56 protein-coding genes, 2 tRNA genes and 1 other annotated feature (1 of these 59 running past the window's edge) are annotated in these 57671 nt (G+C 38.7%); of the genes, 55 read left to right on the plus strand and 3 right to left on the minus strand.

Going from position 1 to position 57671, the window contains the following annotated elements:
- The 5 genes from EUBDOL_RS01505 to EUBDOL_RS01525 form a co-directional block, all read left to right on the plus strand.
- A partial coding sequence (locus EUBDOL_RS01505; protein ID WP_040462889.1) for a PRD domain-containing protein occupies positions 1 to 496 on the plus strand: 496 nt, incomplete at its 5' end.
- Complete coding sequence (locus tag EUBDOL_RS01510) at positions 489 to 1877, plus strand: PTS transporter subunit EIIC (protein WP_040462891.1); 1389 nt, start codon at positions 489 to 491, stop codon at positions 1875 to 1877. The genes EUBDOL_RS01505 and EUBDOL_RS01510, both read left to right, overlap by 8 nt.
- Positions 1878 to 1879: 2 nt before the next feature.
- Positions 1880 to 2371 (plus strand): PTS sugar transporter subunit IIA, encoded by a 492-nt coding sequence (locus tag EUBDOL_RS01515; protein ID WP_004797835.1) that lies wholly within the window; start codon positions 1880 to 1882, stop codon positions 2369 to 2371.
- A gap of 1 nt (position 2372) precedes the next feature.
- Positions 2373 to 3809, plus strand: coding sequence for a glycoside hydrolase family 1 protein (locus EUBDOL_RS01520; protein WP_004797837.1), 1437 nt, complete (start codon positions 2373 to 2375; stop codon positions 3807 to 3809).
- 57 nt (positions 3810 to 3866) lie between these two features.
- Positions 3867 to 4685: a Cof-type HAD-IIB family hydrolase gene (locus EUBDOL_RS01525; protein ID WP_040462892.1), complete on the plus strand. Its 819-nt coding sequence runs from the start codon at positions 3867 to 3869 to the stop codon at positions 4683 to 4685.
- Between the two features lie 148 nt (positions 4686 to 4833).
- Here EUBDOL_RS01525 and EUBDOL_RS01530 read toward each other — a convergent pair whose 3' ends face one another.
- Positions 4834 to 6522: an IS1634 family transposase gene (locus EUBDOL_RS01530; protein WP_004797841.1), complete on the minus strand. Its 1689-nt coding sequence runs from the start codon at positions 6520 to 6522 to the stop codon at positions 4834 to 4836.
- A gap of 471 nt (positions 6523 to 6993) precedes the next feature.
- Here EUBDOL_RS01530 and EUBDOL_RS01535 point away from each other — a divergent pair, with 471 nt between their 5' ends.
- The 38 genes from EUBDOL_RS01535 (at position 6994) to EUBDOL_RS01720 (ending at position 48278) form a co-directional block, all read left to right on the plus strand.
- Entirely contained in the window at positions 6994 to 7896 is a 903-nt protein-coding gene (locus tag EUBDOL_RS01535; RefSeq protein WP_004797845.1) for an aspartate carbamoyltransferase catalytic subunit, read from the plus strand.
- Positions 7893 to 9167 carry a dihydroorotase gene (locus EUBDOL_RS01540; protein WP_004797847.1) on the plus strand — a complete coding sequence of 425 codons (1275 nt, stop codon included), beginning with the start codon at positions 7893 to 7895 and terminating at the stop codon, positions 9165 to 9167. The genes EUBDOL_RS01535 and EUBDOL_RS01540 overlap by 4 nt, the downstream gene beginning before the upstream one ends.
- The gene (locus EUBDOL_RS01545; RefSeq protein WP_004797848.1) at positions 9164 to 10243 is read left to right on the plus strand and encodes a carbamoyl phosphate synthase small subunit; all 1080 of its coding nucleotides are present in this window, start codon (positions 9164 to 9166) and stop codon (positions 10241 to 10243) included. Before EUBDOL_RS01540 ends, EUBDOL_RS01545 begins: the two co-directional genes overlap by 4 nt.
- On the plus strand, positions 10243 to 13440 hold the full coding sequence (gene carB / locus EUBDOL_RS01550) for a carbamoyl-phosphate synthase large subunit (RefSeq protein WP_004797849.1): 3198 nt from the start codon (positions 10243 to 10245) through the stop codon (positions 13438 to 13440). Before EUBDOL_RS01545 ends, carB begins: the two co-directional genes overlap by 1 nt.
- 4 nt (positions 13441 to 13444) lie before the next feature.
- Positions 13445 to 14188 carry a dihydroorotate dehydrogenase electron transfer subunit gene (locus tag EUBDOL_RS01555; protein WP_022420767.1) on the plus strand — a complete coding sequence of 248 codons (744 nt, stop codon included), beginning with the start codon at positions 13445 to 13447 and terminating at the stop codon, positions 14186 to 14188.
- Positions 14188 to 15096: a dihydroorotate dehydrogenase gene (locus EUBDOL_RS01560; RefSeq protein ID WP_004797852.1), complete on the plus strand. Its 909-nt coding sequence runs from the start codon at positions 14188 to 14190 to the stop codon at positions 15094 to 15096. The genes EUBDOL_RS01555 and EUBDOL_RS01560 overlap by 1 nt, the downstream gene beginning before the upstream one ends.
- Complete coding sequence (pyrF, locus tag EUBDOL_RS01565; RefSeq protein ID WP_004797854.1) at positions 15096 to 15791, plus strand: orotidine-5'-phosphate decarboxylase; 696 nt, start codon at positions 15096 to 15098, stop codon at positions 15789 to 15791. Before EUBDOL_RS01560 ends, pyrF begins: the two co-directional genes overlap by 1 nt.
- A 9-nt stretch (positions 15792 to 15800) precedes the next feature.
- Positions 15801 to 16475: an orotate phosphoribosyltransferase gene (gene pyrE / locus EUBDOL_RS01570; protein WP_004797856.1), complete on the plus strand. Its 675-nt coding sequence runs from the start codon at positions 15801 to 15803 to the stop codon at positions 16473 to 16475.
- 152 nt (positions 16476 to 16627) lie between these two features.
- Positions 16628 to 16703: transfer RNA gene (locus tag EUBDOL_RS01575), tRNA-His, on the plus strand.
- Between the two features lie 213 nt (positions 16704 to 16916).
- A complete protein-coding gene (locus EUBDOL_RS01580) occupies positions 16917 to 17756 on the plus strand; it encodes a DegV family protein (protein ID WP_004797857.1) in 840 nt (279 codons plus the stop codon).
- A 155-nt stretch (positions 17757 to 17911) separates the two neighbouring features.
- Positions 17912 to 17999 (plus strand) — tRNA-Ser (locus EUBDOL_RS01585).
- A 259-nt stretch (positions 18000 to 18258) separates the two neighbouring features.
- Positions 18259 to 18663: a hypothetical protein gene (locus EUBDOL_RS01590; protein WP_004797860.1), complete on the plus strand. Its 405-nt coding sequence runs from the start codon at positions 18259 to 18261 to the stop codon at positions 18661 to 18663.
- Positions 18660 to 19343, plus strand: a complete 684-nt coding sequence (gene radC, locus EUBDOL_RS01595) for a RadC family protein (protein ID WP_004797862.1) — start codon at positions 18660 to 18662, stop codon at positions 19341 to 19343. Before EUBDOL_RS01590 ends, radC begins: the two co-directional genes overlap by 4 nt.
- Positions 19344 to 19426: 83 nt before the next feature.
- Positions 19427 to 20266: a rod shape-determining protein MreC gene (mreC, locus tag EUBDOL_RS01600; protein ID WP_040462914.1), complete on the plus strand. Its 840-nt coding sequence runs from the start codon at positions 19427 to 19429 to the stop codon at positions 20264 to 20266.
- Positions 20263 to 20820 carry a hypothetical protein gene (locus tag EUBDOL_RS01605; protein ID WP_004797866.1) on the plus strand — a complete coding sequence of 186 codons (558 nt, stop codon included), beginning with the start codon at positions 20263 to 20265 and terminating at the stop codon, positions 20818 to 20820. Before mreC ends, EUBDOL_RS01605 begins: the two co-directional genes overlap by 4 nt.
- Complete coding sequence (locus EUBDOL_RS01610; protein ID WP_004797867.1) at positions 20793 to 21401, plus strand: hypothetical protein; 609 nt, start codon at positions 20793 to 20795, stop codon at positions 21399 to 21401. Before EUBDOL_RS01605 ends, EUBDOL_RS01610 begins: the two co-directional genes overlap by 28 nt.
- On the plus strand, positions 21338 to 22132 hold the full coding sequence (gene minD, locus EUBDOL_RS01615) for a septum site-determining protein MinD (RefSeq protein WP_040462893.1): 795 nt from the start codon (positions 21338 to 21340) through the stop codon (positions 22130 to 22132). Before EUBDOL_RS01610 ends, minD begins: the two co-directional genes overlap by 64 nt.
- Before the next feature lie 52 nt (positions 22133 to 22184).
- Positions 22185 to 23273, plus strand: coding sequence for an AI-2E family transporter (locus tag EUBDOL_RS01620; RefSeq protein WP_040462894.1), 1089 nt, complete (start codon positions 22185 to 22187; stop codon positions 23271 to 23273).
- Between the two features lie 155 nt (positions 23274 to 23428).
- Positions 23429 to 23854 (plus strand): P-II family nitrogen regulator, encoded by a 426-nt coding sequence (locus EUBDOL_RS01625; RefSeq protein WP_004797872.1) that lies wholly within the window; start codon positions 23429 to 23431, stop codon positions 23852 to 23854.
- Complete coding sequence (locus EUBDOL_RS01630; RefSeq protein ID WP_004797874.1) at positions 23845 to 25014, plus strand: cation:proton antiporter; 1170 nt, start codon at positions 23845 to 23847, stop codon at positions 25012 to 25014. The genes EUBDOL_RS01625 and EUBDOL_RS01630 overlap by 10 nt, the downstream gene beginning before the upstream one ends.
- A gap of 65 nt (positions 25015 to 25079) precedes the next feature.
- Complete coding sequence (locus EUBDOL_RS01635; protein ID WP_004797875.1) at positions 25080 to 25637, plus strand: peptidoglycan DD-metalloendopeptidase family protein; 558 nt, start codon at positions 25080 to 25082, stop codon at positions 25635 to 25637.
- Positions 25618 to 26382, plus strand: coding sequence for a M50 family metallopeptidase (locus EUBDOL_RS01640; RefSeq protein WP_004797876.1), 765 nt, complete (start codon positions 25618 to 25620; stop codon positions 26380 to 26382). Before EUBDOL_RS01635 ends, EUBDOL_RS01640 begins: the two co-directional genes overlap by 20 nt.
- A 55-nt stretch (positions 26383 to 26437) precedes the next feature.
- Positions 26438 to 27388: a metal ABC transporter substrate-binding protein gene (locus EUBDOL_RS01645; protein ID WP_004797877.1), complete on the plus strand. Its 951-nt coding sequence runs from the start codon at positions 26438 to 26440 to the stop codon at positions 27386 to 27388.
- Positions 27389 to 27489: 101 nt separating this feature from the next.
- Positions 27490 to 30075, plus strand: a complete 2586-nt coding sequence (polA, locus tag EUBDOL_RS01650) for a DNA polymerase I (RefSeq protein ID WP_004797880.1) — start codon at positions 27490 to 27492, stop codon at positions 30073 to 30075.
- Between the two features lie 8 nt (positions 30076 to 30083).
- Positions 30084 to 30911, plus strand: coding sequence for a DNA-formamidopyrimidine glycosylase (gene mutM, locus EUBDOL_RS01655; protein ID WP_004797882.1), 828 nt, complete (start codon positions 30084 to 30086; stop codon positions 30909 to 30911).
- Positions 30908 to 31498 (plus strand): dephospho-CoA kinase, encoded by a 591-nt coding sequence (gene coaE, locus EUBDOL_RS01660; RefSeq protein ID WP_040462919.1) that lies wholly within the window; start codon positions 30908 to 30910, stop codon positions 31496 to 31498. Before mutM ends, coaE begins: the two co-directional genes overlap by 4 nt.
- A 4-nt stretch (positions 31499 to 31502) precedes the next feature.
- Complete coding sequence (locus EUBDOL_RS01665; protein WP_004797885.1) at positions 31503 to 32693, plus strand: DnaD domain protein; 1191 nt, start codon at positions 31503 to 31505, stop codon at positions 32691 to 32693.
- Positions 32694 to 33611, plus strand: coding sequence for an ATP-binding protein (locus tag EUBDOL_RS01670; RefSeq protein WP_004797889.1), 918 nt, complete (start codon positions 32694 to 32696; stop codon positions 33609 to 33611).
- Between the two features lie 57 nt (positions 33612 to 33668).
- Positions 33669 to 34631 (plus strand): 6-phosphofructokinase, encoded by a 963-nt coding sequence (pfkA, locus tag EUBDOL_RS01675; protein ID WP_040462896.1) that lies wholly within the window; start codon positions 33669 to 33671, stop codon positions 34629 to 34631.
- Between the two features lie 52 nt (positions 34632 to 34683).
- The gene (gene pyk, locus EUBDOL_RS01680; RefSeq protein ID WP_004797893.1) at positions 34684 to 36105 is read left to right on the plus strand and encodes a pyruvate kinase; all 1422 of its coding nucleotides are present in this window, start codon (positions 34684 to 34686) and stop codon (positions 36103 to 36105) included.
- Between the two features lie 178 nt (positions 36106 to 36283).
- A complete protein-coding gene (locus EUBDOL_RS10930; RefSeq protein WP_050750069.1) occupies positions 36284 to 37294 on the plus strand; it encodes a hypothetical protein in 1011 nt (336 codons plus the stop codon).
- Positions 37295 to 37577: 283 nt separating this feature from the next.
- Entirely contained in the window at positions 37578 to 41231 is a 3654-nt protein-coding gene (locus EUBDOL_RS01690) for a SpaA isopeptide-forming pilin-related protein (RefSeq protein ID WP_004797899.1), read from the plus strand.
- 125 nt (positions 41232 to 41356) lie between these two features.
- Positions 41357 to 42259, plus strand: coding sequence for an ROK family protein (locus tag EUBDOL_RS01695; RefSeq protein WP_004797900.1), 903 nt, complete (start codon positions 41357 to 41359; stop codon positions 42257 to 42259).
- A gap of 14 nt (positions 42260 to 42273) precedes the next feature.
- Positions 42274 to 43512 (plus strand): aminopeptidase, encoded by a 1239-nt coding sequence (locus tag EUBDOL_RS01700; RefSeq protein ID WP_004797901.1) that lies wholly within the window; start codon positions 42274 to 42276, stop codon positions 43510 to 43512.
- A 258-nt stretch (positions 43513 to 43770) separates the two neighbouring features.
- Positions 43771 to 43972, plus strand: a binding site (T-box leader).
- 67 nt (positions 43973 to 44039) lie between these two features.
- Positions 44040 to 45773 (plus strand): threonine--tRNA ligase, encoded by a 1734-nt coding sequence (gene thrS, locus EUBDOL_RS01705; protein WP_022420846.1) that lies wholly within the window; start codon positions 44040 to 44042, stop codon positions 45771 to 45773.
- A complete protein-coding gene (locus EUBDOL_RS01710; protein ID WP_004797906.1) occupies positions 45770 to 46684 on the plus strand; it encodes a hypothetical protein in 915 nt (304 codons plus the stop codon). The genes thrS and EUBDOL_RS01710 overlap by 4 nt, the downstream gene beginning before the upstream one ends.
- A gap of 9 nt (positions 46685 to 46693) precedes the next feature.
- Complete coding sequence (locus EUBDOL_RS01715) at positions 46694 to 47098, plus strand: NifB/NifX family molybdenum-iron cluster-binding protein (RefSeq protein ID WP_004797908.1); 405 nt, start codon at positions 46694 to 46696, stop codon at positions 47096 to 47098.
- A 127-nt stretch (positions 47099 to 47225) separates the two neighbouring features.
- Positions 47226 to 48278 (plus strand): FUSC family protein, encoded by a 1053-nt coding sequence (locus tag EUBDOL_RS01720; protein ID WP_004797910.1) that lies wholly within the window; start codon positions 47226 to 47228, stop codon positions 48276 to 48278.
- 209 nt (positions 48279 to 48487) lie between these two features.
- On the opposite strand, the gene bcp is transcribed toward EUBDOL_RS01720, so the two are convergent.
- A complete protein-coding gene (bcp, locus tag EUBDOL_RS01725) occupies positions 48488 to 48949 on the minus strand; it encodes a thioredoxin-dependent thiol peroxidase (protein ID WP_004797912.1) in 462 nt (153 codons plus the stop codon).
- 86 nt (positions 48950 to 49035) lie between these two features.
- Here bcp and EUBDOL_RS01730 point away from each other — a divergent pair, with 86 nt between their 5' ends.
- From EUBDOL_RS01730 to EUBDOL_RS01765, 8 genes are all read left to right on the plus strand, one after another.
- Positions 49036 to 49929, plus strand: coding sequence for a Cof-type HAD-IIB family hydrolase (locus EUBDOL_RS01730; protein ID WP_004797913.1), 894 nt, complete (start codon positions 49036 to 49038; stop codon positions 49927 to 49929).
- 41 nt (positions 49930 to 49970) lie between these two features.
- Positions 49971 to 50978 (plus strand): substrate-binding domain-containing protein, encoded by a 1008-nt coding sequence (locus EUBDOL_RS01735; RefSeq protein ID WP_004797915.1) that lies wholly within the window; start codon positions 49971 to 49973, stop codon positions 50976 to 50978.
- A gap of 100 nt (positions 50979 to 51078) precedes the next feature.
- Positions 51079 to 51456, plus strand: a complete 378-nt coding sequence (locus EUBDOL_RS01740) for a NusG domain II-containing protein (protein ID WP_040462898.1) — start codon at positions 51079 to 51081, stop codon at positions 51454 to 51456.
- Entirely contained in the window at positions 51456 to 51953 is a 498-nt protein-coding gene (locus tag EUBDOL_RS01745) for a Gx transporter family protein (RefSeq protein WP_040462900.1), read from the plus strand. The genes EUBDOL_RS01740 and EUBDOL_RS01745 overlap by 1 nt, the downstream gene beginning before the upstream one ends.
- A 17-nt stretch (positions 51954 to 51970) precedes the next feature.
- Positions 51971 to 52231 carry a TIGR03905 family TSCPD domain-containing protein gene (locus EUBDOL_RS01750; RefSeq protein ID WP_004797920.1) on the plus strand — a complete coding sequence of 87 codons (261 nt, stop codon included), beginning with the start codon at positions 51971 to 51973 and terminating at the stop codon, positions 52229 to 52231.
- 69 nt (positions 52232 to 52300) lie between these two features.
- Complete coding sequence (locus EUBDOL_RS01755) at positions 52301 to 52810, plus strand: dCTP deaminase/dUTPase family protein (protein ID WP_040462901.1); 510 nt, start codon at positions 52301 to 52303, stop codon at positions 52808 to 52810.
- Positions 52811 to 52839: 29 nt separating this feature from the next.
- Positions 52840 to 53064 carry a hypothetical protein gene (locus EUBDOL_RS01760; protein WP_004797923.1) on the plus strand — a complete coding sequence of 75 codons (225 nt, stop codon included), beginning with the start codon at positions 52840 to 52842 and terminating at the stop codon, positions 53062 to 53064.
- Between the two features lie 32 nt (positions 53065 to 53096).
- Positions 53097 to 53390, plus strand: coding sequence for a hypothetical protein (locus tag EUBDOL_RS01765; protein WP_004797925.1), 294 nt, complete (start codon positions 53097 to 53099; stop codon positions 53388 to 53390).
- Between the two features lie 262 nt (positions 53391 to 53652).
- On the opposite strand, the gene EUBDOL_RS01770 is transcribed toward EUBDOL_RS01765, so the two are convergent.
- A complete protein-coding gene (locus tag EUBDOL_RS01770) occupies positions 53653 to 54291 on the minus strand; it encodes a beta/alpha barrel domain-containing protein (protein WP_004797928.1) in 639 nt (212 codons plus the stop codon).
- A 292-nt stretch (positions 54292 to 54583) separates the two neighbouring features.
- On the opposite strand from EUBDOL_RS01770, the gene EUBDOL_RS01775 reads away from it, so the two are divergent.
- The 4 genes from EUBDOL_RS01775 to EUBDOL_RS01790 form a co-directional block, all read left to right on the plus strand.
- The gene (locus EUBDOL_RS01775; RefSeq protein WP_004797930.1) at positions 54584 to 55066 is read left to right on the plus strand and encodes a PTS system mannose/fructose/N-acetylgalactosamine-transporter subunit IIB; all 483 of its coding nucleotides are present in this window, start codon (positions 54584 to 54586) and stop codon (positions 55064 to 55066) included.
- A gap of 26 nt (positions 55067 to 55092) precedes the next feature.
- Positions 55093 to 55836 carry a PTS mannose/fructose/sorbose/N-acetylgalactosamine transporter subunit IIC gene (locus tag EUBDOL_RS01780; protein WP_004797932.1) on the plus strand — a complete coding sequence of 248 codons (744 nt, stop codon included), beginning with the start codon at positions 55093 to 55095 and terminating at the stop codon, positions 55834 to 55836.
- Complete coding sequence (locus EUBDOL_RS01785; protein WP_040462903.1) at positions 55836 to 56699, plus strand: PTS system mannose/fructose/sorbose family transporter subunit IID; 864 nt, start codon at positions 55836 to 55838, stop codon at positions 56697 to 56699. Before EUBDOL_RS01780 ends, EUBDOL_RS01785 begins: the two co-directional genes overlap by 1 nt.
- Before the next feature lie 83 nt (positions 56700 to 56782).
- Positions 56783 to 57671, plus strand: the 5' portion of a protein-coding gene (locus EUBDOL_RS01790; protein WP_004797937.1) for a phosphoglycerate dehydrogenase. It continues 44 nt past the right edge of the window; the window shows 889 of its 933 coding nt (coding positions 1-889); the start codon lies at positions 56783 to 56785; the stop codon falls past the right edge of the window.

Here is a 57671-nt window from a genome sequence, read left to right on the forward strand (position 1 = left end):
CATCAACCTGTGGGGGGAATCATACCAAGTAGGTAAGTGTGCTATTCAATATATTAACGAAACTCTGCATGTAGATCTTCCAAAAGATGAAGCAACATCTATTGCTTTCCATTTGATTGTGGCGTCTCAAGAAAAAACAAATATTGAAACAAGAGAATTGCTCGAAGGCGTAAACAGTATTGTGAATATCACAATGAAATATCTTGGAAATCAGATAGATGAAGATTCGTTAGCGTATTCAAGGTACATTATTCACCTGAAATTTTTCTTAAGCAGAATTGTCAGTCATCAAACTTCTAACGGTTCTATTGAAGTTACTAATATATTCGGTCAATTGGTCACGAAGTATGAAGGAGTTGACAGGTGTATTCATGAAATCAGTGAATTTATTAATGGAAAGTTTAATTACAGATGTACTGATGAAGATTGTATTTATTTAATGATTCATATTGTAAGGCTGTATGAGTTACAAAGAAAGGACAATAATAATGGCTAAAATAGATTATGATAATTTGACAAGGCAGATAGTGGAATATGTAGGTGGTGTCGAAAATATCAAAACAATTACACACTGCGTAACACGTTTAAGGCTATATTTGAATGACAGAAATAAAGCAGAGGATGAGAAAATAAAAAATCTACCTGGAGTATTAGGTGTGGTTTATGGAAATCAGCAGTACCAGATTATTCTTGGTGAACATTTATTCCCTGTATTTGATAATCTTGAAAAAAATTATTCAGTACAGACAGAAGCCCCAATTAATGAGAATCTTGATGAAAATCTTGTGTCCGGTAATGAGAAGAAGAATTTCAAATATTATTTTGAAAAAGCAATTACATTTATGTCTCAGTCACTGACACCATTCATTACTGTAGTATATGGAGCAGGTATGCTGAAAGTAATTCTCTCTTTACTGAGTTACTTCATCCCATCAGTAGCAAGTTCTACAGCATATACAATGCTTAACTTCATGTCCAGTGCACCATTCTACTTTATGCCTGTATTAGTGGCATATGGTACAAGTAAAGTTTTAAAATCCAATCCTGCTTTTTCAATGGCAATTGCACTGACATTGGTATATCCGGATTTTAATACTATTATGACTGCCGGAGAAGCTACTACAATGTTTGGACTTCCTGTACATTTAGCTTCCTATGGTAGTACATTACTTCCAGGTATTTTTACAGCTATTCTATGTGCATATCTGGAAAGATTCTTCTACAGAGTAATTCCTGGATTATTCAGAAGTGTATTTGCTCCATTATGTGTATTCTTAATTGGTTTTCCAATCGTTGTATTAGCATTAGGTCCTATTGGTAATATTGTTGGTTCTTGGATTGTCGCAGGTATCATCTGGTTACAAGCACATGTAGGTGGATTTGCTCCGGGTATTATTGCCGCAGCTCAGCCATTCTTGGTTATGATGGGTGTAAATATGTTGCCTGTAGCTCCTATGATGGAATTGTTCTCTCGTACTGGGTATGATAACGTGTTCAGACCTGGTTGGATTTTACATAACATTTCTGAATGTGGTTCCTGTTGTGCTGTTGCTTTAAAAACTAAAGATAAAGAATTTAGGGCAACTGCATTATCAGCTGGTATCGGTGCTATGCTTTCCGGTGTTTCTGAACCTGCATTATACGGTGTTAGTCTTCGCTTGAAAAAACCGATGATTAGTATTGTAGCTGGTGGTATTGCTGGTGGTGCTGTTGCCGGGTTTATGGGTGCTAAAGCTTTTGCAATGGGTTATTCTTCTATCCTTGGTGTAGTTATTTTTGAAAAAACTATGGGAGCAATTCTTGCGGGTGTTGCTGTTTCCTTCGTGGTCTCATTTCTATGCACTTATGTTTTATATGATGGAAAGGGCATCAAATAAGTATGTTTAAGTTGTTTTCAAAAAAAGAAGAAAACACAAATGATTTTGCAGCTGTGGTAAGTGGGAAAATCATTCCACTTACTGCAGTGAATGACGATGTGTTTTCTAAAGGTATGATGGGAACCGGTGTTGCCATTGTGCCTGACGATGATGTAATTGTGGCTCCATGTGATGGAGAGGTCACAATGTTGTTTCCTACCATGCATGCATTTGGAATGAAAAATGAAGATGGTGTAGAAATACTGGTACATATCGGTATTGATACTGTAAATAAACAAGGTGTTGGATTTAAAAAGTTTGTAGATGCTGGCACAACAGTCCACAGAGGGGATAAAATCATTCGCATGAATTCCTATGATTTGAAACAGGAAGGATATGATCTGACAACAATGATGATTTTTCCTGGTTGTGAGAAGAAAATGAGTTTCACTACAGATGGATATGCAAAAAAAGGAAAAACAATAGTAGCTGAATATAAGAAAGAAGGAGAATAATATGGCATTTTTAAATAAAGAAGTAAAAAAGGAATTTCCTGAAGGATTTTTATGGGGTGGTGCAGTAGCTGCTAACCAATGTGAAGGTGCTTATCTAGAAGATGGCAAACAAATGTCTACTGCTGACATTAAAGCAAGAGGTTTTTTTGGAGGATTGAGAAGAGATGCAGATTATTATCCTACTCATAAGGCCATTGACTTCTATCATACCTATAAGAGTGATTTAAAATTGATGGCTGAAGCTAATTTTAATATCTTCAGAACATCTATCAACTGGGCCAGAATTTATCCGACTGGAGAAGAAGAAACTCCTAATCAAAAAGGACTTGATTTCTATCATGATATGTTTAAATACTGTCATGAACTTGGAATGAAAGTAATGGTTACTATTTCTCATTATGAAACACCATTATATTTAGTAGACACATATGGTGGATGGGATAATCGTAAATTTATTGGGTTTTATATGAAGTTTGTCAGAACGATTGTTGATAATCTTGACGATGTTGTTGATTACTGGCTGACATTTAATGAAATTGGTAACGCGGCTGTAAAACCTATCTGTTGGGATGCTGCATGTATTTATCCTGACAGCGAAAATCTGCTGCAAAGAATGTATCAGGCAGCACATCACCAGTTTGTAGCAAGTGCACTTGCAGTAAAGTATATTCACCAGCATTCTAACCATGCTAAAGTTGGGGCAATGATTGCGTACAAGACAGTGTATCCTTACACATGTAACCCAAAAGATGTTATTGCTGCTGAAAAAGAAAAGAGAAAAGAGTATTTCTTCTCCGATGTTCAGGTAAGAGGAAAGTATCCGGATTATATCTGGCAGTATTTTGAAGAAAATAATATCAAAATCACTTTTGAAGAGGGAGATGAAGAAATTATTGCTTCTTATCCTGTAGACTTCATTACATTCTCTTATTACAGAAGCAGAGTAGTATCTTCTGAAGAGACTGAAGCTGCTGAAAAGATTATTGATACAAATACACTTGAAGGTATTGTAAATCCATATTTACCAAAGACAGGATGGGGATGGTCAGTTGACCCAGACGGATTAATGCTGGCTTTACAGGATTTATATGACAGATATCAGAAGCCATTATTTATTTCTGAAAATGGATTAGGCGCTATTGACACGGTAGAGGAAGGTAATGTAATTAATGATGATTATCGTATTGATTACATGAGAAAACATGTTCAGGCTATGCAAAGAGCTATTGAAAAGGGTGTTGATCTGTTCGGATATACTATGTGGGGTCCTATTGATATTGTTTCTAATGGTACAGGACAAATGTCAAAGAGATACGGCATCATCTACGTTGATTTGGATGATGAAGGAAATGGTACAGGAAACAGATATCTGAAGAAGAGTTACAATTGGTACAAAACGGTCATTGGTACTAATGGCAAAGATTTAGGAATTGAATAAAAAATAGAAAAGATGTTCGGAAATCATAGAACATCTTTTTTATCAGGAGTTGTGAATATGGCAATATTGTTTTTAGATGTAGATGGGACATTAATTAATTATAAAGCACAAATACCATCATCAGCAAAAGAGGCGGTTATCGCAGCAAGAAAAAATGGGCATTTTGTATTTTTGTGTACTGGATGTTCTAAACAGGAAATACTGGAAAGACATTTTGATTTTGAATTGGATGGTTTTATTGGAGGAAATGGAAATTATATTGAAGTACAAGGCACAGAAATGTTTCATAAACCATTAACTTATGTTCAATGTAAACATTTTACAGATTGGTGTATTTCAAGATCTCTTGCCTATAGATTTGAGTGTAACAGTGGCATATATATCAGTGATGATTATATGGAAAAGTCAGTACAGGCTCGTATGAAATATGCATTTGGTAATAATAAATCAGCTGTAAATGCACCAATAAACCCAGCTTTTAGAAAAATGACATCAAAATATAGAGATGATGTAAACAAGACAGCATTTGTATTAAATAGTTATCAAGATTATCTGGATGCCGTGAAAGAGTTTAAGGATATGGTTGTGGGAACCTGGGGTGGAAAAGGGCAACTTGCCCTTTATGGAGATACCAGTCCCGAAGGAATCAGTAAAGAATTTGCTATCAATAAGTTACTGGACTATTTACATATGGATAAAAAAGAATCTATATGTTTTGGTGATTCTTCAAGTGATCTTCCTATGTTTAATGCCTGTAATATAAAGATTGCCATGAAAAATGGAAACGATGAAATAAAGCAAAAAGCAACCTATATTGCCGATGATGTAGATGATAATGGAGTATATAAAATGTTCAAACAACTACAAATCATTTAATATGATGCATATAAAAAACAATGTTAAATACATTTCAGAAGATTGTGAAATTTTGTGTATTCCTTTATGGCATGAATGGTTTTTAGATAGTATAGTACCTGACTTTAGAGGTTGAATAGTAAAAAATGGTGCAACACTCGATATTTGATTATCGAGTATGCATCATTTTTATTTGTTTATCTGTTAGATAATAATTTGTTATTGGTTGATTTAATTTTTTGGATAAATCTGTTACGAATTCTTTGCTGGTTAATAGATTTATGAATCTTGTTGAGTTGATTCTTACAACTCGGAATTTTCTCATGAAATCGTATATTGTACTTGCTGAGTATTTATTTTCCAGAATCTTGAATTGAAGGATTCGTGATAATAACACGGCTGTGTAACAGATGAAGAAATGCCCTTTGATCCGATTTTCTTTTTGTAGATAGACCGGACGTGTATCAAGTTCGGACTTCATGATGCGGAAGGATTCTTCAATTTGCCAAAGCTGATGATAAGCATTGTATATGTCTTTTGATGACATATTGATTTCAGATGTTACGAGCATATTATATCCGGCTAGTTCTTTGTCTTTGGCTATAGCTTTTAGATTTAGCTGGGGTTTTATACTTTTTCCCTGATCATCTAGAAACTGCATATATTTTGATGATTCACCATATTCTTCTTTTTTGGCCTGGCATGCACGGTGTGCCTTGGCTTTTTCAATCATTCTATTGATTTCCATCAGTTTCTTCTTCGCGAGACTGAAGTTATAGGTAACTGTTCTTTTTTCTTTTATATTACGAGTTATGACATTCCCGTAATCATCCTTGTATGAATAGGTAAACGTATCGATGCATTCCTTGATTTTATAAACGGGTTCTCCGTTCTGATTAAACACTGTTTCGAATCCGTCATCAAGAAGAACCCATTGTCCTTCTCTTTCAGGAAGGGTTTTTACAGATTTCGAAAACAGATAGCCATCTCCATTATCGATAGCTTCAATAATATTTTTAGCACAGTTAAGGCCTTTATCAGCAATTTGGATGGTACGGCCCTTGATATTGTTTCTTGATTTCAAATCGTGGATTAGATCACGCATGACCGGCTTTTCAGATTCATTGCCTGGGAATATCTTCATGCCGACTGGTAACATCTGTGCGTCTAAAAGAAGGCCCATTCCCACAATAGGGTCCCTTCGATTTTCTTTGGAAGGACCTCTTTTTTGAAGAGTAGATTCCTTATCGATTTCAAAGTAATAGTTTGTACAATCAAAATAAGAACGGCTGGAATCCAGAATAAAATTGTCATCAGTCGCAACGGTTAGTATTTCAACCAGTTTCTCATATTCTTCGCCCATGAATTCCAAGCCCTCCAGGAGTTGATCATAACTGAAGTTTTTTTGAACATATAGCTTTGGAAGAATATCATGAAAAGTCTGATGTTTGGATAAAGGCGCAACAACACGAGCATATACAAGAGCGGAAAAGACATCATATACATCGAACTCGAACTTCCTTGAAGAACTTAAATACCCAAAATGTTCTTTTACATCCAGTATGTTCAAGATTTTCGCAATTGGCACATAACCCAGACACAGTTCTGGTGAAACGTCAGAAATCTGTTGAAAGTTGATGCGACACTTTTCTGTCTCCCGTTTAGAATTCAGTTCATTTACTTCTTTCTGAAAATGAGAGATTGGATCATCTATACCCTGTTCGATAAGAGCATCAACGAACCCGATTTTACGAAAACTTTTATGTCGGGTGTTCTTGGTTTCTGGAGAATAAAAACTCTCATAGATGGAAAGATAAAGTCTGTCATTTCGTTTTGTTTTTTTAAGAAAATAGGCCATAGAAAGTGTCCTCCAAAGATTACACGTTTACACCATAATTATACCAAATAAATAAAAAAATAAAATAAATTTAAAGCACAAAAAACAACGATAAATACTGGAGAATCTCAACTTTTTCTCAGAATAGCCTCTAAACATTCATGGTGCAAACCTCTAAAGACGGGAATGGGAGGGAGAGCTTCCAAGTGTCATATTATCGTTATCCGATGGAACAACAAAGGGACACGTAAGGCTTTTGGTAAATTATCGCAATGCGACGCTTATCGAGACAATCTTAAAACGGTGTATGGATTGTTAAAAATACAAGAAAAGGATTGAATTTTTTTAAGAATATGTTACAATTATCCACGATAAAAGGTCCTTTAATATGATCCAGAGAGGTCATTAAGGCAACGTATGATTCTTTCTGTGTATAGAGAAGGCCCTTTTGTATGACAAAATGGTCTTTTTTTGAATAAAAGGAGGATATTTATGAATACAAAGAGCTTGTTTAAAATCAGTGATTTAACAAAAGAAGAAATCTTTGAAATCCTCCATGATGCGAATGCGTTTTCATGTTCTCATAAAGATTGGCAATTACCGGAACGTAAGCTGGTTGCTAATCTTTTTTTTGAACCGAGCACCAGAACGCATTTTTCCTTTGCCAGTGCGCAGCATCAGTTAGGCTGTTGCGTAGAAAATTTCAGTGCGCAGGGAAGCAGCGTGGAGAAGGGTGAAAGCCTGTATGATACGGTAAAAACTTTTGAAAGCATCGGATATGATGCGCTTGTGATTCGTCATAAAAGCGATGAATATTTCAAGGAGCTGGAAAACATCAATATTCCGATTTTGAATGCCGGAGATGGCTGTGGCAATCACCCAACTCAATGCTTATTGGATTTGTTGACGATTTACCAAGAGTTTAAGACCTTTGAAGGAATTAAGGTTGCGGTGATTGGTGATATCGTGCATTCACGTGTTGCTAACAGCATAAAAGAGGCAATGCAAATTTTGGGTGGTGAGGTCTGCTTTAGTGGACCGAAGGAATGGATTTCCGATTCGAGTTTATATAAAGATATTGATGAAGCAGTGGCTTGGGCCGATGCTGTTATGATGCTGCGTATTCAGCATGAACGTCATGCGGCAACAATGAATATGGGCAAGGAAGAATATTTGAAACGCTATGGACTTACAAAAAAGCGTGCAGAGCTGATGCAAAAGCATGCCATTATCATGCACCCTGCTCCGGTAAATCGCGGTGTGGAAATTGACAGCGATTTGGTAGAAGCTTCCAATAGCCGTATCTTTCAACAGATGAGCAATGGAGTGTTGGTGCGTAAGGCAGTTATGAAGCGCGCCTTCGGATATACGTTTTCAAAGGAGGAAGAAAAATGAACCTGATACATCAGGCACGATTGCTTGATCAAGAAACTTTATGCGATGTTCTCTTTGATGAAAACGGCATTCATAAAATTGCCGAGCATATCGAGGAGGAGGTCGATGAGGTCATTGAGGCAAAGGGACAGTATTTGTTGAGTGGTCTGATTGATGTGCATGTGCATTTGCGTGAGCCGGGTTTTTCACATAAAGAAACCATCAAAACCGGAACGCAGGCTGCGGCTCATGGCGGTTTTACTACGGTAATGGCGATGCCCAATGTTCTTCCTTATCCGGACTGTGCTGAGGTCATGAAGGAGTATTTGCAGCTTATTGAAAAGGAAGCTGAGGTTCATGTAATACCTTATGCTTGTATTACCAAGGGAGAAAAAAGCGAAGAGCTTAGCGATATGGAACAGCTTTATAAGCTTGGAATCCATGCCTTCAGTGATGATGGAGTAGGTGTGAAGAGTGCGGAAATGATGGAAAAGGCGATGCAGAAAGCCAAGGCTCTCGATGCAATGATCGTTGCTCATACCGAGGATATGAAGTATCGTACACCTACGGCTTGTATGCATGAGGGGATTCGAAATAAAGAATTGGGACTTGTCGGAATTCCGAGTGCCTGCGAGTATTCTCAAATAAAACGTGACTTAGAGTTGGCAAAGCAGACTGGTGCGAAATACCATATCTGTCATATAAGTGCTAAGGAAAGCGTAGAGCTCTTACGAACTTATAAAAAGCAGGGGGTGGATTGCAGTGGAGAGGTAACTGCTCATCATTTGCTGCTGAATGAAATGGACGTACAAAATCCTAATCATAAAATGAATCCGCCGTTGCGCAGTGAGGAAGATCGTCAGGCCTTGATTGCCGGTTTATTAGATGGTACGATTGATATGATTGCCAATGATCACGCCCCACATAGTGAAGAAGAAAAAAAGCGCGGAATGGAAAAAGCACCTTTTGGAATCGTAGCGTTGGAAACAGCTTTCCCACTTCTTTATACACGTTTTGTGAAAGAAGAAAAATGCTTTAGCTTAGATCAACTTATGTACTTTATGAGTGAAGCACCGGCAAAGCGCTTTGGTATGGAGCGAAAGGGAAAGCTTGCCGTTGGATATGATGCAGATATGTTTTTGTTGAATGTAGAGGCAACTGATGTTATTGATCCCGCAAGTTTTCTTTCCAAAGGGAAGAATACTCCCTTTGATGGGTGGAATTGTGCGTGTAGAATAGAGAAAACATTTGTAAATGGTAAAATAGCCTATGAGCGAAAGGAGACCTTATGAAAAAACGACTTTTAATTCTTGAAGATGGAAGTGTATACGAAGGGAAAGCCTTCGGAAGCGATAACTATCGCATGGGAGAATTGATTTTCCAAAGCGGTATATCAGGATATCAGGAAATTATTTCCGATTCCTCTTACTATGGACAGATTGTGATGATGACCTATCCTGCAATCGGGAACTGCGGTATCAATCGTGATGATTTTGAAGGCTTATCTCCACAGCTGTTTGGACTTGTTGTTAAGGAATATTGTGAAGAGCCTAGCAATTGGAGAAGCGATGCAACGCTTGATGAATTTATGAAGCTGAAAAATATTGCCGGTATTGCGGATATTGATACACGTGAGATTACTCGTAAAATACGTGATCATGGAGTGCTGAAGGCAATGATGGCTGATGAAGATGCCGATGTGGAAGCAATTGTGAAAATGATGAAGGAAACGGAGCTTTTAAGCGATGGAGTAGCCAAGGTATCTACGCAGAAGCCGTTTCCGATTCCAAGCCGTGGAAAGAAGGTCGTGCTTGTTGATATCGGAACCAAATATGCCGTTATTCGTGAATTTAATATGCGAGGCTGTGATTTGATGGTCGTACCATACAACATGAGTGCCGAAGATATTTTGGCGATTCACCCAGACGGTATCGTATATGCCGGTGGTCCCGGTTCTCCGTATGATATCGAAGAAACCATAACAAATGCAAAAGCATTGTTAGGAAAATGCCCGATTATGGCAACCGGCTTAGGTCATGAGGTTCTTGCAGTTGCTTTAGGTGCTAGCGTTAAGAAAATGAAGGTCGGACATCATGGCAACAGTACGCCGGTACGCAATCTGAAAAAGAATAAGGTTGAATTTACAAGCCAAAATCATGGCTATGATATTGATGAAGCTTCTTTAGCAAATACGGGAATTACGGTTACACATACGGCATTGAATGACAATTCCATTGAAGGTTTTGTGCATGAAAGCTATTCATTGATGTCCTTTGCCTTTGATCCGGCAGCGGCTCCGGGTGCTGATGATGTTGCGTATGTGTTTGATGAATTTTGTGAAATGATGAATGAAAGAGGTGCAAAATAATGCCAAAGAGAACAGATATTAAAAAGATTTTAGTAATCGGTTCAGGACCGATCGTCATTGGACAGGCAGCTGAGTTTGACTATGCCGGAACACAGGCCTGCACCTCCTTACGTGAGGAAGGTTATGAGGTTATTTTGATCAATTCCAATCCGGCAACTATCATGACCGATTCGGTAATTGCGGATCGTGTGTATATCGAGCCATTAACCTTGGAATTTGCAAGTCGCATCATTTATAAGGAACGACCAGATGCGGTACTTGGAAGTCTTGGTGGACAGACCGGCTTAAATTTGGTTGTAGAATTGGCAGAAAGCGGTATTCTAGATGAGTGTGGTGTAGAAATCTTAGGTACCGAGCTTGATGCTATTGAAAAGGCAGAAGATCGTGATAAATTCCGTGAGTTGATGTATGAACTTGGTGAACCGGTACCGGAAAGTGTTATTGTGCATTCCGTAGAGGAAGCAGTTGAATTTGCAAATACCAATGGATATCCGGTGGTTGTACGTCCGGCCTTTACTTTAGGTGGAACCGGTGGAGGCTTTGCGAATAATTTAGAAGAGCTAGAAGTTATTTGCGAAAATGGTTTAAAGTTATCTCCAGTTCATCAGTGCTTGATTGAACAAAGCATTGCCGGATATAAAGAAATCGAATATGAAGTTATGCGTGATAATGCAGATAATGCAATTGTTGTCTGCAATATGGAAAACGTCGATCCGGTTGGTATTCATACCGGAGATTCTATTGTTGTTGCACCAACCCAGACGCTTACCGATCGTGAATGCGGTATGATGCGTGCTGCGGCATTAAAAATCATTCGTGCTTTAAAAATTTGCGGAGGCTGTAATGTGCAGCTGGCACTTGATCCCAATTCCTTTAAATATTATGTAATTGAAGTAAACCCACGTGTATCAAGATCCAGTGCGCTAGCTTCTAAAGCAACCGGTTATCCGATTGCTAAGTTGGCTGCCAAGGTAGCTGTCGGTTTGACACTTGATGAAATCATGAATCCGGTTACGCAGACTAGCTATGCTTGTGCAGAGCCATGCATTGACTATGTTGTCGCAAAATTCCCACGTTTCGCCTTTGATAAGTTTCCAAAAGGAGATCGTACGCTTGGTACACAGATGAAGGCTACCGGAGAGGTAATGTCTATCGGACGTACATTTGATGAAGCAATTCTAAAAGCTATTCGTTCACTTGAAATGAAGGTTGATCATTTAGAAAAAACAGAAATCAATACTATGAGCCTAGATGCACTTTGGGATAAGCTGAAGCAAAACGATGATGAACGAATCTTTGTGATTACTGCTATGATTCGTAAGGGTGTGGATATTGAAGAGATTTTCCAAGAAACCAAAATGGATCGCTATTTCTTATATCGTTTCCGTTCCCTTGTGGCATTTGAAAAGGAAATCGCTGCACATAAGGGGGATCTCGAAGTCTTATTGGAAGCGAAAAAGCGAGGCTTTGCGGATAGCTATATCGCACGTGTGTGGTATATGAAAGAAAACGAAATCTATGATTTACGTAAAGAAAACGGTATTACACCGGTTTATAAGGTCGTAGATACTTGTGCCGGAGAATATGTATCTACAACTCCATATTTATATTCTACTTATGAGCATGAGAATGAAAGTATCGTAAGTGAGCGTGAAAAAATCATCATTCTTGGTTCCGGTCCAATCCGTATTGGACAGGGGGTAGAATTTGACTATGCTACTGTACACTGTGTAAAAACAATTCGTGAAATGGGCTATGAGGCTATCGTTATCAATAACAATCCGGAAACCGTATCGACGGACTATTCGATTTCCGATAAGCTGTATTTTGAACCATTGACAATCGAAGATGTCATGCATGTTATTGATTTGGAAAAACCACTCGGTGTTATCGTGCAATTCGGTGGTCAAACAGCAATTAACTTAGCAGATAAGCTGGTAGCTCGTGGAGTAAAGATTTTAGGTACTTCGCTAGAAGCTATTGATCGTGCTGAGGATCGTCATGAGTTTGAACAGATGCTTCGCAAATTGGATATTCCACAGCCAACCGGAGATACTGCTTATGAAGTTGAAAAGGCTATTGAAATTGCGAATCGTATTACCTATCCGGTACTTGTTCGTCCAAGCTACGTTCTAGGTGGACGTGCGATGGAAATTGTGCATAATGATGAGGATTTACGTGTGTATATGGCGACTGCTGTTCAGGAAATCAGTCATGATGCTCCAATTCTAGTCGATAAATATGTTATCGGTAAGGAAATGGAAGTTGATGCAATCTGTGATGGTGAGCATGTGTTTATCCCTGGAATCATGGAGCATATCGAGCGTGCGGGCGTTCACTCAGGAGATTCTATTAGTGTGTATCCGGCACCGACAGCTTCTCAAAAGGTTAAGGATACGATTGTAGATTATGCGATTCGTATCGGAAAAGGATTCCACTTTGTTGGACTGTTCAATATTCAGTTTATCGTCGATAAAGATGAAAAGGTATATGTATTGGAGGTAAATCCAAGATCTTCTCGTACCGTACCTTTCTTAAGTAAGATTACCGGTGTACCGATGTCTTATGTTGCAACACGTTGTGTAATGGGAGAAAGCTTGCAGCAGCAAGGCTATGAGGAAGGCGTTAAGCCGGAATTGAACCGTACTTTTGTCAAGGCTCCGGTATTCTCTTTTGCGAAGCTGCGTGCAGTTGATACAACCTTAGGTCCGGAAATGAAATCTACCGGAGAAGCATTGGGTGGCGATGTAACACTTGAAAAAGCATTATATAAAGCCTTGATTGCTAGTGGTGTACGTATTCCTAAACATGGAAACGTATTGCTTACAATCGCCGATAATGATAAGGCGGAAGGTTATCGTTTAGCAAAACGCTTTGCGGATATTGGTTATGGTATTTATGCGACAAAGGGTACAGCAAAATATTTAAGCGAACGTGGTTTGTTTGTTCATGCGATTGCAAAGCTTGATGAGAATCACGAAAATAATGTTGTAGAATTGATCCGTAAGGGACATGTCAATTATGTTATCAATACGATGAGCATTGCGAAGTCGGTAAATGCCGATGGATTTGAGATTCGCCGTGCTGCTGCGGAAAACAATATCAGCTGCTTCACATCACTTGATACTGCCAATGCAATCCTTGCGGTTTTAGAATCACAAACCTTTACTACAATTTCCATGAATGAAATGGAGTAGGCAAATGAGAGAAGAAAACGGATTGATTCTTTCCAATACGTGTATTGCGAAGGATACTTATAAAATGATGATTCAAGCGGAAATGGCGAAGGATATGCAGCCGGGACAATTTGTTAATTTGCAGATTCAAGGCTATTTCCTGCGCCGTCCAATCAGCATTAGCTATGTTGATGATGAGCATTGCTTTACCATCGTTTACAAGGTTGTAGGCGATGGTACGCAAGCCTTGTCAAAGCTGTCTGCCAATGATGAAATCAATATCTTCGGACCACTTGGCAGCTTCTATCCTATTGAAGATGAAAAGGAAGTTCTATTGCTTGGCGGTGGTGTCGGTGTTCCACCGATGTTAGAGCTTGCGAAATGCTATCGTAAGCAAGGGACAAAGGTAGATGTCGTTTTAGGGTTTAACGATGCGGATAGTGTCTTTTATGAAGATGAATTTAAAGCTTTAGGCTGTGATGTCGTAGTTGCAACTATGGACGGCTCTAAGGGTGTGAAGGGAACAGTAATTGATGCTGTTGATGCACATCATATTACCTGTGATTATGTATGCAGTTGTGGACCTCGTCCGATGCTAAAAGCAATCGAAGCACGCTATACGCGAGGCTATATGTCCTTTGAAAGTCGTATGGCTTGTGGCATCGGCGCTTGTATGGCTTGTGTTGCCAAGGATAAAAAGGAAGAAAATTTATATCATAAGATTTGTAAAGAGGGACCTGTGTTTCCAATCGGAAAGGTGGAGTTTTAATGGATTTGCATGTAACATTGCCCGGATTGCATTTAAAAAATCCAATCATTCCCGCAAGTGGCTGTTTCGGGTTTGGGCGTGAGTTTGCTCGGTTATACGATCTATCCATCTTAGGAGGGATTGCGATTAAAAGTGCAACCCCACACAACCGTTTTGGAAATCCTACCCCACGAGTTGCGGAAACACCAATGGGAATGCTGAATGCCATCGGCCTTCAAAACCCGGGTGTTGATGTCATTATGGAAAAGGAACTTCCATGGTTGGCACAATTTGATACGGAAATTATTGCTAATGTAGCCGGTGCAAGTGAAGATGAATATATCGAGGTTATAAAAAAACTAAATGACAATGCGGTTGTAAAAGCTTATGAGTTGAATATCAGTTGTCCGAATGTAAAACATGGTGGAATCGGCTTAGGGACTGATCCGAAGTTGGCCGCTCATATTACGAAGCTGGCAAAAGAAGCGGCTGAAAAGCCGGTATATGTGAAGCTATCACCGAACGTAACCAATATTGTAGAAATTGCCAAGGCGGTAGAAGAAGCCGGAGCTGACGGTATCGTGTTAATCAATACACTGATGGGAATGCGTTTGGATTTGAAAACGGGAAAACCGATTCTTGCGAATAAGACTGGTGGTTTAAGCGGTCCTTGTGTGAAGCCAATTGCCATTCGTATGGTTTATCAGGTGTATGAAGCTGTAAAAATTCCGATTATTGGAGTTGGTGGTATTACCTGCGCTGAAGATGTCCTTGAATTCTTATATGCCGGAGCACAGGCGGTAGAGGTCGGTGCACAAAACTTTGTTGATCCATACTGCTGTCAAAAAATTATCGAGGATTTACCGCAGGTCTTAAAAAAATATGGTTTAAACAGTCTGGAAGAGGCTGTAGGAAGGAGTCATAGATAATGAATAAAACGATTGTTGCGCTTGATTTTTCAACACGTGAAGAAGTAATGGAATTTTTGAAAGGATTTCAGGAACCTATCTATGTGAAAATTGGAATGGAATTAACCTATGCTTGCGGCTTGGACATTGTGAAAGATGTTCGCGCATTGGGACATCACATTTTCTTAGATTTAAAGCTTCATGATATTCCGAATACGGTAAAAGGCGGAATGAAGAATCTGGCAAAGCTTGATGTTGATATTGTCAATTTACATTGTGCAGGTGGTATTGAGATGATGAAAGCGGCTATCCAAGGATTAGAGGAAGGCGCTGTAAATGGAAAACGTCCGCTATGCATCGGTGTTACACAGCTTACCAGTACTTCAAAGGAAGCGATGAATGAAGAATTGGGTATTCCGGGTGAGGTATTGGATTGCGTTATTAAGTATGCTAAAAATGCGAAGGAAGCAGGACTTGATGGTGTCGTTTGCAGTGTGCATGAAGCGCGTGCCATTCATGAAGCTTGCGGAAAGGATTTCTTAACGGTTACACCGGGTATTCGGTTAAGTGATGATTCTAAAGATGATCAAAAGCGTGTTGCTACTCCGGCCTTTGCAAAGGAAGAAGGCTGTGATCATATTGTTGTAGGACGAAGCATTACAAAGAGTGCAAATCCGCAGCAGACATATTTCGATATTGAAGAAATGATGAAATAGGAGGAAGTCATGGAACAGTATAAACAAGAATTTATTGAATTCATGGTGGATAGCAAGGTTCTAAAGTTTGGTGAATTTACCTTGAAGAGTGGTCGAAAATCACCTTTCTTTATGAATGCCGGCGGCTATGTAACCGGATCACAGTTGCGTAAGTTAGGGGAATATTATGCAAAAGCCATTCATGATAACTATGGCTTGGATTTTGATGTATTATTCGGTCCTGCCTATAAAGGAATCCCATTGGCAGTTGCGACAACGATGGCAATCTCTGAATTATATGGAGTTGATATTCGTTATTGTTCAAATCGCAAGGAAGAAAAGGATCACGGGGATACCGGCATTTTACTAGGCAGTAAGCTACAAGATGGCGATCGCGTGGTAATTATTGAAGATGTTACAACCTCCGGAAAATCTATTGAGGAAACTTTCCCAATTTTGAAGGCACAAGCCGATGTGGAAATCAAGGGACTGATAGTTTCTTTAAATCGTATGGAAAAAGGAAAAGGTGAAATCAGTGCATTAGATGAAATCAAAGAAAAATATGGCTTTGATACGAATGCGATCGTTTCCATGGCAGATGTTGTAGAGCATTTATACAATAAAGAGTATAAGGGTGAAATCATTATTGATGATGAACTTAAGGCTGCGATTGATGCATATTATGCACAATACGGAACAAAATAATTAAGATAAAGGCAGCTTTTATGAGAAGAAGCTGCCTTTATGAATGATAAAAAGGCATAACAACGAAAAAAAGAAAAGAAATACGAAGAAAATACAAAAAACTATTTACAAAGAATAGAAGTTAGGGTATAATAATACCTGCTTGATACATGGCGAACGTGGTGAAGTGGTTAACACAGCGGGTTGTGGTCCCGTCATGCGAGGGTTCGATCCCCTTCGTTCGCCCCATTGAAATATAGAATCAAACTTACGGGTTTGATTTTTTTATTAAATAAACGAAATTATGTTTTGTGAGCATGGTGTAAATATTTGTTAATTATGCAGTTTTATAATAACCTATAGCAATCAAGTCGAAAAAGTATGACTGAATGGTTTTATAAGCTATCCTATAATTGTATTTTAAAGAAAAACTTGTTATAATTTTTAAGAAGGTGATATCCAATGAAGAAGATTGCGTTAATGTGCGATTCAAGTGCAGATATTTCAAAAAAACAGGCGGAAGAGCTTGATATTCATGTGGTACGAATGCCAATCATTATTGATGGCAAAGAATATATTGAAGAAGAAACAATTGAAGAAAGTGAAATTATTAAGGCTTTGCGTGAAGGAGTCGTTGTTAAGACGGCACAGCCGATTATTGGTGATTTAACTAAGATGTGGGACGAATTGTTAAAAGAATACGATGAGGTTTTTTACATTCCTTTAACGTATTCCTTGTCCGGCACCTGTCAGGTTGCCATACAGTTGGCAGAGGCTTATGAAGGACGAGTAACGGTATTGCATTCTGAATTTGTGTGCTATCCGACAGTAAAAATGCTTTTGACGGCAAGAGACATGTTTGACAAAGGTTATACTTGTGCACAGGTAAAGGAAATTTTCGAACGAGATGGCGAATTGCTTGCTATTTTGGTTCCGGAAACATTAACTGCATTAAAAAACGGAGGACGTATTTCTCCGGCGGCTGCAGCTTTAGCCGGCTTATTGAAAATTCAACCGTTATTAAACGTGAAGCATGGAGCTATCGATTTGGTAGATAAAGTACGAACCTTGAAAAAAGCATACAAGGAAGGTATTTCTTATGTGCTTGATGGTGTAGATCCAAAGGATTATGATTGGATGATCATTGATGCTGACAATCGGGCGGTAAGTGATGAACTTAAGGTATTGCTTGAAGAAGCAACAGGTCAGCCGGTTGAACAAAGAGAATTTAAAGCGGTTATCATGTCGCATACCGGTCCCGGTACTATTGGGTTTGGAAGAATTAAGAAGATTAAATATTAAATCGGTTAGTGCTTTAGGGTTTTCTTTGTGTAAATCCATAGCTTGTCTTGGTTGTAAAGAGAGTAACGAAAAAAAGAAAGGCAATATTCTGTAAAAAAGTTATGTGAGGATATTGACTTTCTTGTTTTTATAAGTAAAATTATATAAGTAACCTTGGAGAGTTGGCCGAGTGGTTTAAGGCACCATCTTGGAAAGGTGGCGTAGTGAAAGCTACCGTGAGTTCGAATCTCATGCTCTCCGCCATGAGTATGATACGCCTATTGCTTAGGCGTTTTTTTTATACATTAAAGCTAAAGATATGCTTTTGCGAATAGTATAACTTTTATTATCGGGTTTAAGCTTTTAGAAGAAGTATAAAGCCAATCGGTTTATTAAAAAAGTGAATCGTTCAATACTTTTATCTTATCTTTTCGTATAACCTAATAGGAGGTGATTTTGTCCTTTCCTGTCGCTTCGGTTATAACCTTATGAGATTTTACATAAGGTTTGGTGAGGTGAGTGTATGCAGAATAAAAAGATCATCATTTTATTTGCAGTGTTTTTTTCCGTGATTTTTTCACTTATTTATTACTTTTTGTTTACGGTAGCATTTGTTTCACCACAAGATAAAAAAATTGTTTTATATATGAACCAAGTAGGTTTATATGAACAAGCATCTGGTGTGGAAAGTATGATGAAACGTTTGCAGGAGGCTGGGCTGGAAGCGTATGCTTTTGAAAAGGACGGCTTGCAGGCGGTGGTAAGCGGAGTGAGCCGTAAGGAAAAGGAAACGCAGGCAAATGGAGATAAGCTTTCGCAGCTTCAACAAAACTACATAATGAAAAAGGTAACGATTGAGGATCCCGAATTGGTAGCTTTGATTGAAGAACATAAAATAGATGAGGTATTGGAAAGGCTAAATGAATGAAGGTAAAAGAAATGCAGTTGCATCAACGTCCGCGCGAAAAGGCACTGATGCATGGAATTGAGGCATTAAGTAATCGAGAATTGATTGCTTTGCTACTACGTAACGGTACTCGCAGTCAATCGGTTTTGGAGTTAGCAGATGAGGTGTTGAACCGATATTCTTCACTTGGAAGCTTGGGACAAGCTTCTTTAACAGAATTGATGGAAATTGATGGAATCAAACAAGCCAAGGCGATTGAATTACAGGCAGCTTTTGCGCTAGGCAAGCGTATAGCTTTTGATGTTTTAAAGGAAAGTGAAGCTATTTCATCACCACAGAAATTGAGTGAATGGCTGATGCAGCAAATCGGGTTTCAGCAGCAAGAGCATTTTTTGGTAGTATTTTTAAATCAGCGCAATCAAATTCTTGCTTATAAAACATTATTTGTCGGTACCTTAACATCTGCTAATGTCCACCCACGAGAAATTTTTAAGGAAGCTATGCGTATTGGGTGTGCAAAAATTATTTGTGCGCATAACCACCCAAGCGGGAATCCTCAGGTAAGTGATGCGGATATTGCGATAACTCAACAGATTATGGAATGCGGACAGCTTGTTTCCATACCGCTTTTGGATCATATCGTTGTTGGAGGCAATCGTTATGTGAGTTTGAGGGAGGAGGGATATATGCGGGAAATATAAAGTCTTTCTTACAAAAATGCAGAAGTGATTGAACTATTGCGAGATACCCTTTATAATAAATGCGAAAGAAATCGGGTGATCAGGTGTCAAAATTTAATCGTTTGCAAAAAATTATCCTAGGTGTCATTATCACCTTTTTAACGTTAGGGATTATCTTGCGTGTCGTTAGCGGTTCTACAACCGGTAATTTTATTTATGATGGTATTAGTATGTTGAAGTATTCTATGATAGATTATCCTTTACAAACCATACGAGGCTTTACAACGGATTTTGCTAATTTGTGGCAGGTACATGAAGAAAATGATCAACTGCGTTATGAATTGAGTAAAAATCCGTCCTATAAAGCGAAATACGAAAACGAGAAAGCGAAAAATGAGGAACTTAGCAAAGCACTTAAAATAAGTGATGAGGACGAACGTTTTTCTCACACATGGGCAAATGTTATTGATCGTGATGTTACTACATGGAATAATACCATTACAATTGATGTAGGAGAAAAAGATGGAATCCAAAAGGATCAGGCTGTTGTCAGCGTTGAGGGCTTGATTGGAAAGGTTGTCGAGGTTTCAAAATATACAAGCAAGGTAAAGCTTTTAACCTCTGAAGACAAATTAAATACTGTTTCGATTAAGGTGTTAGATGAAGATGGAAATGCCAGCATGGGGATTTTAGAGAGCTATGATGTAGGAAAGGGACGCTATGTCATTACTTTGTTTGATGAAGGTGCTGAAATAAAAAAAGGAATGACAGTCATGACCTCCGGTAACGGTGGAGTATATCCAAGCGGTCTGTTGATTGGTGAGGTGGAAAGTGTGCAGGCATTGATCAGTCAAACAGGGCAGACGATTTATGCAAAGCCGATAAAAAACTTCCAATCCTTTGAATATGTTTCCGTTGTTGTACCAAAGGGTGATGCATCATGATGATACATGCACTGTTTGTTGGTTTTTGCTTTTTATGTGATGAAATTCTGATGGTGTTATTTCCAAGTGATTTTCTAATGCAGGGACTTTTGTTTGTATCCAATATGGGTTTTTGTGCCATTATGCTGACGGTACGTAAATTTGATTGGATCAATACCTGCCTGTTTGCTTTTGGGTTTGGCATGATTTATGACTTTCTATTTGCCAAAGACTTTTTAGTGTATGCAATCGTATTTTTGATTGTGGCTGCTTTGTTACGAATTTGGACAAAGCATTTGACCGATACGCTGTTAGAGTGTCTTGTTCTCTGTATTGTTACAATTTTCGTCAAAGACTATTTGGTATATTTATATCAGATCGTACAGCGAGCAACGACCTTAACCTTTTTTGAGTGGGCAGCAAGTTATGAATTGCTGACACTACTTGCCAATGCGATTTTGGCGATGATCGTTATCTTTTTAATACGGATTAAAGATGATTATTTGGAGGTTAAGGCATTACGGGTACGCAAGGGGGAACGCGTAGAATGGTTCAGATTAAAATCAAAGCAGTAAAGGGAAGCTATCATGTTTTTGCTGTTTATGACGATGCCGATTTATTTTTTGATGAATTAGCACAAAGACTCAAACAATGTTGTATAAGAACAGCTCGGTTTGAGGCTTTTTTTCATATAGAGAACCTAACACAGAAGGATCTTGTTCGTTTATTTAAGCTTTGTGAACAAATAAATCTTAAAATTTTAGGTTTTGATGAGATGCCTCAGCCATCAATAGGTATTCATGAGGGAAATCTGCGTTATGCACGCGAATACGAGTTTACAGAGCCGCTTATCCTATTCGGTAATATTGAAAAATCGGTATCTGTTTGCGCAAAAGCAAATTTATATGTATTGGGACATGTACAAGGAGTATTGGATTTTTTATATGCCGATTGTGTATTATATGCTTCTTCTTTATGTGCAAATGTCCGAATCCACGATACAAGATTTCAAAATTTGACAATTTTTTCACCGTGTAAAGTATATTATGAAAAGCGAGAACTGAAGATTGAAATGGTGAAGGGGGAGAAATCATGGGAGAAGCAATTGCAATTACCTCTGGTAAAGGCGGCGTTGGAAAAAGCAGTGTCGCATTAAATATCGGAATGGTACTCGCGCAGCTTGGCAAGCGTGTTTGCTTGATTGATGTTGATTTAGGACTGCGTAATTTAGATGTTATGATGGGGTTGGAAAATCGTATCATTTATGATTTGGGTGATGTGATGGCAGGTAGATGTATTTTGTCGCAAGCAATGCTGCAAGATAAGACGGAGAAGGATCTATATTTACTTCCGGCATGCAAAAATTTACATATTGATCGTTTTCAGATAGAGGATCTAAAGGCTGTTACCAATCAACTTATACAGAGCTTTGATTATGTATTATTAGATGCACCGGCAGGAATCGAAAAGGGATTTCAGGCTTGTTTGGCATGTGCCGCTCGTGCAATTATAGTAACGACCTTAGATGTAACCTCCTTGCAAGATGCTGATCGTATTATCGGCTGTATGATGCAAAAGCAGCTTGTTTCAATTAGCTTTGTTGTTAATCGTTACAGCATGCGTAGTGTGGAAAAAGGAATCAGTGTATCTTTGGAGGACGCCAAGCGGTGGTTAGGAATTGATTTTTTGGGCTATGTGTTTGAAGATGAATTGATGCAAAAGGCGAATAATCGAGGACTTCCTGTTACTTTGCATCGGGAACAGCGTTTATATGCCTGTTTTATGAGCATTGCCAAACGAATGATGGGCGAGACTGTTCCATTACCAAGATGTACGAAGCATACGTTGCTATCTAAGCTCTTTGGTGAGCAGACTGGTTTTTTTTGATAATACGTGCTAAAATAACACATGTTAAACACGTATGAAGAAGGTGATGGGCATGCTAAAACAGTTTTTTAAGAAATTAGATGAGAAGTGTACCATTCAAAAGCTTGTGAAGGTCATTGCAGTTTTGCTTATTTTATATTTGTTGTTAGCGACACAGGCATATTGGGGAAGTTGGGTAGCGATAGTCTTATCAATTATAAAGCCATTCCTCATTGGCTTGGTGATTGCTTATGTCATGTATCCGATGGTTCGTTTTTTACAGCAAAAGGGTTTGTCAAAAAATGTGTCTATTGTTTTGTTATGGGGAGTTGCAATTGCTTTTTTGGCAATTCTCTTGATTGTGCTTATGCCCTTGCTTTATGATAAAATCAGTGGCTTTATTGTGTCCATGACAGAGGGTGTGCTTTGGATCAGTGATAAGATCAAAGAAATCGGGCAGTTTGAAAATTTCTCATTGATTGACAACTTGACGAAAAATATTATCAATATGATTTCAGCTTATGAGGGTTGGCTGCCTCAGTTTGTAGCAACCTTGCCAAACATTATGAGCGTACTTGTAGACAGTGTAACAACGATTGGATTTTCTATTATTATTGCAATTTATATGTTGGCAGATTTCAAAACGATCCGTCATAATATAAAGAGTACATTTGTAGCTCTGTTTCCTTCCAGTGAGAAATATTTGTATGAAATTGATGAAAATGTAACGGTATATTTGAAGTCCATGATTGTAATTATGCTTATTAAGCTATTTGAATATTGGGCATTTTACTATTTGATCGGACATCCGGATTGGGTAATTATTGGTATTTTATCAAGTCTTGGTTCATTGATTCCTTATTTGGGTGGAACGATTGCCAATAGTATTGGTATTATTACGGCATTAACGCTTTCACCACTGCGGATCCTGTTGTTGCTGCTAGGTATTTTTGTATTATCGCACATGGACGCTTATGTTATTTCTCCGCTTGTTCATGAAAAACGTTCTGCGGTTGGACCATTGGTAACTTTATTTGTAATTTTTGCTGGCGGAGTGATCATGGGCTGGGTTGGCATTATGCTGGCGATGCCGGTTGCCATCATCATTAAAACGATCATTGAGGTTAAAAAAGAAGAAAATAACAACGAAGGTAGCGCATAAAGCTATCTTTTTTTAATGAATAGTTATGTAATGCAATCGCTTGTTGTTCAAGTAACTGACGAAATTAAAAAAATAAACTACATATTAAAACGCTGTGGTGTTTTCTTCAAAACTATAAATACTCAAAAATATATATAGGAGAATACGCTTCTTTTATGCTGGCTTTTTCAATTTCTTTCTTTTTTTTTGATGTAAGGGTGTATAATGAAAAAAAAGAAAGAAGTGATGATATGCAGTTGTTGATTTTAATTTTAAAAGATATTGATAAAGTAGAGGAGCTTTTAAAGCAGCTTGCAGAGCAGGGGATTAAGGGTGCTACGACATTAGATGGTCATGGAATGGGAGAAGCATTAGCGGATATGGACGATATGCCGATGTTCGGTGCTTTGCGAACACTCATGGCTACCAATCATAAGCAGCCTAGCAAGGTGCTGTTAATGGTAGTAAAAGAGGAGCAGCTTGCTTTAATCAGTAAGATTATCAAGCAGGTTATCGGAGATTTATCAAAGCCGAATACCGGCATTATGTTAAGTTTACCGGTGCAGCATTGTGAAGGATTGGTTGATGACACATGCAAGTAAATATATTTGTTATCTTAGCACTATGTATTTTGTTATCCTTACTTGCCGGACGCATCGTTAAGCTGGCAAAGCTACCCAATGTAACCGGCTATTTGCTAATGGGGTTGCTTGTAGGACCGTATTGTCTTGGAATCATACCAGCGGATATGGTGGAGCAATTATCGCTGATTCCAGAGGTCGCTTTAGGCTTCATAGCTTTATCTATCGGTGCGGAATTTAAGTTATCGTATTTAAAAAAAGTCGGAAAGGCTCCAATCGTTATTGCGATATTGGAAGGTGTTGGTGCGGTACTGGTAGTGGATCTTGTCTTGATTTTGAGCGGGCATGATGTTGCGTTTTCATTGTGTCTGGGAGCAATAGCGGCTGCTACTGCCCCTGCGGCAACCTTGATGGTCGTTAAGCAATATAAGGCAGAGGGTCCTTTAACAAGAACGCTGCTTCCGGTTGTGGCGATTGATGATGCGGTTGCTTTGATTGGCTTCGGTATCAGTGTGGCAATTGCCAAAGCTATCCAGGATCCAAGCGGCAGTTCGCTTATCTTAGCGTTGGGAAAGCCATTGCTTGAAATTGGCGGTGCATTTCTTTTAGGAGGAATCCTTGGAATCCTTTTTGCGCTTTTAACAAAGCATTTTAAATCTCGTAACAATCGTTTAAGCGTTGCTGTAGCAATGGTATTTGTTACACTTGGCTTATGTGATATGTTGGGCTTGTCCAATTTGTTATGCTGTATGATGATGTCAGCGGTTTATGTGAATATCAGTGATGTGTATGAACAGGTGTTTGAGCTAACCGATCGCATTAGTGCTCCGATCTTTATGTTATTTTTCTTTTTAAGCGGTGCAGATTTAAATGTCGGTATCATTGCTGGGGTTGGTATGATTGGTGTACTTTATGTTATTTTTCGTGTTGTCGGTAAGGTGCTTGGAGCGTATCTTGGCGGTGTGATCTGTCATGTTGAGCCAACGGTTAAAAAATATCTCGGCTATACCTTGATACCTCAAGCCGGAGTAGCGATTGGCTTGGCTTCTACTGCCATGAGCGTAGTACCGGAGTATGGTGCTATGATTCAAACAATTATTTTGTGTGGTACGGTTATTTATGAGTTGATCGGACCGATAGCGACCAAGCTGGCTCTTAGTAAAGCAAAGGAAATCCAATAGCGGATTTCTTTTTTTGTTCTATGCTTGTGAGGCTGTCATATACTGTAGCATAAAGGAGGGAAGCTATGAACGATATCGATGCGTTGCATAGACGCATTCGTCAGCGACGAACCAAAGAAAAGCCAAGAGAACATAGGCTCGCACGCTTGCTATATCATATCGTTATGCTTGTGATGGGTATGTGTGTACTTACCTTGGCATTGCTATTGAATCAAAAATTAGAGCTTGTTTCATTACCGGCTGCCGTAGGTGATTTTCGTTTACAAGACTTAGGGAGCTGGCTGCCCTTTGAAAACTGGTTTTCGTTACAAGAAGAGGCTGTCAGTGCAACTCCGTCTTATGCATTGTTAAAGGATAATCAATATTCCAATGGCTCGAATATGGTTTATAATTTACAGCATGGTGTAGTGCTGCATGTAGAAAAGAGTAAGGCCAAAAGCAGTATTACGATTCGGCAGGATAACGGCGTGGTAGTTACTTATGGCAATATGGTAGAGGTTCATTTGAAAAAAGATGAGCGGGTCTTAAAGGATAAGGTGTTAGGTACGTATGAGGGTTATCTTACCATACAGCCGGTGAAGGATCATAAAAATGTAAGCTTACATGAAGCACTTGAAGTATAAGCTATGTATTTCTAAGCTTTGGCTAGTGGCACTTCCGCTTTTTATCTACCTTCATCTTACCAAATATATGTGTTTTATTTTTCTGATTTTATCCTTTCACGAATGTGCACATATTCTTGTCGCATGGCTTATGGGATATGAGTTTGAAAAAATCGTAATCTATCCCTTTGGTTTATCCGCAAGCATTCGAAATATCGGTCATGGAAAATTGATTAAGGAAATTGTTATCATTATTGCCGGTCCGCTCAGTCAACTTGTTTTTGTGGTATTGTTTCCGCATTGGGCAAGCATCGGTCTTATTTCCGATGGGTTTGCGAAGTATTTAAAAATGATCAATGCCAATATTATGGTCTTTAATTTACTGCCTATTTATCCACTTGACGGCGGTAGGCTTTTACAAAGCTTTTTTCATAGCTTTTTAACGTATCAAAAAGCACAGAAGTGGACGCTTGCGACCTCTATGGCGATATTGCTTGGGATTGTCGTATCATCTTTGTTGAAAGGGTGGAGTGCGCTTGTTATTGAGCTTTTTTTAGCTGTTCAGTTAATCATGACATGGCTTCAGTTACCTTATGATCGCTTGGCATTTTATTGTTATCGCTATGTGCATGCGAGCAATGAATTGCCACTGCTTCATCACCAAAGTGATTTATATCGCGGACGTTACAATATCATTGAAAAAAACGGGCATTGGATAGATGAGAAGGCATGGCTGCGGCGTATGTTTGGAAGCTTTAAACCCTAGTCGGATACATATCTTTGTGGTATAATCTAAAACAAAGATAGGAGGCTGGTGCTTGATGAAATGGAAAGCCGTGCTTTCATGTCTGCTGGCACTTTTGGTGGTAAGCGGGTGTGAGGATAAGAAGCCTAGTGTTGCGACAACTGTTTATCCGGTACAATATTTGGCACAGCGTATCGGCGGTGCTTATGTAGAGGTAAATATGATATCCGAAGATGGTCTAATTCAAAGAGCCTCTATAAAAAACAATTATAAAAAGCTTTTGAAAAACAGTGATATATTGTTTTATATTGGTGAATTAGAGCCGTATATGGAGCTATATACAGAGGAAATTCACGATAGCGGTGTTGCCTTGTTTAATTTGGCAACCAAGAGTGCAATTTATCCTTTCAAGCGTTATACACCGATTAAGGTAAATGGAGAAACGACCGTTGTAGAAAGTGAGTACTACGAGGGGACTGTCTTTTCGGGTATAGATAAATATCAGGAGGATCCGATTTTATGGATGGATCCGGTTGCCATGACGAGTATGGCAAGTGATATCCGTGATTGCTTGGTAGAGCTGTATCCGGAATATAAAGCTATTTTTGATGAAAACTATGATGTGTTGGAATTGGATTTGGCACGTTTAGATGCGGATTTTCAAGAGGTTGCGACAAAAAAAGAAAATCTGCGTTTTGTAGCTATGACACCAAGCTTTGGAAATTGGCAGAAATCTTATAATATTCAGGTATATCCGATTTCCTTATCCAAATATGGAGTGTTGCCGAATAAGGAACAGTTGGCTGCCATTAAAAAACGTATCTCGCAAGATCAGGTGCGCTATATTGCCATTGAGGAGAATTTAGCGCAGGATATGTTGGAACTGCAAAATCAGCTGATTGATGAGTTGGGGCTGGTTCCGGTTACACTGCATAATTTGTCAAGTATTTCCGATGCGGATAAGGAAGCCGGGAAGGATTATTTATCGCTTATGTATGAGAATTTAAAAACATTGGAAGGAATGTAAACAAAAGGTCGTAAGGCCTTTTCTTTTTAGAAAAGCAAAAAGACTGGGTTCAGCTTGGAATATGTGGTAAAATAAAAACAGACTTTGGAGGAAAATACGATATGGAAAAACTGCTTTTAATTGATGGAAATTCGATGCTTTTTCGTGCCTACTACGCAACGCTTTACGGACGTATGATGACAACGAGCAATGGGATTCCAACCAATGCAGTCTATGGTTTTATCACCATGGTAAATAAGGCTTTGGATATGATTGACCCCGATTATGTGTTTGTTGCTTGGGACGCCGGTAAGCCGACTTTTCGACATACAACCTATAAAGAATACAAGGGAACACGAAAGGAATTGGATAAGGAGCTGATCGTGCAATTTCCGATTGTACGTGAATATTTAGATGCGGCAGGTATCAAGCGCTATGAATGTGAAGGGATTGAGGCAGATGATATCATCGGTTCGATTGCGAAGCAGCACCCAGAATTAGCTATTCATATTTTATCGAGTGATAGGGATTTATTGCAGCTGATCGATCCAACGACTGATGTATATTTGATGAAAAAAGGAATCAGTGAAATCGAAGTCATGGACGAGGCACAGCTGATGGAGACTTATACGCTTTGTCCGCAGCAGATTATTGATTTAAAGGCTTTGATGGGTGATAGTGCCGATAATATTCCCGGTGTTAAGGGAATCGGTGAAAAGACAGCGATTAAGCTATTAAAGGAATATCAAAGTGTTGATAATGTATATGAGCATATTGCGGAAATAAAAGGAAAACTGAAGGAAAAATTGGAAAACGGTAAGGAAAGTGCCTTTCTTTCTAAGTTTCTAGCAACTATTAAAACCGATGCGAAGATTCCGGTGGATATGAAAACCTGCAAGCGAGTAGAACCGAGTACAACTTTGCATGACTTTTTTGTGAAATATGAAATGAACAGTTTTGCAAAAGCAAGTGCGAAAAAGGAAGAGGTAAAACGGGAAGGAAAACGTAATGTCGTTCCATGCGTTTCCAAAGAGCTTTTGGTCGATGGAAGTGTATTGTATGCTAATCTTGATGCTGAAAATTATTATGATGCAACCTTGTATGGATTTGCGATTGCTCATGGAAACAATTGTGAATATATTTCATTGGAAGATGCAAAAAACGATACTGCTTTATTGGAGTATATTCATACCGACAACGGGAAAATCGTATATGATGCGAAAAATGTTTATCATGCATGGCATCGCAACCATATTGCCTTTGTACCTGTACATCGCGATGTAATGTTGGAGGCATTTTTACTAGATGGAATGATATCTGATTATGATAAGCTGGCGGAAAAGTATGCCTTTGACTGCACACTTAGCAAGGAAGATGTTTTCGGAAAGAAGGGAAAACCGAAATTGGTGGTTGAGGAAGATGCGGCTGCCTATGCGATGCAATGTGCTGAAAACCTTGCCAACATTGAACAGCAGCTCTTTGATGAGCTGGAGCAAAAGGATATGAAGGAATTGTATGATACCATCGAAATGCCGGTGGTTGAGGTGTTGTACGCTATGGAAAAGGAAGGGGTGCACACCAGTGTCGAAACCTTACAGGAAATTGCGGAAGCAACGGGGAAAAAGATTGAAGCACTTAACGCGCAGATTTATGAATATGCCGGTATGGAATTTAATATCAATTCACCTAAACAGTTAGCTGTTGTACTTTATGATGAGCTAGGCCTTCCTTGTGGAAAGAAGCGCAGTACAGGTGCCGATGTTTTAGAAAAGCTGAAGCCGGTGCACCCAATCATTTCGCTTTTGTTGGAACAGCGAAAATATCAAAAGATTTACAGCACATACGCCGTCGGCTTGAGCAAGCATATTTTAAAGGACGGAAAGATTCATACTATTTTCAATCAGATTCAGACGCAAACCGGACGCTTGTCCTCCAGTGAACCGAATTTACAAAATATTTCGGTACGTGATGAGGAAGGAAAGGTTATCCGTAAGGCTTTTGTTGCTAGTCCTCAGCATACGCTGATGTCTGCCGATTATTCTCAGATCGAGCTTAGAATGCTGGCACACATGGCCAATGAAAAGACGATGATTCAAGCCTTTAATCAAGGCATTGATATTCATAACCAAACAGCTATGCAAATCTTTGATGTCGATCATGATCATGTCGATAGCAATATGCGGCGCAGTGCCAAGACCGTGAATTTCGGTATTGTATATGGACAAAGTGATTTCGGTTTAAGTGAACAGTTGGGAATAACAATGAAGGAAGCAAAGCGCTTTATTGATAAATATTTTGCCTCCTATCCTAATATTAAAACCTTTATGGACGATACCATTGCGTTCTGTGAGGAAAACGGTTATGTTAAGACGATGTTTGGACGACGTCGTTATATCAAAGAAATCAACGATAAAAATTATATGATGCGTGAATTTGGAAAGCGTGCGGCGATGAACGCACCGATTCAGGGAAGTGCTGCGGATTTGATTAAATTAGCGATGGTGCATATTTATCAGACGATGAAAGAAAAAAAGGTAAAATCAAGAATGATTTTACAAATCCACGATGAGCTTATTTTTGACGTTTGCGATGATGAACTGGATACGATGAAAGATATTGTTGAGCAGGGTATGCAGCAGGCGATGCAACTGCGGGTACCTTTGATTGCAGAAGCTAGCTTTGGCAAAACATGGTATGATGCAAAGTAGGTGAAACGATGCCGGAATTACCAGAAGTAGAAACCGTAGTGCGCACTTTGGAGCATCAATTACAACAGATTGAAATCATGGATTGTCGCGTACTGTGGGATAATATTATTGCTATGGATACACAAGCCTTTATCGAAACGATAAGGCATAAAAAGATTCAAGGCTATCATCGTCATGGAAAATATTTGATGTTTGATCTAGGAAGTTATGATTTTATCGTTCATTTGCGAATGGAAGGAAAGTTTTATGTGCAAGCTCCACAAGAGCCATACGATAAGCATACACATGTTATCTTTTCGTTATCTGATGGACGTGAATTGCGCTATCATGATACACGAAAGTTTGGCAAAATGGTGCTTTATCCTAAATTGGAGAACTATCAGGAATACCCGTGCTTTGCACATATCGGTCCCGATGCCTTCGATGAAGAACTTTGTGCGGATTCTTTATACCGTATGCTGCATAAGAAAAAGACCTACTTAAAGGCAGTCCTGTTGGATCAAAGCGTGATGGCGGGAATTGGCAATATTTATGCAGATGAAATTTGTTATGCGATGCGCATGCACCCGGAAACAAAGATATCGCATCTGCGTAAGAAAGATTTTGCTGTTTTGATAACAGAAACCAGAAGAATACTCAGCGGAGCGATACGTGCCGGAGGAACAACGATTCGCTCGTACACATCGAGCTTGGGGGTAGATGGACGCTTTCAGCTGAAACTGAAGGTGCATGCAAGGAAAGGAGAGGCATGTCCAAACTGTCAAGGAGAGATTAAAAAGATTACCGTGGCAGGAAGAGGAACGTATTATTGTCCGACATGTCAGAAAAAGCGATGAAAAAAATCGGAATTACCGGTGTCATGGGAGCAGGAAAATCCAGTGTGATCGAGATGTTGAAAAATGCAGGTTATCACGTCTTGGATTGCGATCGTATCAACGACGAATTGTTAATGAAGGGACATGCGGGATATCAAGCCTTGATAGCGGAATTTAAAGATACGATATGCGATGCACAGGGTGATGTCGATCGTATGAAAATGAGTGTCTTGATGTTTCAAGAGGCGGGAAATAAAGAAAAAATCGAGGCTATTTTACACCCCTTGATTCAAGCAAGGCTTCAACAGGAATTGGAACAGCTACAGCAAGAAACGCTTGTTTTTGTCGAGGTTCCTCTTTTGTATGAGGTTGGCTGGGAAAGCTGTTTTGATGAAGTTTGGGTAGTGGCAGCCGATGAGGAGCTGTTGTTAAAGCGATTGCAACAGCATCGCCATGTAGCAAAGGCAGAGGCAAAGGCACGCTTGCGTAAGCAGCTTCCACAAGCTGTCAAGGTAGAAAAAGCCGATCGTGTTTTATGGAATAATGGCGATAAAGAAGAGTTGCAAAGCAATATTTATGCTATACTAAAAGAAGCAGAAGGGTTTTGATGAAATGGATAAAGAGCTAGCCTGTAAAATAGAGGTACAGGGTATTTGGACAAGTGAAGGTTATTCGGCTTTTCAAATGTTGTATGTACCACTGATCGGTAATGAGGCGGCAATTTTGTATCATACATTGTTAAGCATTGCGCTTCGTCCGAAAAAGATCAAAAATCATCGTTTGATTTGCGAAATCAGCGGACTGAGCATGGAAGCGATTGAAAAGCATCGCGTTGTATTGGAACAATACTTGTTACTAAAGACTTTTTATGATGCGGATAAGAACTGTTATTTGTATGAAGTATTTATGCCGAAGTTGGGAAATGATTTTTTACGTCATGAGGTATTTGGACGGCTGTATATGAAAAAAATGGGAGAAAAGGTCTACCAGTTCAATAAGCTGTGCTTTGCGAAAGATTATGAAGATAAAAGCGGTTATCAGGATATTACGATTCCTTTTGTAAATGTACTAAAAGGACAATGGGCGGAAAAGGAAGAAGAAAGCTTTCGCAATATGAAGCCAAAACAGCATGAGCTTTATCAAAACGATATTCCGTTGAGCTTTAATTTTGATCGCTTTTTGGCTGGAATTACCAAAACCATTTTCCCGGAATCACAGCGCAGTGAACAAAACTTACGTTTGATTGGTGAATTGGCAACGATTCATGGCATTGATGAACAGGATATGATCGCAATCGTAAATAAAGCCGTTGATGTAAAAAGCGGGAAGCTGCGCATCGAGCTTTTAAAAAAGCTGGCAAGAGCATCGAAAAGTAAATTCGAGGTATTGGAAAATCAAGATCCATATCGCCTTCCTCCGGTTGTCTTTTTACAAAATAAGCAGCATGGTGTGGAGGTTTCCCGTTCCGATAAATTCCTAATAGAGACTCTGATTCGAGATTATCGCATGCAGCCGGAGGTTGTGAATGTTTTAATTGAATATGTATTGGATACGAAAAATCAGCAATTTCCTAAGGCTTATGTCGAAAAGGTTGCCGGTACGTGGGTACGTCTTGGAATTGATACTGCAGAGAAAGCACGCAAACAAATTCAAGAGGAACAGGCAAATCGAAAGAGCTTTAAGGCAAATAAGGAAAAGAAGCTTCCAAGCTGGTATCATGATCAATCCGACATACCGAATGATACAGAAGATTTTAATGAGGAAGAAATGCTGGAGCTACAAAAGCGATTGCGGGGTGAATAGATGGAACGAGTGCAATTTAACTATACATTATCTTCAGAAGCACAGCAGGAAAAACAGCGATTGGTTCAGCATTTGATGAAAAATGCTGATATTCGCGACTTGATGAAGCGTTATCCGCAAATAGATGAAGCTTTTATTTACGCACATAGCGGACGTTTGCAGGATTATGTGCATACGATGGAAAAATGTAAAAACTGCAAGGGACTTGATTTTTGTACGCAGGCAACTAAGGGACATCGCTTAGGATTGAAATATGATGGATTTTTGATGAATGAGCAGTGTCGCTGTGCTTATCAAGAAAAAAAGGAACAGTTTTTACGGTTGAAGAAACGATACGTAGAGGCAGATTTGGCAGATGCGTATTTTCACATTGATATAAGTGCAATTGATGTTCGTAAAGAAAGTGATGAATATAAGTCGGCATATACAAAGATATTGCGTATGATCAGTGAAGCACAACCGGAAAAGGGAGTGTATCTTTCCGGTAAGCCGGGTGCCGGGAAAACGTATTTGGCAGCGGGAGTCGCAAATTATTATGTGAAGGAAGGCAAGCGTGTGGCTTTTGTCAGTGTTCCAAAACTGATTGCTGATTTAAAAATGCTGTTTCATGACGCATTAGCTTTTGAACAGCGCTTAGGAAGAATCAAGCGAGCCGATGTTTTGGTATTAGATGATATCGGCGGTGAAAATCTTAGCGCTTGGAGCCGTGATGATATTCTTTTGCCACTGCTTGATGCACGTATGGAACAGCATCGTCTGACGCTGTTTACCAGCAACTATTCTATGGTAGAATTAAAGGAGCGTTTAGAGACGACAAGCAGGGGAGTAAGAGAGCCGGTCGCTGCGGAAAGATTATTCGAACGATTGAAAACGCTATCCTCTGAAATATTTATAAAAGGTGATAGTAGAAGAAAATAATTCTAGTAAAAGACGGAAGAAAATGTTATCATAATAAGCGTGAATGGAGGAATTCTTATGGTAAAACGTATTGGTGTTTTAACATCTGGTGGCGATGCACCGGGTATGAATGCTGCAATTCGTGCCGTAACAAGAGTCGCACTTAACAGTGGTATTGAAGTGTTCGGTATCTATAACGGATATAAAGGCATGGTAGAGGGTGATATCGAGCCTTTGACCAAAGCCAGTGTCGGTGAAATTATTGATCGCGGAGGAACAATTTTAGGTTCTGCGCGTTTGCCGGAGTTTAAAGATCTGGAGGTGCGCACGAAGGCGGTTGCTCAGTTACAGAAAAGAGGAATTGAAGCGATTGTCGTGATTGGTGGAGATGGTTCCTATCGTGGTGCGCTTGCACTTACGGAAATGGGAATCAACTGCATCGGTTTACCGGGAACGATTGACAACGACATCACCTGTACCGATTTTACCATTGGGTTTGATACTGCCTTAAATACGATTGTTGAGGCAGTGGATAAGCTTCGTGATACATCAAGCTCTCATCATCGCTGCTCGATTGTCGAGGTCATGGGAAATCGCTGTGGTGATTTAGCCATTTATTCCGGTATTGCCTGCGGTGCGGAAATTATTGTAACTTCACAGACAGGCTTTGAGGAAAGCGAAGTGTTGGAGCGTTTACGTGATTTGGATCTTATTAAGAAAAAAAGACAGGCAATTGTGATCATTTCGGAAAAAATTACCGATGTTCATCAATTTGCGAAAAAGGTAAGTCTGCATACCGGATTTTCCGGGAGAGCAACGGTATTAGGACATGTTCAGCGCGGTGGTTCACCTACTCCTAATGATCGTGTATTGGCAAGTCGAATGGGAGAAAAGGCAGTTGATTTGTTGATGCAGGGAATCGGAGGACAGTGTGTCAGTATTCGCAATAACGAAATTATTTCGGTTCCGATCGAAGAAGCATTGAACATGCCAAGGGATTCACGTAAGAAATTGCATAACCTGTTCGATCGCTTGGTATAAAGCTGGAAAAAATGGGAATGTAGTAGGTAAAGAGAAAGGAATTTTGATTGATATGTTAGAGGTTAAGAAAACTAAAATTATTTGTACGATAGGGCCTGCTTCGGAATCTAAAGAAATGATGCATAAGCTGGTAGATGCTGGTATGAATATCATTCGTTTGAATTTTTCTCACGGAGATTTCGAAGAACATGGAAACCGTATTAAAAATATTCGCGAAGTGGTAGAGGAAACCGGAAAGAGCATCTCTATCTTATTGGATACAAAGGGACCGGAAGTTCGTTTAGGTGATTTTGCGAATGGAAGTGAAGCTTTTGAAGCCGGTGATGTTGTTACAATCGTTCGTGAAAAGGTTTTAGGAACACATGAAAAATTTCATATTCAATGTCCGGAAATTTTCGATGATGTAGATGTGAATGGAACGATTCTTATTGATGATGGAAAATGTCGCTTGACTGTGCTTGAAAAGCGTGAGGGTGAATTGGTTTGCCGTGTAGAAAATCCACATGTGTTAAAGAGCAGAAAGGGCTGCAATTTGCCGGGAGTTAAGCTGACAATGCCGTTTATTTCTCCTAAAGACGAGGCGGATATCCGTTTCGGCTGCCAAATGGGAATTGATTATATTGCGGCATCTTTTACAAGAAGAAAAGATGATGTATTGGCAATTCGTCAGATCTTAAAGGAAGAAGGCAGAGAAGATATCCAGATTATTCCGAAGATTGAAAACCAAGAAGGTTTTGATAATTTAGAGGAAATTCTAGAGGTTGCTGACGGTGTTATGGTTGCACGCGGTGATTTAGGTGTAGATGTTTCTTTGGAATTGGTACCGATTTATCAAAAGAAGATCATTAAGGTTGCCAATGAGCTTGGAAAACCGGTTATTACGGCTACTCACATGTTGGAAAGTATGCAGGGGAATCCACGTCCGACTCGTGCAGAGGCAAGTGATGTGGCAAATGCTATTCTTGATGGAACCGATGCGATTATGTTAAGCGGTGAGTCAGCAGCCGGTGATTATCCGGTAGAAGCTGTTCAGACAATGGTAAAAATTGCGAAAGCAATGGAACCTACACTTCCATACCATGATCGTTTGAAGCGTTCTATCAAAACTTGTCAGCGTACAAAGAATGATGCGATTGCAATTTCCGTTGCTGATACTGCAATGGCGCTTGATATTGCAGCTATTATTGCATTTACGCAAAGTGGAACAACTGCTCGTCGTATTTCCAAATTCCGTCCGGAAGCACCGATTGTTGCGGTTACCTTTGATAAGAAAACACAGCGTTCCCTAGCATTAAATTGGGGCGTAAATACATATTTCTCCGAAACTAAAAATGAAGAAAGCACCGATGTGGAAATGGCAAGAGAAATTGCTAAGAAAATGGGTGTTGAGGTTGGCAAGACCATTATCGTCGTTGCCGGTTATCCGGTAGGCTGTGGTGCTACCAACGTTATGAAAATTATAGAGGTTAAATAATTAAAAAAAGCTGTGATGCGGATTGCTCGTTCAATCATTATATGCATTCAGCTTTTTTTGTTGCTTGATAGTTTAAAATGCAAGCTTTTTGCAAGTAATTTGCGTGAGCACCGCCATTCTTTTTATGATATGATGATATCGTGATAAAGATAGCGAAAATAACTAGGGGGGCGAAACGATGAAACGACTTTCGGTAGTATTATGTATGATGTGTTTATTAGCCGCATGTGCAAAGGACAATTTTCAAGTGGAGGAATCCTATACCGTAGAATTGGGTTCTAAGGTATCTACGGAAGCAAAAGCTTATTTAGCCAAGGATACAGACAAGGAAGTATTAAAGGACACTGTTATTACCTTTAAGAAGGATAAAGCATACAGTGTTGATAAGAAAAGCAGAAGCTTAAAGCCAACAAAAGGAAAATATCTTCCGGTTGGTAAGTATCATGCAACAGCAGTTTATGATGATGAAAAGGAAAGCTTTGTTGTAGAAGTAAAGGATACCAAAGCACCTACCTTTGTAGATTTAAAAGAGGAAATCATCATCGAAGCCAATGTCGAGAACGTAGATCTAACCAAATACTTTAACGCAGAAGATTTATCGGAAACAAAGATTTCCGTAGATAAAGCAAAGCTTGATCTAACCAAGGAAGGAACTTATGGCATTACCGTTACAGCCACAGATACTTATAAGAATGCAAAAGCGGAAAAAGTAGTAGTGAAGGTCGTAAGCTTAGAGGTAGCGGAAAAGAACGGTGTAACAGCGATGAGTGATGGCACAAAGCCACAATCCAAAGCATTAAAAGAAAAGACAGCAAAAGATACAGATAAGCAGGAAACACAGCAAGGACAAGGAAATGCAAATGCCGGAGCAAACACGAATACCTATGCACCTCCTGTCAGCAACAATAACAGACCATCTGGAAATAACGGAAATGGAACAACCAATAATTCAGTAATACCACCTGCCCAAAATACCTGTGTCTTTGATGGAACATATCAAGATTTAGGAAATTCCGGTTTGGTATTTGATACGAAGGAAGAAGTGGATACTTATGCAAATGAGTGGCTATATTCTGTTGAAAATGAAAACGGACATGATTATTCTGGTTATATAGCATGGACAGTTCGTGATAATTGCGGAGCAGAAACGCAGAAATGGACCATTAACTGGGAAGGGGCTAGAAAATAATTGCAATTAAGGTGAGAAATCACCTTTTTTATATTAAGTAGAAGAAAATAGATTTGTAAACATTAGAAAAGAGAGGTGGTTTGTTTGAATACTTGAATACCAATACATGATAGCAGATAGGAAAGAAACAGATTTTGATATGTTCTTTATGTAAAGGAGGTGATAGCTTTGATGTAGCTGTATTATTTATTAAGTAGATTTTCTTATGGGATAGGAAGATTCCTATGTTCAATGAAGCAGTCGAATGACTGTTTTTTTATGTTTGCTTTGAAAGGAGGATATTATGAAATCAAAGCTAAAAAAGTTAGTTATTGCTTTGGTCGCAATGCTAACTGCATTTACCGCTATGCATATTTCAACGAATATTTATGCAGCCGATCAACCCGCAACAATAACTCTTGGTGCATATACTGGCTACAGCTCAACTAGTTATAATGCTGATGGTGTGCATTATATCTTTAATGAAAATATGCAACAAATTCTAATTGACGGAGAGATTGGTTTTTGTGTTGAACCTGGTATTTTATTACAACCGGGAAGCGGGTTTGTTCCAACAGCTTATGATAGAAGAGAAATAGCGATCATCGCTTATGAAGGGTGGGAAAAATCAGCAAAAACAGCTGCGGATTATGTTGCAACTCAATTTATGATTTGGGAAGCAGTTGGCGGTCGAATAACAAGAACGAATTTTTCTGATTATGGCGCATATAAAGCGAATATTCAAAATCGAATTCATCATCATTTCGATAAACCGTCATTCGATAATCAAGAAGTTACTTTAAAGGTTGGCGAGAGTATTACGCTTACCGATACAAAGGGAATATTTAAGGATTTCCATTTAGTTGATACAGGTGGACTTCAAGTTAAAAAGAACGGTAATCATCTGACTATTACCGCAACTGCAAGCGCTCCTGAAAAGACGACAGTTCAGTATCAAAAAATACCATCTAAATACGTGGGAACTTCTATTGCATACAAAAAAGCAGGCTCACAAATACCGGTTAAATTCAAAGTGAAGGATCCACAAAACATAAAAATAAGAGTAAATGTACAAAAATATGGGTCTTTAAAGCTTGCAAAACAAGATGATGAAGGCAATTTTGTTCCGAACACCAGCTTTCAATTATCTTATAACGCCGATATGAGTAAGCCAATCGGTACATATAAAACCGGAGCTGATGGTACGGTAACGATCCATCAGCTATTGCCACAAACAGTATATGTGCAGGAGGTTGATGTTCCCGATCACCTAGTGCTTAACAGTACAGTTAAATCCATAAAGATAGAGCCAAATAAGGTTTCTGCCTTTACGCAGATAAATCATTGGAAGAAAGGAAAGTTTCAATTCGTAAAAAAAGATGCAGATACCGGAAAGGTAATCCAATTGGCAAATACTACCTTGGAGGTTTATGATACTTCCGGTAATAAAATCAAGACCGTAAAGACTGACAAAACGGGTAGTGTAACAAGTGAAGATTTAAAGTACGGGGATTATGTTTTTAAGGAGGTTGCTGCACCTCATGGCTATCTATTGAATGGGGAAAGCTTTAAAGGATCGATTCGTGAAGATGGAGCTGTTGTAACCGTAGAAATCAAGGATAAGCGTGTGAAGGGAAAGGTGCAGATAACCAAAGTCGATAGTGAAACAGGGAATGCTGCACAGGGTGATGCGAGCTTAAATGGGGCGATATATGGCTTATACGCAAGAGAAAACATTGTAGATCCATCAAATGATGGTGTTGTGTTGCATAAAAAAGATACCTTGGTTGAACAAATTACGTTACAAGGTGTAGAAGGAAGCTTTTCAGAGCAGGATTTAGGGAAGTATTATGTGAAGGAGATTCAAGCACCACAAGGGTATCAGCTGTCCAAAAAGGAATATGATGTAGCATTAAGCTATGAGGGACAAAATGTTCCTGTAGTGCTTCGTGAGGTTGCTGCTAAGGATAAAGTCATTACAGGTAATGTTGAAATTCATAAGTATTGTGCGGATAGCGATAGTGCAGAGGTATTAAAGCCAGAACAGGGTGCTGAGTTTACGGTGATACTAAAAAGTCTTGTAGATAAGTATAAAAGCTTTGAGGAAGCTTTGAAGCACACCGATGAATTAAGTAAAAGAGAGTATGATGTGTTGGTTAGTGATAAAAACGGTTATGCAAAGTCAAAGGATTTGGCTTATGGAGAATATGTTATGAAGCAAACCAAAACATCAGATGCGGATATTTTGCCATTAAAGGAAGAAATTACTTTTACGATTCATAAACAAAATGAGCAATTTTCATACAGCATAAAGAATGCTTTGACAGAAAGCTATGTAAAGATCATGAAGTACGATAAAGCAACTCAAAAGGAAATTACGTTAAGCAATATGAGTTTCAAGGTGTGGGACGTCAAGCATCATAAATATGTATCACAAAAGGTAGGTAATAAGCGTATAGATACGTTTACAACCGATGAAAAAGGGCAAAGTACATTGCCGCTGCCATTAAAAAGTGGAGCGTATGAGCTGCATGAAGTGAAAGCACCAAATGGATATTTGATTCATCAAGCTCCAATTCCATTTGAAGTAAAAAAGGCAGTATTTGAGGCTGATGAAGATGGTGATCCGATAACGGTTGTAAAGGTGTATGATGATATGCCGACAGGAAGAATCGTATTGAAAAAGAGTTTTGAAGCAGCAAAAGATGAAGTAATCAAAGGAGCTGTTTTCCAACTAACGGCAAATAGCGAAATTATCAATCCGAGAAACGGAAGCGTTATTTATCATAAGGGCGATAAGGTAAATGTAGGTCAGGCTGAAAACGGGCGCTATGAGATAAATGAAGATGGTATTTTGGACATTGCCGGACTTCCGTTAGGAATCGGAAAAGCAAGCTATGCATTACAGGAAATCGAAACGGCTGACGGATACGTGCTGAGTGATAAAAAAATCGTATTTGATTTTGAAATGAAGGACGATACGACAAAGGAATATGTGCTGAAGGATAGCATAGAAAATAAGCAAACGATTGTTGAAATCACGAAAGAGGATACCAAAGGGAAGGCGATCGCAGGAGCTGAGATACAGGTATTTGATGAAAAGGATACGCTTGTTAGCGAATGGAAAACAAGCCAAGCACCGCATACGATAAAAGGCTTAGCGGTAGGCAAAAAGTATCGCTTACATGAAAAGGAAGCACCACTTGGTTATGCGCAAGCAAAGGACGTGTATTTTACAATAGAAAATACGGAAAAAGTACAAAGTGTCGCGATGAGAGATATACAGGTAAAGGTAAGAAAGGTTGATGAAGCAGGAAAAGCATTGGCAAATGCAAGATTTATAGTAACCGATACAAAGACAAAGCAGATTGTCGATCGCTTTACCAGTGATACAAAGGGGAATGTAGTTAAGCATTTGATTGAAGGACATAGCTATATTCTACAAGAGGTCGAGGCTCCGAATGGCTATGTACCAGCAGATCCTGTAGAGTTTACACTAAAGGATAAGGATATAACAATTACGGTAGAAAATAAGCCTTTAAAGATTGAGCTTCAGTTGGTAAAAATAGATAGCGATACGAAAAAGCCAATTGTATCGAAGCAATTTGTATTTCAAGCCTTTGCAGACAAAGAGTGCCGCCATAAGCTTGCAGATGCTGTCATTGATACCAAGAAAGGAACAGCAGCCTTTACATTCCGTTATGGAAAGTATTGGGTCAAGGAAATTCAAGCACCGAGCGGATATCAAGTGCGAGATGATGCGATTGAAGTTACAGTTAATGAAAAGGGTGTTTTTGTAAACGGAGAAGCACTACGTAAAACGGAGCAGGGATATTACTTCCATTTTGAAAATACAAAACTTCCTGCAACTTCGGATCACACCAACCTACCGCTATTTTTCGCAAGTCTTATCATCAGTTTGTTTGCCTTTGTGCTTATTATCAGAGTGAAGCGATAACACATAATCATTGCAATACAATAAGAGCTACAAGAAGAAAATGACCAAAATGCTGAAAATGCTTTCATAAGAAACAAAATAATCAAGAATATGATAAAATAAAGACATCTGTAAAGGAGGACGCTATGAAAGCATATATTGGTGTTGATTTAGGTGGTACAAATGTACGTGTTGCTAAGGTTGACGAGAACGGAACGATTTTACAAATGGTAAAGGAAGCTACAGAGATTGAACAAGGTGTCGAGCATGTTGTGGCAAAAATAATTTCTATGATTGAAAGAATCGATCGTTATGCGGATTGTGAAGGAATCGGAATGGGAGTTCCCGGACCGGTAGATACGGTTCAGGGGAAAATGGTTTTAGCAACAAATTTACCGGGCTTTGAAGGATATCCGATTGCTCAAAAAATAGGAGATCACTTCCATCTTCCGACATTTGTTGATAATGATGTAAATGTTGCCGGAATGGGAGAAGCGATTTTAGGAGCCGGTAAAGATGAAGAAATTGTTTATTATGTTACGATTTCAACCGGTATTGGCGGAGCACTAGTCGTTGATAAGAAGGTGGTTGCCGGAAAGAACGGGCATGCCGGTGAGATTGCCAATATCATCATTGATCGCAATCGCGAAAAGGTGAATTATTTAAATATCGGGGCAGTAGAAAATGAAGCAAGCGGAACGGCGCTTACAAGAAAGGGCAGAAGGCTTTTCGGTGAGGATATGATAGCACATGCAGGTGATGTTTTTGCTTTGGCACGCCAAGGAAACAGTGAGGCGCTTGCACTCTGCGATGAAATGGCTTATGATATTGCTGTTATGTTTTCGATCATTGCACATGTTGTTGATCCGGCGGTGTTTGTTATCGGTGGTGGAGTCATGAAAGGAAAGGACGTTTTCTTTGAAAAGATGGAGCGCGATTTCCGTTCAATGATTCATAAGGGCATGCAGACAGTGAAGTTTAAAGAAGCTCAGTTAGAGGAGCCGGGAATTATCGGTGCGGCGATGCTTCCGAAAGCATATTTGAAATAGAAAGGAATAAGTCAATGAATAGAGAAATCATACAAACATACGCAAAGCTGGTCATTGTCAAAGGCGTAAATGTACAAAAAGGACAGACATTATTGATCAATGCGGATATTGATACGGTAGATATGGCGAGAGCTTGTGTAGAGGAGGCCTATAAGGCAGGAGCAAAAGAGGTTGTTGTTACATATCGTGATGAAACAATCGATCGTTTCCATTATCAATATCAAGATCTTGATACGCTGACTACTGTACGTGATTTTCAAATTGCCAGTAAGCTGGAATATTTTGAAGAAGGAGCCTGCATATTGAATCTTATCTCACGCATTCCCGGTATTTTAAATGGCTTAGATGTGGAGAAGGTAAATAAGCATTTGCATGCATTCGCATTAAAAAGCAAAAAGGTACGCGAGTATACGATGCTAAGCAAGACACAGTGGTGTATTGCTGCTGTACCTAATAAGCAATGGGCCATGCAAGTGTTTCCAAACTGTAAAGATGAAGAGGAAGCAGTGGAGCTTTTGTGGAAACATATTTTAGCTGCTGTCTATGTTGATGGAGAAAAGGATCCAATCGAATTGTGGACGAAGCGTGATGCTGTTTTTGCAAAGCGCTGTCAAATTTTAAACGATTTTCGTTTTCAATCACTTCACTTTACCAATAGTATGGGAACGGATTTGCGTATTGGTTTGGTAGAAGGGCATTTATGGGCAGGTGGCAGCGAAAAGACGCCGCAAGGAATTTCTTTTAATGCAAATATGCCAACGGAAGAAATCTTTAGTGTTCCTGATTTCCATGTCGCAGAAGGAATCGTATATGCCAGTAAGCCATTGCTTTACAATGGTTCTTTAATTGAGGATTTTTGGCTTTCTTTCGAGGCAGGAAAAGTAGTTGATTTTGATGCGAAAAAAGGAAAAGAGGCACTTTCGCAGTTAGTCAATTTTGATGCGGGAAGCTGCCGTTTAGGAGAAGTTGCTTTAGTACCGCACAATTCTCCGATTTCACAAAGCGGAGTTCTGTTTTTAAATACGTTGTTTGATGAAAATGCAAGCTGCCATTTGGCTTTGGGCAATGCTTATCCGACATGTGTAGAAAATAATGATACGTTAAGCGAGGAAGATTTTGCTCGTTTAGGTGTTAATGTTTCATTGGTACATGAGGATTTTATGTTTGGAACTGCCGATATGAAGGTTGTCGGAACTTTGCATGATGGAAAGAAAGTTACTATTTTTGAAAACGGAAATTTTGTAATCGAATAAATGAAGAAAGAGAAGCAGATCTTAGCACTGCTTCTTTTTGGTTACAAGCAAGGATATAGACTAAAGCTGAAAAGTGAATATCTATGGTTGATTTCGATTTGAAAATTTGAAGTAAGATAAATAAATAGCGGATATAGTTTTTATCTTGACTATACACTTTAGATAAAATGAGAAAAAAGAAACCGCCAATAATCGAAAAAAAGCATTTTGCAGCAAACAGATTGACATTCAAGATAGAATGTTGTATAAAGTATACATAAAAAGACGAAGAAAAGGATATGGATCTTTTGGATTGATGTAGAGAGAAAAGCGGTTGGTGAAAGCTTTTTGAAAAGAAAATGGATCTACTCCCTTGGAGTTGCTCCCGAAAGGGATAGCCGTTTTGCCTACGTTACAGGTTTGAGGGCATGCGTGAAGCATGAACAAAGGTGGTACCGCGTGGAAGACTGACGTCCTTTGATGTCAGTCTTTTTTTTAATGGAAGAAGAATACATTTAAAAAGCAAGAAAAAAGAGGAGGAAAAGAAAATGATCGATATTAAAGAGCATGAGCAGTTAAGTGTAATGAATCATTCCTGTGCGCACATGATGGCACAGGCAGTAAAAAGATTGTATCCGCAGGCTAAGTTTTGGGTAGGGCCTGTGGTAAGTGAGGGCTTTTATTATGATATTGATTTAGGAGATCAGGTTATTAAAGATGAAGATCTAGCAAAAATCGAAAAAGAAATGAAGAAGATTGCCAAAGACGGAAAGCGCATCGTACGTAAAGAAATCTCTAAGGACGAAGCTTTGGAAATGTTTGGTGATGATCCTTATAAGGTGGACTTGATTCAAGATTTAGAAGATGGGAATATCACTTGTTATCAGCAGGGAGAATTTATTGATTTATGCCGTGGGCCACATGTAGAAAGTGTAAAACAATTGAAAAACTTTAAGCTGTTAAAGCATTCCGGTGCTTATTGGAAAGGTGATGCCAATAATAAGGTGTTGCAGCGTATTTACGGAGTTTGCTTTCCAACTGCTGAAGAACTGGAAGAACATTTGCATTTATTGGAGGAAGCAAAAAAACGCGATCACAAGAAGCTAGGGCGTGAGCTTGGTATCTTCATGATGAGCGAGTATGCTCCGGGCATGCCGTTTTTCTTACCAAATGGTATGATTTTGCGTAATATTTTGGAGAACTTTTGGTATGAGGAGCATACCAAAGAGCATTATCAGTTTATCAAAACGCCTATTATGATGAGCAAGGAGCTTTGGGAAACAAGCGGACATTGGGATAATTATAAAGAAAATATGTATATTTCTATGGTAGATGATCGAGAATTCGCAATCAAACCAATGAATTGTCCGGGTGCATTGCTTGCTTATAAGGCAGGACTACATTCCTATAAGGATTTCCCACTACGTATGGGAGAATTAGGACAGGTACATCGCCATGAAGCAAGCGGTGCTTTGAATGGCTTGTTCCGTGTGCGTACCTTCACACAAGATGATGCACATATCTTTATGCGTCCGGATCAAATCGAAAGCGAAGTTATGAGCTTAATTAGCTTTATCGATCGTATTTATGCTTCCTTAGGATTAAGCTATCGCATTGAATTATCGACTCGTCCGGAAGAAAAATATATCGGTGATTTAGCTATTTGGGAAGCAAGTGAAGCAGCTTTGGCAGCAGCTTGTAAACATGCAGGTAAAGATTATAAGGTCAATCCGGGTGATGGAGCCTTCTATGGTCCAAAGCTTGATTTCCATATCAAAGATTCCCTAGGCAGAGAATGGCAATGCGGAACTATTCAGTTGGATATGAATTTACCGGAGCGCTTTGATTTGACCTATGTAGAAAGTGATGGTTCTAAAGCACGTCCGGTAATGTTGCATCGTGTTATTTTCGGATCTATTGAGCGTTTCATCGGGATTTTGATTGAGCATTTTGCAGGACATTTCCCAACTTGGTTGGCACCTCAGCAGATAATGGTCGTACCGGTTCACTATGAGAAGCATCTTTCATACGCAGAAAAGGTAAACGAAATGCTTGTACAAAACGGATTTAGAAGCAAATTAGATGCAAGAAACGAAAAATTGGGGTATCGTATTCGTGAAGCTCAGCTTGCGAAAATACCATATCAGATTGTGCTTGGAGATGGCGAAGAAGAAAACGGTACAGTAACGATTCGTCGAGCACAAGGGAAGGATTCGACTACACTTCCTCTGGACGCATTTATCGCAATGCTGAAAGAAGAAGTGGAGGAAAAACGTTTATGAAATTTTTAAAAGCTCTTTTTGTCGGTATTCTATCTTTTACACTTGTTGCTTGTGCCACGAATCAGGAAAGTGAAGCAATCACCGTTATGACTCCGATGGGAGCAACGGCTCTTTCTATGCTAGGCTTATACGATGATGAAAAGGTAACGATTGATACAGTAGATGGAAGTGATGCATTATCTGCACAGCTGCATAAAAAAGATGGTTATGATGTTATCGTAGCACCAATCAATTTAGGAGCGAAGCTGATTTCCACCGGAAAAACAGAATATGTTTTACATTCTATTGTAACTTGGGGAAATCTCTATATTGTAGGAACTGATGAAGCAGCACTTACGCAGGAAGGTAATTTTGCTGCCTTTGGTGAAGGAGCGGTTCCGCAAAAGGTTTTAACATCGGCATTCGACATGGAAAACATGGTGCCTACAATTACTTATTATAATTCCGTAAATGATGTGCAGGCACAGCTATTAACCGGAAAAGCCAAGATCGGTATGTTGGCAGAACCTGCAGCTACGGCAACCATTGCGAAAGCAAAAGAGAAAAATATAGAATTGAAGGTACTTAAGGACTTGCAAAAGGAATATAGCGGTAAGCTGAACCTAGAAAGCGAAGGATATCCGCAGGCAGCGGTATTTGTTCGTAAGGATTCTTTAGAAAAAAGCGAAGCTTATTTAGAAAAAGCAGCTACCTTTGTGAATGAAACAGCTGTAAAGAAAGAAGAGGCAATCAACACGGCAGTAGAAGCGGCAACAACAGAAAAGCTAGGTGTTCCCAGCTCTGAAATTGCCGTAAAAACATGGAAACGACAAAATATTCATTTTGTAAAAGCGAATACTGTAAAAAAGGATATTGACACTTTCTTAGAACAGTTTAAAATTACTTTAGATAGCGCATATTATGCGAAATAGGAGGATTTTATGAGATACGCAATTACTTATGAAAATAATATGGTTTTTCAACATTTTGGTAAAACTCCACAGTTTTTAATGGTTGATTTGGAAGATGGAAAGCTTACACAAGAACTTGTTTCTACCGATGGTAAGGGACATGGTGCATTGGCGGGCTTTTTGAAGGAACATCATGTTGATACGCTTATTTGCGGTGGTATCGGACAGGGTGCCAGAGATGCTTTGGCTGCTGCTAATATCGGCTTGATCTCTGGAGCAAAAGGAAGTATAGAAGATGTACTTTCCGCACTGACTGCCGGCACTTTAAAAGATGATCCTAGCGGAATGTGTAACCATCATCATGAGGGGGAAGGACATTCCTGCTCACATGAAGAAAAGGAGCATTCCTGTACTTCTCATAGCTGCACACATTAAATATAATCGAAGATTATGGTGATGTCTTTTCATGAAGGCATCATTTTTTTATTGTAAAAATTATTTTTTTCTAGCATTCTCACAGCATTTGAGATACAATACTCTTACATGTTTTTTGGAGGTAATGATGAGATTTTATGATGAATTGCAGCTTAATCAAGCTGGCTCAAAGGAATTGATTAGAAAAAGTGAAGATAGAAAAGCGAAGCTTTATCATATCTTTGTTTATTTATTTAAGATTGCCATTACGGTTGGCTTTTGTTTCCTGTTTGTAACTTCATTCAGCATGGCATTCGGTAGTGATAACAGCATCGTGGGTGTTGTTGTTTTATTGTATTTGTTAGTTTTCCGCAATTCGCATTTTACAGTTAAAACGAATCAATCCATTTTGCTGATTTGGTTATTTTATTTCCTAATGGCATTTATGCCAAGACTAGCAAACATAAGCAATCCGATCGTTGGATTATTTATCAATACGGCTTCCATTGCGATATTGGTTATTTTAGGCTGTCATGATCCAAGGCTATACAATCAATCCACCTTAGTTTTAAGCTATTTGCTGATTTATGGTTATGATGTATCAGGCTCTATGTATCAAAAGCGCTTGTTTGCTTTATTTATAGGAGCTATTTTAATTAGTTTGGTGTTTTATTTTAAACATTCTACAAAGGATTATAAAGCAACGATTGCATCGGTTATCCGATCATTTGATTTAGCATCGGATACAACTCGTTGGCAAGTATGTCAAATTCTATGTGTTCCACTTGTTGTATGTATTGTTGAACTTTGCGGAGTGCATCGCTCCATGTGGGCAGGGATTGCGGCAATGTCAGTTATTTTACCTTTTATGGCGGATACCAAAAAGCGTGTAAGCGGGCGAATAATCGGCAATATCTGTGGAGTTATCGTCTTTGTGATTTTGTACTTTGTATTGCCTAGTTCCATTTATGCATTTATCGGAATCATCGGAGGTATTGGTGTTGGCTTATCAGCTCATTACAATTTTCAAGCAATTTTTAATACCTTTGGAGCTTTGGCTATCGCAAGTGAATTGTATGGTTTCAAGGAAGCTTTGTTTTTAAGAATCGGAACCAATGTATTCGGTGTAGTGTTTGCTTTGCTATTTTGTGTTTTAGCGTATAAATTTCTTTCTAAATTTCAGTTTGCATATAAAGGATAAACGCTAACGAAGTATTTAAGCCAACATAGCGCTCAAAACATATAAACAAAGAAATTATGAGAATCGTAGAGAATAAAGAGAAATGCGAGTGCTGAAAAGCAGGATACATAGTATTTGAATAGATAAGCTTTCTAAACAGTTTGGAGTTGCATAGGTTAATCAAGCAAAGAAAGCGGACATAAAAAATAAGTCCGTAGTGGGCTTACTTTTTATGAATTTGCCAAGAAGGCTAAAATATCGGTTGCGTTGTTTGTTGGATTTGCTTTCTCAAAGGTTTTTATGATAATACCGTTTTCATCAATGATATAGGTTGAACGGGTAACTCCCATATAGGTTTTTCCATAAAGCTTTTTTTCTTTCCAAACATCATAGGCTTGGATAACCTCGACTTCCTGATCCGAAAGCAGTAAGAAAGGCAGTTCGTATTTTTCCTTGAATCGTTTATGAGAAGCGCTGGAATCCTTGCTGATGCCGATTACAACGATATCTTGGCTTTTGAAATCGTCATAGTTTTCCTTAAAAGCACACGCTTGCTTTGTGCAGCCTGGTGTATTATCCTTTGGATAAAAATATAAAACAACTTTTTTTCCTATAAAATCATGTAGAGAATGCATCGTTCCGTTTTCGTCCGGTAATGTAAAATCAATTGCTTTTGTATTTATTTCTAACATTTTATCACTTCCTTTGTGTAATATTTTAACAAAATTTTTGCTAGGAATAAAGTGATATGAATGGTAAAATAAGTAAGGAAAGCTAAATGATAAAACAAATTATTTCTGATTTAGATGGAACGCTATTAAACGGACAGCATATATTGGACGAAAGTGATAGCCGCTTGTTAGAAGAATTGCAAAGAAAGGGAATTGCTTTTGCGGTTGCAAGCGGAAGAAGCTATGACAGTGCCAAAGGTATCGTCGGAAGATATGGTTTGCAATGTGATTACATTATTTTAAACGGAGCGGCAGTATGTAGTGATGCAGGAGAGTTATTAGATGAAGTACCGTTTTCAAAGGAACAATTGCAAGCGATTGTTGAAATTTTATTAGAGTGCAAGCAATGCTTTTTTATGTATGGAAGCAATGGTACATCTTCTTTTGATGGCAAAGGCATTTGTGAGCAGTGCTTAAAAATGCTCGTTCATCATGGTTTATCTGAAAATGCCGCAAAACAGCTGATCGAAGAAGGGCAATTTCATCATATTGATGTGGAATATGAACGTATGGAGGATTTGTTGGAGGAAAAAGCACGTATTTATAAGATCGAACTTTTTATTAACGGTCATGAAAGAGAAGCCTTGCAAGAGCTTTTAAAAGATATGGAGGGGATTTCAATAACAACCTCCGGTTATGATAATATTGAGATTACTTCTAATCGTGCACAGAAAGGAATTACTTTAGAAAGGTATTGTGAAAAGCGTGGGCTTAGCAAGGAGGAGGTACTTATTTTTGGTGATAGCTTGAACGATTGTTCCATGTTTGAGCGTTTTCCTTTTGCTATTGCCATGGCGAATGCTTGTGATGAAATCAAAGCAATCGCATCATATAGTACAGCTTCCAATACAGAGCATGGGGTTGCAAAGGTATTGCAGGCATTAAATGAGGCGCAGGGAAGTAGCGATGTATTAAAAAGCTTTCAAAATTTTAAAAAATAAGGTATCATTACAATATTAGGAAGTAAGTGAGGAGTAAGGGTATGGAAAAAATAACAATGGCGGAATTAGCTAAAAAAGCCGGAGTTTCTACTGCAACATTACGTAAGTTTTTAAAGCATGAACGGGTACGTAACGATTTGGCAGAAAAAATCGAAATGGCCATTCGGGAAACCGGATATATACTTGAAGAACATAAGGAAAAAGAAGTGATAGAAAAAGGGTTTGAAGAATCAAAATCCATACAGGAGGATTTCGCTGGTAAAAGCCAGCAGCATTGCTTGGCTTTTGTAGCTAAAGAAATTACACAATTAAATACACAAACGTTATTTCTTGCTTGTGAACGTTTAATAGCTGCTTCACAGTATTTGTTACTGGCTTGTGAAACGAAGGGTGATGCGGAAAGAGAAAAAGCGTATTTGTCCATGTTGGCAAATGCACAGGTAAAGGGAGTGATTCTTGAAAGCTGTTTAGCGGCTGATGAGGTTACGGCAATACTTGGAAATATCCCGTATGTTAGTTTACAACAAGGTACTAATACAGGTATCGGTTGTGTAAATACATTGCAAGGTGGAGAGCTTTTAGGAGAGTATTTGTTACAAAAGCATCACATGATCATTCGTTATTTAGGCATGGAAGAAGCCGGCACTATTGCATATTGTGAAGGTATAAAGGACAGCTATCATAAGCGTAAGCAGCCGCTTGATTTTACGGTTAAGCTATGCGATGGAAGTTTGATGGATATGTATGCTAAGCTAAAAGAAATTTTGTCGGAAAAAATTGATGTGCTGATTCTTGAATGTGATGAAATGATGATTCCTTTACAGCGGTATTTGAAGGAGTATCATATCTCTGTGCCACAGAATATGTCGGTTATAAGTATCGGAGGTCATGCAATTACAAAAATGGCATCTCCTAAGCTTACTACACTACGCTTTGATTATGATGCTTATGCTACAAGTATCATGAAAAAGCTATTGCAAACATCGTTTGAAAAAGAAAACGAAGCAAAGAGCTTCTTTTGTATAGAAGAGGGAGAGTCCGTTCGTTAAAGACTTAGAGGAAAGAGCTGTATATAACAGCTTTTTTCATGGATAAAGCATTTGCAAATCCACTACTTTGAAGTATAATAAACTAGAAATGGAGGGAATTATGAATAAAGCTGATAAAATATGTATATTGCTTGTCGTTGTTTGTTCGCTTTTTCTTTATGTACCTCTATATTGGATACGAATGCAGGAAGCTGATAAGGTGAAAGAAGTTGTAGTCAGCTTTAAGAATGAGGAAGTTTTACGTGTTCCGTTAAATAAAGATGAAACCTATTATGTTTCCGGTACACTTGGAAATGTAGCCGTTGAGGTAAAAAACGATGCGGTGCGTGTTGAAAAAGAAACAAGTCCGATGCATTTATGTTCGATACAAGGTTGGGTGGAACAAAGCAATCACCCTATTGTGTGTTTACCTAATAACATTGTAGTTTCCATTGAGGCAAGCGATGGAGATGAGGAAGTCGATACGGTGATACAATGATGAGTAAGACAAAACGAATGACGACAATCACCATGTTGATTGCTTTAAGTATTATTTTTCATATGGTAGAATCAATGATTCCGGTACCACTGCCGGTTCCTGGTTTTCGTTTAGGTTTAGCGAATATCGTTGGACTTGTGGCTTTTTACTTATTCAATTCACGAGTTTTTATCGGAGTGAATTTTATGCGTGTATTGCTTGCTAGCTTATTGAGGGGAACCTTATTTGGTACCGGATTTTGGCTGTCGTTATGTGGAGTGAGTTTTAGCTGCTTGGCATGTATAGTTGCAAGAAAGCAAACAAGCATGACGATATATGGAGTTAGCGTAATCGGCAGTGTATTTCATTGTATAGGACAGGTTGTAGCCGTTACATTTATTTATGAACAGTTTTTTATGCAAGCAATCCTACCACTTTTGACCTTACTTGCCATACCGACAGGATTGTTTGTAGCATTAGTAGCTAAGCAGGTCATTTCACGAATTAAAACAAGATAGGAAGGAGACGATTCAGAATGACAACATTTGTATATAAACCAAAGGGTGTATGCTCACAGGAAATGCGTTTTGAAATGGACGGTAATATTATCCGTGATGTAACAATTATCGGTGGCTGTGCCGGTAATCTATTGGGAATTTCTAGAATTATCAAAGATAAAACGATTGATGAGGTCAGAGAAGCTTTTCGTGGTGTAGAGTGCGGCTTGAAAAAGACCTCTTGTCCGGATCAGATTTCTATGGCATTAGATGCTTATGAAAAGGAATATTTAAAATAGAATGGTAAGAAAACGCTGCAAAAAAGCAGCGTTTGTGTTAAAATGAAACAAGAAAGTCAGGTGATCCAAGTGGAAAAAGTAGCAAAATTTTATAAGGTCAGCTTTCATCAGTTTTTAAAGGATTGGAAAGCGTGTTTTCCAAATAGTACAAGTGTGCAAATTCAAAATATTTATGATGAAATAAAGCTTCCCAAACGTGCAACCAAAGGAAGCGCCGGTTATGACTTTTATACACCGATAACATTTGTGTTACCACCTCAGCATACGATCAAGCTTCCAACCGGTATTCGTGTGGAAATTCAAGAAGGGTGGGTGCTGACACTGTATCCGAGAAGCTCGTTAGGCTTTAAATATCGCTTGCAGCTAGATAATAGTGTAGGTATAATTGATAGCGATTATTTTTCTTCCAATAATGAAGGACACCTATTTGTGAAGCTGACCAATGATACAAACGAAGGAAAAACGGTTAATTTACGAGCAGGAGATGCTATGTTACAAGGAATTTTTCTGCCATTTGGGATATGTGAAGATGATGCTTGCCAGGGAGTCCGCAATGGAGGCTTTGGCAGTACCAACTAGCAAAGTCTGAATATTACGGAGAAATAGCTATGCTGAAGCTTTGGCAAAAGAAAGTAGTCATCACAGGAAAGTCGGCAATACTTTTAGGAACGATCATGATGGAGGCAATTGGTATTCTTTTGCTGTATTGTGCCATCAATCCACCGGAATGCTTTGACTTTCTAAAAGAGAATATCAATCGCTTGATATATGGTATATTCGGATCTCTTTTGATATGGAAAGGTATCAAAAATGCTTTTTTACAAAGAAAATAAATGAGTAGTTTCATGAAAGAGATTTATATTCGATGTTGATTCTGGTGATTATTTTAATCGTTACAGCAATATACTTTCTCTATCTAAAGTATAGGGTTGTTGTTACCGGTGAAAAATGCAAAGATAAGGTCATTGGTCTTGCAAGTCTGAATGCCGGTTATGTAATAGGCGGGGTTGCTGTCAAAAAGAATGCTTATATATTGAAAATCGGTCATAAAAAATATCAGACTGCTTATGGTTGCATCTTTTCATCGTTGGAAAAAAGGAACATTGGAAAAGAAATGCTGTTTTTTAAGAATGAAGGGTATGGTAGAGAGGTTTTCTAACACTTTGATTGGCGTATTGAAACCATTGCTCTTTTGATATTTTTATTAGCTTTCTTTCTGATTTCGGGAAGCTTGCGATAGATAAAAAAAGCTTCCTATTCTTGCAAGTATGTAGTTGATCTTTGAATCGACTGCTTTTTATATCAATGAATCCTGAGTGTTATTTATATGTGAAAAAAGGAATCTTATTACTTATTTACGTAAGTGATAGGATTCCTTTTGATATTTTTGGATAAGTAAAGAATAAAGCTTAAATCAGTAATTACTTTTCGTTGCGAAAATTGGTAATAATTTCGTGGATTTGTTTTGCGTTATTTGCGATTTGCTGTGTGGTTCCTTTCGTTAAAAGACCACCGAACCCACATATATCGGCACCACAATCTAACCATTCCCGCAAATTGTCTAAGTTAATTCCACCACTTGCTAAAATAGGCATATCTGGAATCGGTGTTTTAAAAACCTTGCAAAGCTTTGGACCATAGAAGTCGGAAATAGGAAAGGCTTTTATAAAAGCCGCCCCTATAGTTAAACCACGAACTGCTTCACTTAAAGAAGTACAGCCGGGTGCATAAGGAATTTGATAACGATTGCAGATTTTTGCAACTCCTTCGTCAAAGGTTGGCGCGATGATAAACTCTGCACCATTCAAAACAGCATGACGGGCAGTTTCACTATCAAGTACCGTACCGGCACCGACAATGAGTGTATCTCCATACCTTTCCTTCAAACCTTTAATGACATCACCGGCTGTATTTAACGTATAGCTCATTTCCATGACAGGTACTTCACCCATAATCAATCCATCGGCAATCTCACAAGCTCTTTCTAAATCTGCACGAACAATTGCCAATGCACCTGCATCTACCATTTTTTTTGTTGTGTTCATTTTTTTCATGTTCATTTGTATGACCTCACTCTCTCTTTATAACTTGATTGTATGTGAAAGCAAGTACTTATTCAATGGACGAATAGCACAAAGATATTCTTGAAATATGGTCAAGTGAACAAGAGGAGAGGGACGCTTATTTATTAAGTATATAGTGTCTTTTATAATATATAGAATCCCAAAATAGGTAAGGTTTTTTCTGTTTGTATGAATGAACGAAAAATAGTAAAAAGCTTTGGTTTGTTCGACCATATCAAAATGATAGCGATTACAGTAATATAGTTGGTGTAAAGAGGAGGTCATACAAATGAGTATCGAATTAGTAAGAGTTGATTTTAGACTTATTCATGGGCAGGTGATTACGCGATGGCTTACACAATGTCAAATCAATGAAATCGTAACAATTGACAATGAGCTTAACAAGGATCCGTTTATGCAAGAGGTATTTAAAATGGCAGCACCGAAGGGTGTGAAAATTACCATTGTAGATGATGCTACAGCAGTTGCAAAACAGCAAGGAGGAGAATTTGATAAGAAGCGTGTCATGTTGTTGTTTAAAGGGGTCGAACAATTAAACGTAGCAGTGGAGGCAGGATTGCAATTGGATAAGGTTCAGATTGGTGGTCTGGGTGGAGGACCGGGAAGAAAGGCGGTCAATAATGCTATTACTTTGGATCGCAAAGATGCGGATACACTGCTTGCACTTGAAAAGCAAGGAATTGAAATTTATTTTCAAACGACACCGGACTATCCGTCTGAAACTTTACAAAAGGCAGTAGCTAAATTATAGGACAATTTTGAAAGGAGAGAAAAGATATGGTTATTCAAGCAGTTCTAGTTGGCTTAGTGTATTGGTTATCAATGGGGCGTGCATGTTATTTTATTTCATTTGCCATTCGAAAACCGGTTGTTCTAGGAGTTATTATCGGATTGATTTACGGTGATGTAGAAGCCGGCTTGATGTATGGTGCAGCGATTCAGCTGATGTATATGGGAGGTATAGAAGCCGGAGGAAATATTCCATCGGATCAAGGATTAGCATCTTGTATTGCTATTCCGGCTGCTTTAACTACCGGGTTAAACCCTGCGGCTGCCGTTGCTTTAGCAGTTCCCTTTGGCGTATTAGGTGTATTGATCAATAATGTTCGCCGTACAATCAATGCTTTCTATAATGCTAAAGCAGATAAATTCGTAGAAGAAGAAAAATATGACGCATTAAATATTTTTTCCTTCTTACTTCCTTGGCTAACAAATGGAGTATTGTATTTTACTCCGGTATTTGTCGCAACATTATTTGGTGCTGATGTTGTTCAGGCATTTATCAATGTAGTTCCGGAATGGGTAATGAACGGCTTGAACAATGCAGGTAACATGCTTCCTGCCCTTGGATTTGCATTGACACTTGTGGTTATGGGAAAACAAAAATACTTGCCATTCTTTGTGTTGGGATTCTTCCTATATTCTATTTTAGGATTCTCAATGCTTACCGGTGCGGTTATCGCACTATGTTTGGCACTAATTGTATCATTATTCAAGCAGACAGATGAGGAGGTAGCATGATGAGTGAACAAACGACAACTATACAGGTTCGTGAAGAAAAAGAAACACTTATTACCAAGCACGATTTAGTAAAGGCTTGGTGGCGTTGGACAACTGCTGTTGAGGTTCCGGTAAGCTTTGACCGTATGCAGGCATTGGCATTTGGTTACTCTATGAATCCCGTGATGCGCAAGATCTATAAAGATAAACCGGAAGAATTAAAAGAAGCAATGCAGCGACATACTTCTATGTTTAATACAAACTGTGATTGGGGAAGCATTATTCATGGAATTACAATTTCTTTAGAGGAACAGCGTGCTTTAGGACATGAAGGTGAAATTACGCCTAGTATGATTCAATCTTTAAAGCTAGGCTTAATGGGACCTTTAGCAGGAATTGGTGATAGTGTCGATCAAGGAATTGTTGCTACGATTCCCTTAGCAATCTTTGTGCCGATGGCACAGGAGGGATCAATCATAGCTGCCTTCATTCCCGGATTGATTTATATTGCCTGGTCGTATCTATGGTCATGGACACTTTTCAAAAAAGGTTATACATTAGGGAAAAACTCAGTATTGGAAATTTTACATTCCGGTGCAATCAAAAAGGTTATAGATATTGCAAGTATTGTCGGTTTGTTTATGATTGGGTGTTTATCAGCATCTTATGTAAAGGTTTCGACAATTCTTGAATTCACAAGTGGTGCTGATGGAGCGGTTACGACAGTACAATCGATTTTAGATGGTATTTTGCCGAATATGCTTCCGTTTGCAGTGGTTATGGGAATGTATTTATATATTACCAAGCGAGGACCAAAATTTATTCGTTTAATGGTCTATACGATGGTAATAGCCATTGTATTAACCTTCTTCCATATTATTTAATGCAATACAAAAGGATAGAGAAGGGAAGCAATGCCCTTCTCTATCATTGATTGAAAGCTAGAATTAGAAAGGGGACGATTTTGATGAAGGTTTTAATTACACCAAGAGGGTTTGCTAAATATGGTCAAAAAGAGATAGAAAGAATGCGCAATGCTGGATTAGAGGTACACTATAACGATACAGGCTTGGCATATACCCATGAAGAATTTAAAAAATTAGGCAAAGATGCTGATGCAATTATTGTAGGGGTTGATTGCCTAGATGCAAAAATGATGTCTGACTGTCCGAATTTGAAGGTAGTATGTAAATTCGGTGTAGGAACGGATAATATTAATTTGGATTATGCAAAGGCACACAATATTTATATTGGACGTTGTGTGGGAGGAAATTCTCGTTCAGTTGCTGAACATGTAGTCGCTTTGATGTTTGCAGAGGCAAAAAATTTATATTATGCAATAAATGAAGTAAAGGATCATAAATGGACAAAGCCAACCGGTTTGGAAATTTACGGAAAAAGATTAGGGATTATCGGCTTTGGCATGATTGGTAAATATTTGGCAGATTATGCTAATGGTATGGGAATGGATATTTATGCGTATGATGCTTTTCCTATTTCCAAGGAAGAAGCGCAAAAGCATCATGTGAAGGTTGCATCGCTAGATGAAATTTATGCGGAGTGTGATTATATATCTTTGCATGTTCCCTTGTTAGATTCAACCAAAAATATGATTTCTACCAAAGAATTCAAAAGTATGAAGAACTCGGCATGTATAATCAATGCGGCAAGAGGTGGTGTCGTAGATGAGGAAGCCTTGTATGAAGCATTAACAACTGGTGAAATTCGTTCAGCATGCTTTGACGTTTATAGCAGTGAACCTCCGAAAGAAAATGATAAGCTGCTAGCATTAGAAAACTTTTATTTAACACCACATACAGCAGCAAGAACACAGGAAGCGGAAACACGTACTTGCG

Origin of the sequence: Amedibacillus dolichus DSM 3991, assembly GCF_000154285.1 — a bacterium.
GTDB lineage: Bacteria > Bacillota_I > Bacilli_A > Erysipelotrichales > Erysipelotrichaceae > Amedibacillus > Amedibacillus dolichus.

Bases quoted from the DNA above. Each gene is read 5' to 3' on its own strand.
- EUBDOL_RS01510 (WP_040462891.1), top strand. From the start codon at position 489: ATGGCTAAAATAGATTATGATAATTTGACAAGGCAGATAGTGGAATAT.
- EUBDOL_RS01515 (WP_004797835.1), top strand. From the start codon at position 1,880: ATGTTTAAGTTGTTTTCAAAAAAAGAAGAAAACACAAATGATTTTGCA.
- EUBDOL_RS01520 (WP_004797837.1), top strand. From the start codon at position 2,373: ATGGCATTTTTAAATAAAGAAGTAAAAAAGGAATTTCCTGAAGGATTT.
- EUBDOL_RS01525 (WP_040462892.1), top strand. From the start codon at position 3,867: ATGGCAATATTGTTTTTAGATGTAGATGGGACATTAATTAATTATAAA.
- EUBDOL_RS01530 (WP_004797841.1), bottom strand. From the start codon at position 6,522: ATGGCCTATTTTCTTAAAAAAACAAAACGAAATGACAGACTTTATCTT.
- EUBDOL_RS01535 (WP_004797845.1), top strand. From the start codon at position 6,994: ATGAATACAAAGAGCTTGTTTAAAATCAGTGATTTAACAAAAGAAGAA.
- EUBDOL_RS01540 (WP_004797847.1), top strand. From the start codon at position 7,893: ATGAACCTGATACATCAGGCACGATTGCTTGATCAAGAAACTTTATGC.
- EUBDOL_RS01545 (WP_004797848.1), top strand. From the start codon at position 9,164: ATGAAAAAACGACTTTTAATTCTTGAAGATGGAAGTGTATACGAAGGG.
- carB (WP_004797849.1), top strand. From the start codon at position 10,243: ATGCCAAAGAGAACAGATATTAAAAAGATTTTAGTAATCGGTTCAGGA.
- EUBDOL_RS01555 (WP_022420767.1), top strand. From the start codon at position 13,445: ATGAGAGAAGAAAACGGATTGATTCTTTCCAATACGTGTATTGCGAAG.
- EUBDOL_RS01560 (WP_004797852.1), top strand. From the start codon at position 14,188: ATGGATTTGCATGTAACATTGCCCGGATTGCATTTAAAAAATCCAATC.
- pyrF (WP_004797854.1), top strand. From the start codon at position 15,096: ATGAATAAAACGATTGTTGCGCTTGATTTTTCAACACGTGAAGAAGTA.
- pyrE (WP_004797856.1), top strand. From the start codon at position 15,801: ATGGAACAGTATAAACAAGAATTTATTGAATTCATGGTGGATAGCAAG.
- EUBDOL_RS01580 (WP_004797857.1), top strand. From the start codon at position 16,917: ATGAAGAAGATTGCGTTAATGTGCGATTCAAGTGCAGATATTTCAAAA.
- EUBDOL_RS01590 (WP_004797860.1), top strand. From the start codon at position 18,259: ATGCAGAATAAAAAGATCATCATTTTATTTGCAGTGTTTTTTTCCGTG.
- radC (WP_004797862.1), top strand. From the start codon at position 18,660: ATGAAGGTAAAAGAAATGCAGTTGCATCAACGTCCGCGCGAAAAGGCA.
- EUBDOL_RS01605 (WP_004797866.1), top strand. From the start codon at position 20,263: ATGATGATACATGCACTGTTTGTTGGTTTTTGCTTTTTATGTGATGAA.
- EUBDOL_RS01610 (WP_004797867.1), top strand. From the start codon at position 20,793: ATGGTTCAGATTAAAATCAAAGCAGTAAAGGGAAGCTATCATGTTTTT.
- minD (WP_040462893.1), top strand. From the start codon at position 21,338: ATGGGAGAAGCAATTGCAATTACCTCTGGTAAAGGCGGCGTTGGAAAA.
- EUBDOL_RS01620 (WP_040462894.1), top strand. From the start codon at position 22,185: ATGCTAAAACAGTTTTTTAAGAAATTAGATGAGAAGTGTACCATTCAA.
- EUBDOL_RS01625 (WP_004797872.1), top strand. From the start codon at position 23,429: ATGCTGGCTTTTTCAATTTCTTTCTTTTTTTTTGATGTAAGGGTGTAT.
- EUBDOL_RS01630 (WP_004797874.1), top strand. From the start codon at position 23,845: ATGCAAGTAAATATATTTGTTATCTTAGCACTATGTATTTTGTTATCC.
- EUBDOL_RS01635 (WP_004797875.1), top strand. From the start codon at position 25,080: ATGAACGATATCGATGCGTTGCATAGACGCATTCGTCAGCGACGAACC.
- EUBDOL_RS01640 (WP_004797876.1), top strand. From the start codon at position 25,618: ATGAAGCACTTGAAGTATAAGCTATGTATTTCTAAGCTTTGGCTAGTG.
- EUBDOL_RS01645 (WP_004797877.1), top strand. From the start codon at position 26,438: ATGAAATGGAAAGCCGTGCTTTCATGTCTGCTGGCACTTTTGGTGGTA.
- polA (WP_004797880.1), top strand. From the start codon at position 27,490: ATGGAAAAACTGCTTTTAATTGATGGAAATTCGATGCTTTTTCGTGCC.
- mutM (WP_004797882.1), top strand. From the start codon at position 30,084: ATGCCGGAATTACCAGAAGTAGAAACCGTAGTGCGCACTTTGGAGCAT.
- coaE (WP_040462919.1), top strand. From the start codon at position 30,908: ATGAAAAAAATCGGAATTACCGGTGTCATGGGAGCAGGAAAATCCAGT.
- EUBDOL_RS01665 (WP_004797885.1), top strand. From the start codon at position 31,503: ATGGATAAAGAGCTAGCCTGTAAAATAGAGGTACAGGGTATTTGGACA.
- EUBDOL_RS01670 (WP_004797889.1), top strand. From the start codon at position 32,694: ATGGAACGAGTGCAATTTAACTATACATTATCTTCAGAAGCACAGCAG.
- pfkA (WP_040462896.1), top strand. From the start codon at position 33,669: ATGGTAAAACGTATTGGTGTTTTAACATCTGGTGGCGATGCACCGGGT.
- pyk (WP_004797893.1), top strand. From the start codon at position 34,684: ATGTTAGAGGTTAAGAAAACTAAAATTATTTGTACGATAGGGCCTGCT.
- EUBDOL_RS10930 (WP_050750069.1), top strand. From the start codon at position 36,284: ATGAAACGACTTTCGGTAGTATTATGTATGATGTGTTTATTAGCCGCA.
- EUBDOL_RS01690 (WP_004797899.1), top strand. From the start codon at position 37,578: ATGAAATCAAAGCTAAAAAAGTTAGTTATTGCTTTGGTCGCAATGCTA.
- EUBDOL_RS01695 (WP_004797900.1), top strand. From the start codon at position 41,357: ATGAAAGCATATATTGGTGTTGATTTAGGTGGTACAAATGTACGTGTT.
- EUBDOL_RS01700 (WP_004797901.1), top strand. From the start codon at position 42,274: ATGAATAGAGAAATCATACAAACATACGCAAAGCTGGTCATTGTCAAA.
- thrS (WP_022420846.1), top strand. From the start codon at position 44,040: ATGATCGATATTAAAGAGCATGAGCAGTTAAGTGTAATGAATCATTCC.
- EUBDOL_RS01710 (WP_004797906.1), top strand. From the start codon at position 45,770: ATGAAATTTTTAAAAGCTCTTTTTGTCGGTATTCTATCTTTTACACTT.
- EUBDOL_RS01715 (WP_004797908.1), top strand. From the start codon at position 46,694: ATGAGATACGCAATTACTTATGAAAATAATATGGTTTTTCAACATTTT.
- EUBDOL_RS01720 (WP_004797910.1), top strand. From the start codon at position 47,226: ATGAGATTTTATGATGAATTGCAGCTTAATCAAGCTGGCTCAAAGGAA.
- bcp (WP_004797912.1), bottom strand. From the start codon at position 48,949: ATGTTAGAAATAAATACAAAAGCAATTGATTTTACATTACCGGACGAA.
- EUBDOL_RS01730 (WP_004797913.1), top strand. From the start codon at position 49,036: ATGATAAAACAAATTATTTCTGATTTAGATGGAACGCTATTAAACGGA.
- EUBDOL_RS01735 (WP_004797915.1), top strand. From the start codon at position 49,971: ATGGAAAAAATAACAATGGCGGAATTAGCTAAAAAAGCCGGAGTTTCT.
- EUBDOL_RS01740 (WP_040462898.1), top strand. From the start codon at position 51,079: ATGAATAAAGCTGATAAAATATGTATATTGCTTGTCGTTGTTTGTTCG.
- EUBDOL_RS01745 (WP_040462900.1), top strand. From the start codon at position 51,456: ATGAGTAAGACAAAACGAATGACGACAATCACCATGTTGATTGCTTTA.
- EUBDOL_RS01750 (WP_004797920.1), top strand. From the start codon at position 51,971: ATGACAACATTTGTATATAAACCAAAGGGTGTATGCTCACAGGAAATG.
- EUBDOL_RS01760 (WP_004797923.1), top strand. From the start codon at position 52,840: ATGCTGAAGCTTTGGCAAAAGAAAGTAGTCATCACAGGAAAGTCGGCA.
- EUBDOL_RS01765 (WP_004797925.1), top strand. From the start codon at position 53,097: ATGTTGATTCTGGTGATTATTTTAATCGTTACAGCAATATACTTTCTC.
- EUBDOL_RS01770 (WP_004797928.1), bottom strand. From the start codon at position 54,291: ATGAACATGAAAAAAATGAACACAACAAAAAAAATGGTAGATGCAGGT.
- EUBDOL_RS01775 (WP_004797930.1), top strand. From the start codon at position 54,584: ATGAGTATCGAATTAGTAAGAGTTGATTTTAGACTTATTCATGGGCAG.
- EUBDOL_RS01780 (WP_004797932.1), top strand. From the start codon at position 55,093: ATGGTTATTCAAGCAGTTCTAGTTGGCTTAGTGTATTGGTTATCAATG.
- EUBDOL_RS01785 (WP_040462903.1), top strand. From the start codon at position 55,836: ATGAGTGAACAAACGACAACTATACAGGTTCGTGAAGAAAAAGAAACA.